The sequence below is a fragment of the Pseudomonas anguilliseptica genome (genome assembly GCF_900105355.1).
Taxonomy (GTDB): Bacteria; Pseudomonadota; Gammaproteobacteria; order Pseudomonadales; family Pseudomonadaceae; genus Aquipseudomonas; species Aquipseudomonas anguilliseptica.
The window spans coordinates 3400786-3454718 of the sequence record NZ_FNSC01000001.1; the positions used below are offsets into that span (position 1 = coordinate 3400786).

Consider the following 53933-nt stretch of genomic DNA (forward strand, 5'->3'; position numbering starts at 1 on the left):
CAGGTCTCCAGCCCATCGAACTCTTCCAGGCTTACCTTCACCCGGCAGCTGAGATAGTCCACCGAGCTGACCAAGCCAAACTGCAAGCCATCCAGTTCTTCACGCCTCATGCGGTTGCCTCGTTGCTGGCCTGGGTGGGCTCACCGGCCAGGGCACGCATTAGCGGTACCGGCGCAGGCGTAACCCGACGGATCTCGATATCGGCCGTGGTGCCGCTGCTGCGGCGCTTGCTGTGGCGGGCTTGGTTGATCAGGTAGTCACCGGCCATGCGGCCCCAGCTGGCGTCCAGGGTCACCACTGCACCGGCCACCAGGCGGCGGTCGGCTGGCAGGGTCAGGCTGCCGCCGGCACGCTCGTCATTGGCCTCACCGAGGGCTGCATCGGCCTGGGCTTGGGCGCTTTCTGCGTCTGGTGCACGCTGGTTGATGCGCAGCTCGTCGGCGCTGGTCTCCATGCCCACCTGGCTATCCGGTGCGCGGGTGTCCTGCGCCTGGCTGCTGATGGTCTTCTGGGTGTCCGGGTCGTGGTGGGTGTTCTTGGCCGTGCGGAACACGTCCTTGATCTTGTCCTTGAGGTCGTAGCGGCTGCATTCCTTGCGGCTGATCGTGCGCACTGGCGCGCCATCGCGCAGACCAGCCATTGCAGTGAAGATCAGCTTGTTCTCACGCAGCTTGACTGCGTAGCCGTACTGGCGGCCCACGCGGGTGATAAAGGCCAGGTCGCGTTCCTGGAACTGGGTGATACGGTCGATCTGCAGGGGCTTGATCTCGCCCACCAGCTCGAACTTGTTGCGCTTGGCCACCTGGGTGGCGATCTCGGCCAGCGTGGTGTTCTCGTAGGCATAGCCCTTGCGGGTGCGCACGCCCTTGCTGACACCTGCAGACAGCCCGCGTATGACCACCACTGAGGGCGGGCCGCTGGTGTTGATCTCGTCCACCTCAAAGCTGCCGCAGTTCAGCGGTGCCTGCCCTGGGTAGGTCATGCTCAGTGTCAGGGCGTCACCCTTGATCGGGTACCAGGTGGTGAGCCATTTGCCGTCCACGTCCTCCAGCTCGATGCTGATCTCGTCGGACTGGCCGCTGAGGTAGTCCGTCCAGGTCACGCCCAACACATAGGGCGCGAGGTCAGCCGTGAGGTCGCGGCCCTGGTAGCCAATGCGCCAGACGGTTGGTTCGGCCGTGTCGCGGCCAGGAATCTCGTTCACTTGAACCACGGCGGCAGATCCTCGCTGCTGGGTAGGGCATCGAGCACCGGAATGCGCAGGGTCAGCCCGGCCGGTAGTGCGCGGGTCATGGGCACCTGCAGGTTGGCGCGGACAATCGGTTCGTAGCGCATTGCATCGCCGTAGTAGGTGAAGGCCAGCTGATCCCAGCGCTCCCCCTCAACGGTGGTGTGGGTTAGGTATTCGGCTGCCATGTCATGCCCTCCGGCTGATCACATCGACGGCCAGGCCTGCCAGGCGGGTTGATGCACCGCTCAGTCGGCCCTGGGCCAACTCGATGCGGTTGGTTGCGTAGTCCACCTGGCTAATGATGGCCTCCGGGCGGATTGGGTTGAGCGCGCCCTGGGCGAGTTGCACCTCGCTGGTCACCGACAGGCCCAGTTGCACCAGGTCGGCTCCGTCCTCCATCAGTCCGGCAGCCAGCTGGAACTCCTGCAGGGGCTGCAGCGCTTGCCCGGTTAGGCTGAGCAGACGTGGCGCCTGGGCCAGCACAGCGGCCGGGTTGTCGCGCAGGGTCTTCACAAAATTGAAGGCATCCACCCCGGCACGCAGGTAGTTGCCAGCAACCTTGGCCATGCCCAGGGCCTTTTGTGTGGGGGTCACCAGCGCAGGCGCTGCACCGCCCACGCGGGCCATCGGGTTGGCGGCCAGGTTGGACACCAACGCCCTCGGCCGTGGTAGCGGCTTGGTGTATTTACCGGAGTACTCCAGCAGGTTGAGGCTCACCGTGGCCGAGACCAACCGGCCCTGAGGATCTGTCTTGCGGGTGGTGACCGACACCTCGGTGAGCAGGTAGATCCCGCGATAGTCACCCGAGCCCAGTACATAGGGCAGCGGCTCGTGGGCGCTCTTTGCCTCCTTCAGGCGACGGATCTGCAGCTCGGGGTCGACCAGCATTGAGTGCAGGGTCAGCTCCAGGGTCAGCTCGTCGAGGCTGTCGCCTACCCACTCCAAGCGCGGCTTACCCTGGATCAACGCATGCTGGGCGTAGTCCGCGGCTGAGCGCTCATCCTGCCGGCCGGGGTGATACTTCACCTCGAACTCGATATCGCCGAGTACTGCCCACATCAGAAGGCCCTCCGCTGCTGATCGGCGATGACTTCACGCATCAATTTCTCCAGGTCATTACGCGATAGCTGCAGGGCCTGCTGGACAGCCTCCTGAGTACCAGGGCCGCCGCCCTGGACGGTGATCTTCGGGGCGTAGTGGATGGTGATGCCGCCACTGGCTTGGCCTGACAGAGCTGCAGGGCCAACGCTTCGTGCCAGGTTGGCCACGCGACTTGCAGTTGCAGCTGGCCCCTCGGCTGCAGCCAGTTGCGGGGTGGCAAGGCTGACTGCAGTCGCGGCTGCCATTCCCAAGGCGGCACGCTTGACCAACCCCCGCTTGGCGGTGATACCAATCGCAGCACCTTCGGAGACGTTGGCTCCGGCAGCCATGAAGACTCGGCTTGGACTCTGGATACCCAAAGTACTCTTGAACCAGCCAGCCACGTCACTGCCGAACCCGACGACCGTTTCCTTGGCAGAGCTGAGCTTCGCCGTAATGCCATTGACCAGGCCGCTGATCAGCATGCCGCCGAAGTCGGTGAATTTGCCCGGCAGCTCGATCCCGAAGTAATTCATGACACCGCTGAACGCCCGGTAGAACAGGCCCAGCGGGCTGAAGTTGACCAGCAGGCCGAGGATGCCCGTCAGGCCACCGCTGAAACCGGCCTTGATCTCCGTCCACAGCCCGCCGAAGAAGCCCTTGATCGGCTCCCAGTAGCGGTAGATCAGGTAGGCCCCCAGAGCGATGCCGGTGATCAGCAGGCCGATGGGGTTCATCAGAAGTGCGCGGCCCAGCCAGAGCACCGCCGTGCGCGCCATACCAAGTGCAGGCGCAAGCCGCATCGCCCCGCCACGCAACAGGCTAAGCCCGGTGATGAATGGGCCAAGACGGCCGCCCAGCAACAGCATGGCGCGCATCATGGTGAACTTGCCGGACAGCAGCGAGATCGCGATGCCCACTCCGTTCAGGCCAGAAGCTCCCAGGCTCAACCCGTAAGACAGGCCGACAACGCCCAACTTCAGCGCAACAGCTCCGGCCACCAGCTTGATCACGCCGCTGACGACCTCGGGGTTCTCTTTTGCCCAGGTTGAAAAGCCCCAAATCATTGGCTTGAGCGTATCAACCAGGCTATTCAGTGATGGGAGTAACGCGGCACCGACATTCACCCCCAACTCGACCATGCTGTTTTTGAGCAACCGCAGATTGTTCTCGGTTGTTTCGGCCCGAGCCTGGAGTTCCTTCTCCATCGAACCTTCGTAGTTCGAGGACTTGTTCACCAGTGCCAGGGACTTGGCGTAGGTATCCATCGAGCCTGCCAGCACCGCCACATCATCGGCGTACTCCAGGCCGAACAGATCGACCAGGACGCCCATCTGATCGGCTTTCGGCACCTTGCTCAGGGTGTTCAGGAAGCTGGTCAGTGCGCCCTGCGCATCCTGGGCAATGGAGGCTTTCAACCCCTCGGCCGTCATACCCATTTCCTGCAGGGCACGCTGGAACTTCTTCGGCTGCTTATCGGCCGTGGCCAGCTTCGCCAACATGCCGTTGATGGCGGTACCGGCCACCTCGGGCGGCTTGCCCAAACTGACAAAGGCATTCACCAAGGCTGCGGCCTGGGTCTCGACCAGGCCGAACTGCTTGGCTACACCACCCACCCGATTCAAGCCCTGGACGATATCGCGCGCCTTGGCCGGCGAGGCGTTGGACAGGTGGTTGATCGCATCGCCAATGCGACCGATCTGCGAGATCGGGATCTGGTACACGTTGGCCAGCTTGGCCATCGAGTCACCGGCTTCCTCGGCGGCCATGTCGAAGGCCGTGGACATCTTCGCCACGGTCTCGGTGAACTTGGGAATATCCGCCGCTGCAACACCCAGCTGACCACCACTGGCGGCAATGGCTGCCAGCTCTGAAGCGGCCAAAGGCAAGGTGCGGGTCATCTTGAGGAGTTCATCGCCGAGCTTGACGAAGCCATCCGGAGTGTCGAAGTCGACCACCTTCTTCACATCGGCCATGGCCGACTCATAGTCGATGGCCAGCTTGACCGGCAGCGCCGCGCTGGCCCCGATAGCAACGGTCTCCAGCACACCGGAGCGCAACTCGGCGCGTTGATTGCGCAGCTGATCACGCCGCGCCAGGCGGGCCGTGAGTTGCTCTTGCTTGCGGCGAACGGTGTCGAGGGTTTGCCCAAGGCGAACATAGTCGCGGTTGAGCGCCGCGACGGTACTGGGTGCCAGCGTACCGAGGTTGCGCTGGATCGAGGCTCCCAGCTCGGCATGCTGGCGAGTCAGCTTGCTGGCCGTGTCACCAAGGCCCGTCAGGGTGCGGCGCACCCCGCCCAGCAGGGGAAGAACCCCACGGGCGGATGCGCCGATCTCTAGACCTACTCTAAGGCTACGGTTGCTCACGGCTGGCTTCGCTTTGCTGGCGGATTTGCTGCTCGGCCTGCTCGCACCAGGTCAGGAAGCGTTCTACTGTCAGCTGCTCGATCTCCGAGGGCTGAAAGCGGAACCACCTGGCAAGCAAGGCTTCGCACTCGTCGAGGTGGCTGGTATCAATCCGACAAGAGCCGAAACTGCTCCTGGGCGGACTTGTAGTCCGCAATGTCCATGGCATCCAGGTCTTCCAGGACAAGCCCGACCGAGCGCGACATGAGCACCAGCTCTTCGACTGCAGCATTGCCAGACGCCTGTTCATTGGCTGCACGCAGGTCTTTTACTGTCAGGCGACGGAATTCCAGCCGCTCGACTTTCTGGCCAGCAGCGGTGGTGAACGGATGCTTGAGAGTTACGTTGGGTTTATCGGCCATGCTTTATGCTCCAGGTTGATCAATGAGATCGGTTGCTCTGTGTAAGAGCCCTGAGCATCGCGCCTAACACTGGCGCTGCCTTTTAATCTGGTTTAAAGAGAAGCGCCCATAACCCAGCGCGGAGGCTGTGATGGAAGAAAACGTTACCCTGGAGCATGAAGGCGAGACCTATACGGCCAGCTATATCGAGATCGGCGACGAGCTGCTGACCTACCTGCCCGATGGCAGCGAGCGGCGCACTATGCTGCGCGGACTCAATCCTGAGCATGCCGCACTGACCCACCTGCGCGGCTACATCAGCACCCTGAAGCGCAAGGGATAAAAGCGAAGCCCCGCACTAAGCGGGGCTTCTGACTTCCGTGTCCTGGGCATCCGTGCCCATCCGTTAAAACTATGCCTGTCCGATGTTGCGTCGGTACTTGGCCAATTGATCCTCGCCGCCCACGCGGAAGATATTGGCCAGGTAGTCCAGGAGCAGCACTTCCTCGCCGTTCAGCAGCTGGCGCACGAAGATGGCTGAGAACGGTGTCTCGAACTTCGACGGGTCACGCGGCTTGAAGCTGCCCAGGTTGTATTCCTTGGGCATGATGGTCATCAGGGTAACCAGCGGGATCTCGTCCACCAGGCCACCGTTGTTGAACACCTGGACGTTGCTGCGGCACTGGAGCTGCACAGTCTTGAAGGGGCTGGCCAGCTTGCTGCCGGCTTCCTTGTACAGGCTGTTCCAGACGATCTTGCCTTCCAACTTGTCTAGGCCGTCCGGCAGCTCGATCAGAACGACCATACCCAGGCCCTGGAAGTCGGACATGACCGCCTTGACGCTGCCCAGCTCGATCTCCTCGGACTTGGCGAAGAAGTCTTGCCCGTCCAAGTACAGGTTGGCGTTGGTGATGCGATGCGCGTTTACGCCTGCCATTTATGCAGCCCCCTTCAGGTTGGCCAGGTATTCCCCGGTGATCTCGGTTTCGAAGGTGCCGCGCTCGAACGGCAGCGGTACCGTCAGTTTGTAGTTGAACAGCACATGCCCCAGTTCAAGCTCGGTCTGCGGGTTGCGCGCCGGGTCAAACCAGCACTCACCGCCGAGCAACGCACCGTCACCGATAAGCTTGCGGAAGAACAGGTTGACGCTTTCCGTGACGCTATCGAGCAGCGACTGGGTGACCGGCATATCAACGAACTGCAGCGAGCTGTAGCGGATCGACTCGTCGACGATATCCTTGGTGCGGCGCACGTTCTCGAAGTTGCGCATGTGGATCACGGTCGGCCAGGCTGCCGTGCGGTTACCCCACAGCCGCAGGCCGGTACCGAAACTGTTGAACACCGTGGTGACGCCAGCCTCGTTGAGCAGGTTGACCTCGCTGTCCGGGTCATCAACCCGTGCAGTGAGCGGACGCTCCAGGCCGATCACGCCGACCAGCTCCTGGTTGGAGCTGCTCCACCAGTAGCCCTTGTCATAGTCCACCCTGGCACGCAGGCCCGCAGCGCGGATCGACAGCGGCTCCAGGCGCTCGCCATCAGTGGCGGCGTCGTACACCTTGACGTGCGGGTAGCACAGACGCACGCGGTCGCTGCTGGTGTTGAAGTTGATGCTGCCGAGCGGGCCACGGCCAGCGAGTACCTGCTGCGGCGTAGTGCCGATAGGCGCGTCGATATAAGCCACGCCGCCCATCTGCTCAGCGGCTGCGATCAGCTCAACGCTGACCGCGTTGAGGGTCGAGAAGCCAGGCGCGATGAACAGTTTGGGGAAGAAGCCAAACAGGTTGTAGCTATCCGGGAAAGCCTTGAGGCCGGTGCGCAGGCCCGCGATGGTCACCGCGCCAATGATGTCGGCCGGGGTGACCTTGCTCGGGTCGGCATAGGTGTAGTCAGCCTTGACCTGGGCATTCGCCGGGATGTTGCCACCAGGCTTGCGCACCACCTCACCAGTGAGCATGTCACGGGTGTAGTCGGTGTTGAGCTGATAGGTGGTGTTGCCGTCATTCGACTTGAGCGCTAGCACCTGCAGCGCACCATGGCCGAGCTTCAGGCGGTCGTTGTTGCCGAACTGGCGAGCCTCGGCCACAACGTCCGTGCGGTGGATCACCGGGTCGAGGACGTTGACCACGATGACGGTACCCGCACCGAAGTCATAAATGCCGGCCAGTGCCTGCGGAATGCTGAAGCCAGGCAGCTCGGGGCCGAACTGGGCACCATCGCGATCATTCAGCGACAGCGTCAGGGTGTTCACCGGCCCAACCGGCGCAGCACCAATCAGCGCGATCACCGCAGACTTGACCACGCGGATGGCACGCGGCCCGCGCTCGACTTCCAGGGTTTCAATGCCGTGTAGATAGTTGGCAGCCATTACGCTTTCTCTCCTTTCTTCTCGGCCGGAGCGGCGTCATCCGCCAACGGCTCCAGGTGGTTCAGGGCCAGCAGTACCTGGGTGTATTCATGCTCGGGTGGCAGATCAACGGGCTGGCCTGGCAGCAGCTGGACATCCAGCAGCTCGCCAGCCTTGCCCACGCGCAGAGATGCAGCGCTCTGCGGGCCGGAATAGCGGTAGCGCTTGAGTTTCATAGAGTTCCCTCAAAGGTGGGTGGCAGCAGCGGCGCGCCCGCCGGTGGTGCCATGGATTGCAATTGAGTTGCACGGGTTGCGATATCCAGGCCGTACTGCCAAACGCCCTGCAGGTGACCGATGAAACGCTCAGAGACCGGACGACAGGCTTGGTCGCAATGCGGTGGCCACCATCCAGTCAGCGTGTCTCGGATGCGGTCCAGGTAGCTGACCGCACCGTCCTTGCCGTTGAGCTGGCGGAACACCAGGGTCAGGCTGATGACCAGGTTGCGCTCCTGGAACATTGCATCGGTGGCCTGGGAGCCGCCGAAGGTCGACTTGCCGAACGCCACTAGGACAGCGCCGCGTGGGTGGTTGAGGCGGTACTGCGCCGGGTTCTCCGGGAACAGTTCCACCATCAGATCGCGGCCCATTGCTGCCTTCAGGCGCTCGACAATCGCATCCAGGAGCTGCTCGGTCTGGTTCATCAGTAGCGCCCCAGGAAGTCATCGCCGAACTGCTGGCGACGAGCGCGAGCGCGGATCTTGCCCGGCTCCGGTGCGGCCTCACCCGTGGGCATGCCCAGGGTGACCACGCCATCACGAATGCTCTCCAGCAGCTTGAGGGTGTCCTTGCGGCTGTCCTTCACCGCCTCGGGGAGCGCTCCCTCGGGGCGGCGTTGGTACAACCAGTGGCGGGCTAGGTACACCACGGCATCCCGCAGCACGCTCGGTACCGGATCGAGCGGCAGGTCGTAGCGGCCTCGCAGGTAGCCGTCCACCAGCTCTTCAGCCTGGCGGACGCCGTCCTCGATCACGCTCTCATTGGGCAGCTCGGCGGTGGGGTCATCGTTGGAGAGCTGAATCAGCGTCAGCTCCGGGATGGCCTTGCCGATATCGGCGCGGGTGCAGTAGTGCATGGCTGGCCTCAGAACGTGGTGGGCTGGGCGATGGCGCGGACTGCCGCCATAAAGCCCTGCTGCAGGTGACTGCGAGCGATACCAACCCAACGCTGATCCAGGCCAGCTGAAGCCGAAAGCGAATCGAGTAGCGCTCCCACCTCAGCCGCCTTGGCCTTCACGGCGTTCATCTGATCGATCTCGGCCTGGCTCAGTTCGCGGTAGCCAGATATCTGGCGATGCTGGTTATCCATCGTCAGATACCTCGCACGATGCGAATCACATCGCCAGCCGCCGTGGCGGCGTCCCAGGCGATGCCGTTACTGATACCGGCAGCCTTGGTGATGGCCTTGCCGCTGGCATCGGACTGAACCTCGGCACCGGCCGAGATAGCCGCACCGGCTTCCACCAGGATCACGCCCAGGACGTTGGCCGGAGCGACGTTGCCAGCAGCGGTGTCGGCTTCGACCACAGCCAGCGCCTTGGCACCGTTGGCGCAGACGTTGCCGTCAAAGCCAACGAAGCGACGGCGGGTCAGCTCGACTGCGGCCACCACCGAGGTGATCAGGATTACTTGTTGCGACTTCATACTTTGGTCTCCTCAGAGGCTTTGGCACTCTTGCCCGACTTGGCCGGGGCGGCGCTCTCGATGGGCTCCAGGTAACGCGCCAGCCGTGGGCCGGGCTCAGCCACCAGCTCGATCTCGCTGCCTTCGGGGACGCGCTCGCCGTCGATGTCCAGGTCGATGCCTACAACGCGGTAGGCCTTGGTTTTATCGCTCATGGCTCACCTCAGGCGACGATGTCGGAGATCAGGTAACCGGCGTCAGCGCCAACCACCACGGGCTTGTACATGTCGGTGTGGCGCACATAGCGCACCTTGCCGCCGTTGGTGTCGTACTTGTCCGTTTCCGGCATGCCCTTCTTGCGCAGGGTGTAACCGAAGGACGGGGTCTCGTAGTCCGACTTCTCGCCCGCACCTTGCTGAGCCACATAGGCCAGCACCAGGTTGTCGCTCCAGATATCCGCCGTGGTGGTGTCGCCGGCCAGACCTTCGCCAACCACGATGTTCTGGATGCCGAACAGCGCGCGCAGGTGCTCCAGGGTGAGGAGCTTGGTTTCGTTGCTACCCAGTGCGGCCTGCAGCTTGGAGTGGAACTTCAAAGCCGCGTACACCGAGACACCCATCAGGATGGTGTTCGGGCGCACACCAATGCGCGAGCGCACCACTTCCTTGCCGGTCTCGACCACCGCCACAGGATCGCCGCCATTGGCGCTCCACTGGCTGGCACCAGCCAGGGCAACCTTGCCGCCACTGAGGTAGGTGTTGACGTTTTGTGCCAGCGCGGCGCAGGACACTTCACGGCGCAGGTCGATGGCTTCCTTGACGCGCTTAGCCGCGCGGGCCTCGGCGTCGAACATCGACTCGGCCTGTTCGCGGTAATCCACCGGATAGGACAGGTCATGCTCGCGCAGCACCACGTCCAGGGTGTTGGTGTCGTCGGGGGTCATCACATTGGACTGGGCACGAATAGCGCGCTCGGTGTCCCACAGGCGGAAGGCTTCCTTACCGAACAGCGGCACGATGCCCGCTTCCTTGTCCATATCAGCGAGCGGGAACAGTGCTTCGCCGACAAATTGCGCATTGCGATAGCCGCGCGCGATGTTGGTCAGTACCGGATCAACGATCCGTAGTTGCTTGAGACGGTCAGCCATGGCTGCTCAACTCCTTACAGGGTGATGAGTTGGCGCACGGCCGACTCGTAGGGGATGTTCTTGTCTGCAGCCAGCTGAGTGGCGCGGGCATGCAGGGCAAGGCGGTCGGGATCGGTGTTCTTCTCGGCGAACTCCAGGTCGGCGACCTGTGCGTCGCCACTGCGGCGAGCACCGCTGGCCTGCTCGGCGAAGTCGATCTGCTGCGGCAGGTCGCCGAAGATGGCCTTGAGGCCGGCAGACACTGGCTGACGGGCGTCGCCTTCGCCGAACTCCAGCGGGGTATCACCGTCCTCGGCGAAGTCCAGACAGGCGATCAGTGCGGCGGTGTGCTTAGGCAACAGCTTGCCAGCGGCCACCAGTTCCTCGGCGAACGCCACATTGGTGGCATGAGTGGATTCCTTGCGGGATTGGAGCTGTTGATCCTGGTGCAACTGCACCTGGTTCTTCAGCCGCAGGTTTTCAGCCTGGATGGCGGCAATTTCTTCGGGCGTCACAGTGGATTCCTCAGTGGTTGCGGTTGGGGTTGGTTCGGAAAAGGAAGGACGCGGCTCGTCTTCGCGGCGGGCGACTTCGTCCAGGGATTTGATTTGCCAGTCGGGGATGACCTGGTCGGCCACATCCAGACCTCGGTCGGAGATCAGCCAGTCGCGCAGGCGACGCCAAAGGCTGGCACCCACTTCGTGGCCGTAGTCGGAGAACTCGACAACACCTTCCTCGCCCTCGGCCAGCTCGATAGGACGCAGGCCTTTCACCGCTGGTGGCTGGGCACCGAGGAAGCCGACATGGCGCAAGTAGTACACGCCCGGCACCGGGTTGTTCGGCGCGCCGGGGTGATAGAAGGAGGCGGAGATCTTCTTGAAGCGGTTGCTGGCGATCTGCTCGGAGAACTCCGGGGCAACCTGGTGCGGCTCGGCGACCAAACCATCGGCGCTGCTGGCCAGTGACTTGACCCAGCCACCGGCCGGTGCGTCGTGCTTGGGATGACCAGGCACCAGCGGTGCTTCGTGCAATGCCGGGTCATAGGCACGCACTGTTGCGGCCAGGTCGGACTCGCTGAAGTTGAGGCTCACACCGCTCATGGCGACGTGCTTACCGGGCTTGAAGATATGGATTGGCTTCATGGGCTGCGCGCTTGGGTGGTAGTACATGCGCACAGCCTGCCGCCCGAGCCGGCTGCAGACTTTTAATCGGGTTTAAAGAGTTTTCGGGGAGATTCGCACCGTGCTGCTGGATTTGCACCCGAGAGGCAGGATAGGAACGGCGCGATATGGCTTTATAAAGCCTTTACAGCGATTTTCTGGGGTGCGGGGCGATGAACCGGAGCGCATATCCCCGCAAAACGCAGCAGAGGGCCTTACAGGCGGGCGGCTCTTTTCAGGTTATCCATGGCCAAATCGAGGATGGCTTCCTCGGCTTCTGGCTGCAGCTGGCCATCGGCATCCATGGGCAAGTACTCACGACCAGGAATGTCACCCCACAAGTGAGGGAAGTCGGACTTGCTACCGCCGAACTGCATCATGGCCGCGTAGGGATTGTTGCTGCCAACCAGTGCGGAGCTGTCGTCTGATTGAGTGGTGATGGATGCCGCCAGACCACCAGCGCTAACTTGCAGCATCTGACCCGGCCAGGTGCCGGACTTCGTCCGTCGCTCAGTCGTGGCATCCGACAGCGGCTGCCAGTCGGGCCGGCCTTGCTCCTCGAAGTTCTCCTCGGTCTGGCTGGCCAGCTCGGCAGCGATGCCACGCATCAGCCGAGACAGGTCACCTACGGCCCACTCGATAGTGCGCAGGGTTTCCTGCAGACGTTGATGCTCCAACTGGACGGTGAACATCTCAAACCTCCTGCAGGCCAGCAGCGGCCTGTTTGCGCTTCAGCGTTTCAGCCAGCCCGGTACCCGGTGCATGGTTAAAGCCTGGGTCGGTGCGGAACATCACCGACTTGCCTGCTGTATCGGTGGTGCGCACGCCGGTCACCTGGGCTGTGCGGATCTCGCCTGTGCGCTTGTCCACGCCGATCTCTACCGTTTCGGTCTGCATGCGCCCGGCACTGCTCTCCACTTGGAGGCCCTTACGCGTGAGCGCAGAGCCAGACAATGCAGTCACCCGGCAGCGACAGTTGAAGCCGTTGGGCGGGTAGATTGCCGACCACACCGGGTCATCATGGCGATACACCTTGCCATTCAGCGCGCGATGACTGGGCCGGGTACGACCGTCGAGGATGGCCACATAGCGCCAGTACGGGTGGGTGTCGGCGCTGTCTTCCATGCTTGCCTTGCGGCCGGCCATGTAGGCGCTCTGCAGGTTGGTCTGGTAGATGGTTTTCAGCCGGCGCGGGCTGCCCAGCTGCACCAGCTCGGCATTACCTGCACCGTCGACGATTACCTGCTTACCCCACCAGCCCTGGGCTTCCAGCACCGGTTGCAGCTGCTCGATGAACTGCTTGAGGGTTTGCCCATCCTGCAAGGCGGTTTCAAGTGCGTCGCGGATATCCGAGAGCAAATCCAGGCGCATCGCCTTGGCCACGGTGAAGGCCTGGTCGTGCGCCTGATCGAGCATCTCCTGCCAGTTCCAGGTAATGGCATAGCCCTTGGCGGCGAGGTAGGCGATGGCCTTCTCGGGCTCCAGGCCGAAGATGGCCTGCAGGTCGGCTGGGGTGGGTGCCTTGGCCATCAGTCCTCCCGATCCGCGTTGGCCGTCAACTGGCCCCAGGTGCCTGCGATGAACAGCAGGCGGGTCAGGGTCTGCTGCAAGGCCTGGTCATCCATCAACGGGTACGCCTCGGCCAACAAGCCCAGGACTTCGGTCTCCGAACGTCCGCGCAGCAGTGCTTCAATCACTGGTGCTATAGCCTGTTGGGCTTGCTCCTGGAGCAGCTCAGCCGGCAGGTTGTCGATTACCTGGTCGAGCGCAACCTGATCTAGGATCGGCCGCAGGGTCGGCTCGGCAAAAGCCGGATCAGCCTCAACTGCAGGCGCTTCAGCAATGTCCCCGTCTTCCAGGTTGTACATGCGCTTCCAGTAGGCCGGGGTGAACTTCACGCCTGCATCGGTGAGGTTCTTGTCGCGCTCGGCCAGGGTCTTGTCGATCTCCTCCTGTTCCCACAGCTCATACACCGGGGCCGCGACGTTTTCGCCGAAGTTGAGGTCGACCACCAGGCGAATGGCGGCATTGAGGGTGGCGGCGACGATGCTCTTGTCACCATCGCGGATGTCCTTGGCGACCTCCAGGCCCGCTGTGGCACTGGCTCTATTGCTGTTGGCCTCGGTGGTCTGGTTCTGGCCGAGCAGGCCCACGTTGATCTCGCTGCGGCAATAAACCAGCAACTCACGGAATACATCGGCACTGGCACTCTTGCCTGCCGCTTCGAGAATCTCAACGCTGGAGTCATCCGGGATCGCTGCCACGGCGTCCTGCACCATGGCCTCCAGGCTGTCCAGCAGCAGGTCGGTCTCGTGGGTGGCTGCGCCACGCGGGTGCTTGCCGATCACCCAGGGCGAGCCGTACTTCTCGGTGAACTGCACCCAGAACTTCAGGCCACCCTTCATGAACACCACAGGCCAGAAGCACATGGACAGATCGGCGAAGCCGTAAGGGTTGTTGTAGGTCGCATCCTGGCGCGCCACCACAAAACGTTGTGGGTCGCACAGCTCGCCCTGCAGGCCAGCATCACGGGCCCGGAAGCGCAGCTGGTTGTCCTGGTCGTAGAGGAACCACTCAGCCGGCTTGCCCAGCAGATCCTCGGGTACCAGGTGCAGGCCCAGCGGACGCCACATCAGCTCAATAGGCTGGAAGCCAAACAACGGCGCATCGAGCAGCTCGCGGATGATGCGGTCAAGATCGAGGTCGGCTAACCAGTCGCTGATGAAACGCTCGACCCGCACCGGGGCATTACCACGCTTGAGGTCGCGCTCCAGAGCAAGCACCGCAGACTTGCGGCGACGGATGTTGCCGCCCACCAAGGCCTGACTGCGCAAGTCGCGGTAGACGGTGATGTCTTTGCCTTGAGCCTTGAGAATCGGGTCGGGGTTGGGCAGGTACATGCCCAATGCTTGGGAGTCGAAGCTGCGACCCCGGCTGGCGATATGGTCGGTGAGTCCCTTACCTGAAGCGGGCTCACTGAAACGGACGAACTCGGTGGGGCTAACCCACAGACCTTTACTGCTCATGCGTACCCCTGGGTCATGTGCGCGCCCTGACGTGGGCGACGGGATTTGACGGTGACCGGGCCATTGGGGCCGTCGCTGGCGTTGAGAGCGAGGAAACACGCCCAGGTGCGGTCGGCGTGGCCGGCTGAGTCGGACTCGGCAATAAAGCGCGGGGCTCCGGTTGGGCCAGCGACTTTCTGTAATTTGTGCAGGTCGTTGCGCAGCTCGGTGTCGCCCAAGGGAATGCGGATCTGCATGTCCTGGAACACTTCCTTGCCACGGGTGGCCATGGTCAGTTTGCTGGCGGTACCGAAGATCACACCTTCGACACGCATGGAGCCATGGCGACGTTTGGCATCCTCTACTGGCTTCTCACCCATACCGGTCTGATCCATGCAGCAGCGCAACACGCGGTAACGGGTGAACACGTCATCCAGCAGTGCATCCTGCTCGTGAAACGGAGCCCGCTTGCGGGTGATGATCTCCCGCGTCCAGTACACGTCACCGATTTGCTCAAGCACCCAAATAACAAACAGGTCATTGCGCGCGCCGATATCGACGCCAATGAAGCACGGCCCACCGGTATAGAGATCAGGCCGTCCGGCCTGGTCATGCTCGACATCGTTGATCAGTTCGTAGCTCAACCAGGAGCTGGCTTCGTCCAGCCACTTCAGTTCGAATTCCTGGGCCCAGGCGTCCTCGTCGTTGAGCGCCGCGCGCATCTCCTCGACGTTGCGAGGTAGGCCATCCGCTACTGCACGGTGGATGTCGACTACATGCCGCGACCAGACATCGGCGAGCTTCTTGTCGGTCATCAGCTCGTAGAACTTGTTGCCCTTGCCGTTGGGCGTGCTGGTGATGCGTAGCTTCCAGCCGTTGGAAATCACAGGAAACAGCGCCGTCCAGATCTTGCGGCTGTCCTGGTGGAAGGCGAATTCGTCCAGGAACACGTTGGCACTGAAGCCACGAGCGGTGTCGGGATTGGCCGGCAACGCGGTGATCCTGGAACCACCCGGCAGCACAACATCGAGCATGGTGAAACGCTCACCGTTGCTGCCCTTGAACTCGCCCTCGATCTCCTGCACCGCCATGTTGTAGGCGCGGCAGTGCTTCTTCACGCCTTCCTCCATGGCCTCCTTGGCCTGGCGCTCGCCTCGGGACAGGATCACCCAGCGAGTGCGGCCACCGCGCGACTCGACGTCGAAGCAGTCATCGACGATCTCCAGGGTACTGGTGAACGTCTTGCCGGTCTGGCGGGCGAACATGGCGATTTTGAAGCGCTCACGATCAAGCAGCCATTGCTTCTGGTAGTTGAATAACTGGATAGCAGGCTGCTTGTCGCTCATAGCCCGTAGACCTCCTGACGGATGCGCTGCAAGGTCTCGGCGCTAAGCGTGCCGGCTTTGCCCATCTCATCGAGCTTCACGGCCTGCTCGGCCAGCAACGCCTTGCGGGCACGTTCCTCGGCTTCGTTCTGGTACTTCTTCAGGGTCACCGAGCTGCGCGTGAGGGTGGCGATGTTCTTCGCAGCAGTGGCCAGCAGGCCTACCCGTTCGGCCGGGTCCATCTCCTCGTCACCGGCTTCCTGCAGGGCCATGATCGACTCGAACAACTCGGACTGGATCATCGCCGTCAACGCTTCACTGCGAGCGTCTTCCTTGTCACCCGCCTGGGCGCGGATGATCTTTGCCGCTTCGGTACTGGCGCGGATAGCCGACAAGCGCCGCTCCAGCTTTTGGCCATAGCGATGCACGGCCGCCCGGCTGGGTAACTCGCCTTCCTCGGCCTGCTCAGGGAAGCGTGCGCGCAGATCGCTGATCAGCTCGTCCAAGGTCAACTGGCCCTCGGCCAGCTTGCCTTCGATATAGGACTTGATCGCTTCGGGTAGACGGATAATCGAAGACTTGCGGCCCATGGCGGTCACCAGTACTTCTGCGGCCGGGCGATGCCGGGAGCGCAGTCGATGGTGTATTCCGCCATGTCGGTACCGTAGCGAGTCAGGTCGGCGAACCACTTGCCGCTGGGCTGTTTTTCCAGACGCAACAGCCCCCGGTCGGCCAGGTAATCCAGCTCGCGGCGAATCTCCAGCGGAGTGGCGTCTGGATACTCGCTCTGCGCCACGAACAGAATCGGCCCCTCGAATGCCCCTACCGGGCGGGCATTGTTCAGGGTCAGGATGATCAGCCAGCGCAGGCTTTCGCGCCGGGTTTTGGCTAGGTCAAGTTGCATGGTTGCCTCCGTTCAGTAGTACGCGCATTTGGGCGTTCTCAATTTTCATGGTCAGGCCATCGAGCTTGGCTTCGATGATGCTTTGGCCACGGATGTAATCTTCTCGGCGCAGGTAGCGCTCAGGCAGCTCGGCGCGCAGTTCCATCAGGTCACGTTCAAGTTGGCGCACGGCATCGGCGTCTTCCTTGGACTGATTCAGCAAGGCAGAAAAGCGCGAATCCCAGTGCAGGGTGCTGAGCTTGCGGGCCTCTTCCATGGACGCGAAGCGGGTTTCCAGGCGCTGATCAATCTGTCCCAGGAGCATCTTTCCGGCAGCCCCCAGAAAGGCGAAGAAGCCCAGCAGCAAGCTGACGAGTTGCCAGAATTCAACGGATATATTCATCGCAGGCCTCGCTTGCTCAGCTGTTCCAGGGTGGACTTGCATTCGGTGCAGTGGTGGGTGCCAGGCTCGGCCTGACGGCGGCGCTCGTCGATGGCATCGCCACACTCTTCACAGCGCATCGCCGAGGGGCCGGAGCGCCGTTGCAAACCAGACTCGTGGGCACGCAGGGCGGCTTCGGTGAAGTCGTTGTCTTGCGCGAGGTCAGCTACATCCATGTGGTGTTAGTCCTTTTGCAGATCGAGCAAGGCGTTGAGTTGGGAGAGGTTGTTGCGGGCCCAGCGGCCGTAGTCCTGGGCGTGGGCCAGGATGTCTGCTGGAGTGACACCGCTTTCCAGTAGTTCGGCGTTAGCACCGGGGGTGGGCCAGGCCGCTTGAGCAGTGCCGGAGGCAGCGGCGCTGATTTCTGCGGTGGGCAAACCGGCACCGAGGGCGAGGTTGAAGTCGCGCACCCAGCCAGCAGTGAACACGCAGCGAGGGATAACAACAGGCGCAGCAGCTGGTGCCGGCCGATAGACAGTCGTGACATGGGGGATGCGCTCCTTGAGCTGTTGGTGTTCCTGGTCGTGCCCGGACTGCTGGCCGAGCAGCTTCTCTTCGGCCTGGTTGGCGCGCTCGACTTGCTGCAAAAGCTGCACGCGGCTGTCGATGGCCACCAGTCGTGCCTGCTCGGCGTGCTCGGCCTTGAGGCGATCCAGGCTGGCATTCCCCAGGGCCTCGGCATGACGGGCACCGAAGCCGTAGCCGATGGCACCGGCTGCGCAGGCACAGAGCAGGCAGGCCAGCAGGCCGAGCAGCAGCTGTTGTGGCAGATTCTTAAGCCCGACCATGGCGCTGCCTCCGGCGATTGCGTGCCTTGCGGGCGGCGCGGCGAGCAGCTGCCACACCCGACTTGCCGGGGCGCACCTGGGGCCACTCCTGCAGATAACGGACACTGGACATCCAGGGCCTTGGCAGCAGATCGGCGATGGCCACCAGGAGGCGGCCGAACAGGCAGCGCATCATTGTGGCGGCTCCTGTTCCGGCCCCTGCTTGACCAGGCGGGCGATAAACAGCAAGCAGGCCAGCACGCTGTTGAGGGTGGCGTAGGCAGTCGGGGACAGTTGCGCCTGCCAGATCGGCAGCAGCGTGACCTGCAGGAAGCCAAACAGAGCGATCAGCGCCGCCAGTTGCACGCTGTAGAAGGTGTGGCAACGACGCCACTCGGCGATCAGCTTCATGCCGCCACCGCCTTGCCGTGCTGTACACCGGGCACGATGCCAGCCAAGGCCAGGCCATCAACGATGATTGTGTCGCCGTACCAGGCACCACCTGGCAGCGGCCCTGGGCCGTTCTCGTGGCGGATGATGGCCAGCACCAGGGTGCGCATCGTTTCGTAGCGGTAGACGTCGACGGTCTCGTCGTCGGGGCCTACGCCCAGTGCGCTGGCTACAACTTTGACATAAGCGCTGGTGTCGTTTTCAACAGCCGGGGCCCAGCGCTCGATGAACTCGCGCACTGAGTCAATGCGGCTGCCGTCTTTGGCGCGGCGCTTATCTTGGTAAGTGATCAAAACCCGAGCGATGGCACGGACACCCCAACGAGGGCCGTTGAACACGACAAAGCGAGGATCGCCACTCTGGTCAGTGGCCTGTCCCTGCCAACGCACACCGGCCACGCGGTCGATGTTGCCAGGGTTGAAGTTGCGGATACCGCGAGGGGTTTCAGGTCGCATAGCGCCTCCTGCTGCTGGGCGCTCAGGAAGACCGAGCGCCAGAAACGAACACGCCGCCATAATCGGCGGCGTGCTGCAGGAGGGCTTTTAATCCGGTTTAAAGAGGAGTCTTAGATGATCCCGCTGCAGAATCGAGCTGCGTGTTTGGCATTGCTATCGTCAGTGCAGTATTCCCGCACGATAGATGCACCGGCCGGATTCAAGAACTCGATATTGTCCATCAGCTCCAGGAGATCCCAGTTAGTGAACTGGCCTGTTTCATAGTTCACCTTTTTGACCTCATCCATCTTGAACGCCAGCTGGATGACAGGTGAGTCCTTTTCGTTGCCATACTTATCAACCAACTTACCGTTAAGCGTAAACGCAACTACATCAGGGTTTTGCTCAGGGAAGTACTTGATCAGTTTTGGCAATATCCTGTTCGCTTCGTCGGATGCCATAAAGAAAAAAGACGCCCCGTCGTAGCCCATTTTGGAGTCCAGGCTAAACACCAACGCACTCACCCCATCCAGTTGGGTTGTGGACACGCTGCTGATATGTCGATTGATCTCTTCTAGCGTTTTTGGTGGCGCGTCGCCACAGCCTGAAAGGGCTGAGATGGCCATGACAGCAAATGCGAGATTCCATTTTTTCATGCTGATACTCCTTTCAATCAAAACCAAAGACCGCCAACAAGCAGCCCAAATATAAAAAGGCCCGCTGCATTCCAGCGGTAGGTGATCAGAAACTCCCTCAGTTCCATCTTCGACGCCGTGGGCGGGGCCGCACTTGCCACAACTGGCTTGGCCTCGAACTGCAAGATGAACTCCAGCACCTTGGGCAGTTCCGAGCGCTTGAGCAGGTTGAGCTGGGTACGCCCGAAGGTAAGCTCACAGAAATTGCTCAACGCATGCCGAGCATCTTTTTCGTCAGCCGCCCGCAGGATTTTGGAGATCAGTCTCTTCCTATCGGCCTCTTCCTGCAGGCGCTCAAGTCGTGCCTGGATAACACCCTTGGCCTGGACAAACTGGGTCGCGGTTACCTCGTCCAGACCGGTCACGCTGAGCTGGGTGTGCACCTCACGCCAGACATCACGCGGATCATCCCCCAGCTCTTCGCACTGAGCACGCAGTTGATGCAATTCCTTGCGCTGGGCCGGCAGCAGGGCTCGCTCATCCACCCGCTCACCGATGGTGAGCTGGGTACCAAAATTGATGTTGCCTGTGTTGGTCTTGGTCTTGGTCTTGATCTTGATGCCAGGCAGTGAAGTAGGTTGTTTACCATCGCCCCGGCTGTCGAAGTTGAACTCGTAGAGGTCGCGGCCCGCGACTCTATTTTTCTCGCCATCTACCTCAATGTCATTGTCGCTCACGAACTGCTCCTTACTCGTGATAGTCCCTACCTGCTGTCTTATTTCCCGAGCCGGTGACCACAACGCCACCGCCACTCTTAGCTGGCTTCTTCGCTACATCACCTGTCAGCAGGGATGCGAGTAGCTGCTTTTTCTTGGCTGCACTGAGCCCGCGATAGCTGTCGAGCAGCAACTGCTCGTCGGGAGGGAGTTGCGGGGTCGCACCGACTGAACGCTGCCCTGTCAGGACGAATACCACATCGACTCCGGTAACTGCCAAGCGGCCGATTAACTCTGCAGTAGCTCGCTTTCTACCTGAACAAACATCGCGCAAACCCTGACTAGTTGATTCGCCGATAACTCGCGAGGCGTCCGCAAGCGAAAGCCCGAGACGGTCAAGCTCATCGCGCAGGTGGATGTGTATAGCTTCCACTGAATTGCTTGGCACTGTGTAACCCTTACACCATTATTAATCCACACCGTCCCACCACGAACGGCAACTAAAGCGGCACCGATACAGGCGCCAGACCCCCTCAAAAGGAGTTCCATCATGGAGCTACGTACCCCAGACCAAGCCCGAGCCGAGCTGAAAGCCAAGGGCATCTCGATTACCCAATGGGCAATCGCTAACAAGTTCTCGCCCAACCTCGTTTTCGAGGTGCTGGGTGGCCGCAAGAAGTGCGTCCGTGGCCAGGCTCACGAGATCGCCATCAAGCTCGGCCTCAAGGACGGCGAGATCTGCAAAGACCCGGCTACCGCACTTGAAAGTCGCTTTGTTGCTTGAGGCCCGCCATGAACCTCTGCGATCAAACCATCCAGTACCTGGGCCAGATGCAACAAGAGTGTCTGCTGGCCAACGGTAAGCAACCGAGAGGCATCACTCTCAGTGCACCTGGCGAATCATGCGCAGCAAGCGCAGCTCAGCCGTCAGCGTCTCTTGATCTTTCCCTGGCAGCTCCGACAGCCGCTGGAGATCAGCAATGAGCGCCGTTTTGTTTACCGCTCCGGTCTTGGTCAAGTGCCCCACCAGCAGGGCAAAAGCCCCTTCTAGAGCCGCCAAGTTGCCGCCTTGCCTGTCCAGCCGCTCTTGTTCGTCCATCGCGATAGTACCTGTTCTGTCAGTCAATTTACCTCATTCAATTGTGCATGGCACAAGGCCATTGCCAATGCGCAAACCCGGCCTTTGTTTGGAAGGCGTTCCAGCACATCAGCGGAGGGCCTTCCAATGACCCCAGCACAATGGAAACGCGTCCAGCCGATCACGCTGCGCGACGCCCTCAAGCTGTGCCAGCAGCACGCCAAGGAGCGCTTCAACTTCAGCATCGAGCGCATCGCTGCGCTGATGGGCCTGGATGACCACTGGACGCTCTACAAGTGGATCGCCAACGGCCGCATGCCGGCTGTGCTGCTCCCGGCTTATGAGCAAGCCTGCGGCATCAACCTGGTCACCCGCTGGCTGGCCGGCAGCGGCGGCAAGCTGCTGATCGACGTGCCCACCGGGCGTACCACCAGCGCCCACGACATCCAGACCTTGCAGGCCACCCTCCATGAGGCCACAGGCCAGCTGATGGGCTTCTACTCGGACAACGCCGAAGCCAGCGCCACCCTGGCTGCCATCCAGGCCGGCCTTGAAGAGCTGGCTTGGCACCGGGGCAACGTGCAACAGCACGCCCAGCCGCAACTTGAACTTGGAGAGAAGCCATGAGCAGTGAAGACAAATACACCTCGGACCAGGTGCAGCGGGTGCTACGCGTAGTGCTGGCCCTGGGTGGCAATGAGTTCCGCGGAATGTTGCTGAAAGAGGTGGCCACCGCCGCCGACTGCACCGAGAGCAATGCCCTGCGTGCTTTGGAAAACCTGCGCACAGCAGGGTTCGCAGAGCGCAGCGCCTATGACGACAAGCGTTGGATGCTTGGCCCGCGCCTGGTGCAGATCGCTTTTGCCTTCGACAGCGCCCTGCAGAAAGCCAAGCGCGAACTGGACGAGCGCCGCCAGCGCTTCACCCGTAACCCCAATTAAGAGAGACCACATATGGCCCGCCAAAAGACCACCACGGAGTTCACTCCCATGGCCGAGATCAGCCCGGAGGCGTTGCAAGAGGAAGCCGGCACCCTGGGTATGCTCGGTACGATTGCCCAAGGTATGCAGGAGGAGCGCGACCTAGTAAACCAACTGCTCGGCCAGGCACAGATGGCTGACGCATATGCCAAATTTTCGGTCACGGTGACCACTTCTAAGCTGGCCTATGTCAAAGAAAACAAGCTGTACCGGGCTTTAAAGGGAATTAAAAGCGGTCACGGTGACCAGTTCTTAACCGGTACTTGGGAAGAGTTCTGCGATCTGCTAGGCCGCTCGCGTGAGCAAGTAGACCGCGATATCGCCAACCTCCGCACCTTCGGCGAAGAAGCCCTTGAATCCATGTCTCGCATGGGCATCGGCTATCGCGAGATGCGCCAATACCGACGCCTGCCTGAAGATCAGCAAGCAGCCCTGATCGAGGTCGCCAAGACCGGTGACAAGGACGCCTTCGTCGAGCTGGCCGAGGAGATCATCACCAAGCATGCCGCCGAGAAGGCCGAGCTGAGCAAGAAGCTCGAAGACAGCCAGGCCGACTACGACGCTTTGTCGAAAATGGAAGCCGACACCAGCAAGAAGCTGCGTGACACCAAGCTGGAACTGGAGCGCAACCTGCTGCGCACGCTGCCCTGGGATGAGCGCATCGCACCGCTGAAGGAAGAGATCACCGCTCGCCAGTGCCTGATCGACGAATCCCTCGCGCGCCACCTGCAGGCCGTCGACGCCCTGGATGCCTGGCTGACCAATGAGCTGACCTCGCGCCCGGACTACGACCCCGAGTCCCCGGTCGATCTGCCGCCTGAAGCGCTGACCGTTCTGGTGCATCTGGAGGATGCCATCCAGCGCACTGCGCACCTGGTGGCAGGTGCCATGAATGACCTGCAGAACCGCTTCGGTGCCGATCTGGCCCAGGCACGGCAGCACCTGCTGCAAGTAGGCGAGTGATGAGCGGAGCGGCAGACATGGCATTGACGCCTGATATTCGGGATTACCTGTGTGAGCTGGCGCGCAAGCTGGATGCCTCCGGGCATGGCGAGCGCGGGCCGCTGATGGCTGCCGCCCAGGAGTTCCTCGACTGGTCGAGTGCGACCATTTACCGCCAACTGAAACTGGCTTGCGGCTGGGATGCCGGACGCAAGACCCGCGCTGACAAGGGCAAGACCAGCGTGGCCGGTGACGCTCTGCAGATGCTGGGCGCTGCGCAGCGTGAGGGTGTGCGGGAGAACGGCAAGCAAACGCTGTTCACCCCGGCCGCACGCAGCATCTTGGAGCAGAACGGCATCCAGCTGGGTGTGAGCAACGGCCACCTGAACCGGCTGATTCGGGCGCGCAGCCTGGACGTTACCTCGCAGCGCAATGCCAGCCCGGTGCAGGCCCTGCGTGCGCCACACCCGAACTACCTGCACGAGGTCGACCCTTCACTGTGCCTGGTGTACTACCTCAAGGGTCGCCAGCACATCATGCGCGACAGTGAGTTCTACAAAAACAAGTTGGAAAACTTCGCCAAGGTGAAGCTGAAGGTCTGGCGCTACGTCATGTACGACCGAGCCAGCGGTGCCCTGAAGGTGTGGTACTGCGAAGCCGCAGGCGAGAACCAGCACAGCCTGTTCGACTTCCTGATGTTTGCCTGGAGCAAGGACGCTGGCTCGCTGCTCCATGGCGTGCCGCTGTTCCTGCTCTGGGACAAGGGCTCGGCCAACACCAGCAGCGCAATCAAGAATCTGCTCAAGCACCTGGAAGTGACCCCGCTGGAGCACGAGGCCGGCAACGCACGGGCCAAGGGTGGCGTCGAGGGTGGCAACAACATCGTCGAGACCCAGTTCGAGAGCCGCCTGCGCTTCCAGCCGGTCAACGATATCGCCGAGCTGAACGCTGCGGCCCTGGCCTGGGCTGAGGCCTACAACGCCAACCTGATCCCCGGCCAGGACACCCGCCTGCGTCGTGCCGGGCTGGTGGAGCCGGTGGCGCGTTATGACCTCTGGCAGCTGATCCGCGCCGAGCAGCTACGCCTGCTGCCGGATGTGGCGGTGTGCCGCGCGCTGATGACCAGCCGCGAAGAGGAGCGCACGGTGCGCTCGGACATGACCATCAGCTTCAAGCACCAGAACGCCGAAGCCCGGATGTTCTACGACCTGCGCGGCCTGGACGGCATCGTCGTCGGGGCCAAGGTGAGCGTGCGCGGTCTGGCCTACGGCGACTGCGCCATCCAGATCGAGGCACCACGTTATGACGGCGAGATGCTGACTTACCGCGTCGAGCCGATCCGTGGCTATGACGTGTTCGGTCAGCGCCTGGACGCGGCTATCCCCGGCCAGGAATACAAGTCTCAGCCGGAAACAGCTATCGAGAAGGCAGCCAAGGTCATGGACGAACTGGCCTACCCGGCGCAGGACGCCAAGCAGGCCCGCAGCAAGCAGGTCACCCCCTTCGGCGGCAAGCTCGACTCGCACGAGCACCTCAAGGACATCGAGCTTCCGACCTACCTGCCGCGCCAGGGCAGCACCATCGAAACCCCGGAGCACCTGCGCAACGACATGCCAAAGCTGTCGGCCCTGCAGGCCATGCAGCGCATCGTCACGGCCATCGGCCATCGGCCGCAGCCTCACCCAGGCCGAGAACACCTGGCTACGCAGCACCTTCAAGGAGGGCGTGCCGGAAGACCAGGTCAACGCCTTGATCGAACAGTTCACCCGGCCGGCAGCCGTTGCCCCGGCCTCCAATGTCACAGGCCTGCGGGCCGTTTAAGGAGCACGTCATGCAGCAGCAGATGATGAAGTTGAAGCGTGTCATGTGGCAGCTCGACATCTCCCAGCGGGAGATGGCCGACGCCATCGTGAAGCCTGATGGCGAGTCCATCAGCCAATCCACCATGGCCCAGTTGGTCAACCACGGCATGTGGCCAAAGACCTTGGAACGCCTGAATTTGGAGCGTCAGATCACGACGCTTCTGTTCGCCCGAGGGGCGAACGATGACCACATTCGCGACTTGTTCGTGATGGAAGAAGCCGATGCAGCGCAAGTCTTGGTCGGCCGCGCTGCATCGGTGCCCCGCAATGCCAACAGCAAAGAGAGCGACTACATGCTACTACGAAAAAACACTCTGACCCGCCAGGCCAAGGAACACTTCCGTCTGCCCCGCGACCCGTTCACGGACGAGATGCAGGAAGAGGAAGACGTGTTCTTGTCCGATGACATCCGCTATGTGCGCCAGGCTATTCGTCAGACGGCCAAGCACGGCGGCATGTTGGCGGTGGTAGGTGAGTCCGGCGCGGGTAAATCGACTCTGCGCCAGGATCTGCTGGAGTGGATTCACGTCAACCGTGAGCCCATCACGGTTATCCCGCCCTATGTGCTCGGCGTAGAAGAAGACAACGTCAAGGGTAAAACGCTCAAGGCGCTCGATATCACTGCTGCGATCATCCGCAACATTGACCCGAGCATTAAGCCACGCCGCAGCCAGGAAGACCGCTCGCGGCATATGCACGAGTTGCTGATGTCCAGCGCCCAGGCCGGCCGTCGACATGTGGTGATTATCGAGGAGGCACACAGCCTGCCCATCACCACCCTAAAGCACATCAAGCGCTTCTACGAGCTGGAGATGGGCTTCAAGAAGCTGCTGGCCTTCATCCTGATCGGACAGACCGAACTGGGCGACAAGCTCAGCGAATACAACCCAGCGGTGCGCGAGGTGGTTCAGCGTTGCGAGTTGGTTCGCCTCAAGCCCCTGGACAACCACGTCGAGGCTTATCTCAAGCACAAGTTCGCCAGGATCGAGGTGGACTACCAGGGGATCTTCGAGCCCTGCGCCTTTGAGGAGATCCGCAACCGCCTGCGCATGTCCATGACCGGTGGGCGCGGCGCAGCGCGCGAGGTGAAGACAATCTCCCTGTGTTACCCGCTGGCGGTGAACAACCTGGTCTCCGGCGCGATGAACCTGGCGGTCAAGCTGCACGAGAACAAGGTAACCGGCGAGCTGGTAATCGCCTCCCTGCGCGACGGGGAGGTGTGACATGGCCAGCCTTCAGCTTGTAGCACCACCTGTTCAGCGTCCAATGAGCATCACAGCACCTGAGTTCCTGCCGAAATTGACGGAGTTCAACGACCTGACTCGCGCCGTGCGTGATGCCGGCCTGCAGATCACGGCGATGTCCTTCCTGGACAACACCATCACCATCTCGCTCGAAAGTGTTGAGCAGCTGGTACGCCGCTTCGCCCATGAAGTGCGCGGCCAACGGCACCGCACCCGAGGCCGTTTCACCCGTAACGCAGTGACCATCCGTGGCATCGACGTTGTGTGGTTCTCCCTGGTGAAGGAGCAGGACGCATGAACGTGCTCTGCATCAGCCTCTGCAACCCCGAGCAGATCACCGACCCACAGGAGCTGCGCGAAGCCCTGGAGCGGGCCAATCAGCAAATCATCCAGCTGGGCAACCAGTTGGATTGCCTCACTCGCGGAACTCACGGACTGACCACCGAGCTGGCAGTGATGTGCGAGGCGCACCTCGCAGGTGATGCCGGGCTTGTCGCTCAGAAGGTCTCCGAGTTCGCCAACCACTACCGGCAGCACTGCCAACCAGGAGTGAAACACTGATGAATACCAATCAAACACCGGTACCTGCCGGCTATGTGCGCAATGGCGCAGGCCACCTGGTGCCTGAACACCAGGTGCGTGAGCACGACAAACTGCGCGATGGGGTGGCAGGTGATCTGGCCCGCATGGCGCTGGATATCAACAAGGCCCTGGTCGGTTTCAAGACCAAAGCCCTGGCCGATATCGACGACCTGATCGCCATCTCGAATGAGAAGTACGGGGTAACCATCGGCGGCAAGAAGGGCAATGCCTCGATCACCACCTATGACGGCCGGTTCAAAGTCGAACGCCAGATGGCCGAGCGCCTGAGCTTCACTGAGGAGATCCTCGCGGCCAAGGAACTGATCGACCGCTGCATCCGCAAATGGAGCGAGGGAGCCAACAACCACTTGCGCGTACTGGTTGACCGCGCATTCCGCGCTAACAAACAGGGCCAGATCAAAACCGGCGACGTCCTCAGCCTGCTGCGCATCGAGATCGACGATCCCGACTGGAAGCTCGCCATGGAAGCGTTGAAGGACTCCATCCAAGTCAACGGCACCGCCGTCTACATCCGCGTCTATCAGCGTGTCGGTGAGACCGACCGCTACGACCCTATCAACCTCAATATCGCGGCGGTGTGAGATGGATCAGGAACGCATCCTCGAAAAGATCAAGAAGTGCATGGAGATGGCGAAGTCAAAGACCGCCAACCCCAACGAAGCGGAGATCGCCCTGCGCCAGGCACACAAGCTAATGGAGGCCTACAACCTGGAGCTGGGTGATGTGCTTGCGAGTATGGCGGGCGAGGTGAAGGTGTTTGCAGGCTCCGAGGGCGAGCCGCCTGCCTGGCGGGTTCGATTGGCCCAGGTTTGCGGTCACGCATTCGGTACCCACCTGATCATCCGCAGCGGCTGGATTGAGGCAGCGTCCTTTATCTTCGTCGGCTGCGCAGCAGCCCCTGAGCTGGCCGGCTACACCTCGGCCAGGCCAAGCTGAAGCGTCGCAAGCTCAAAGCACGTGACGAGGTGGCCACCGAGGCCGGCTATCGCGCTGGCAAGTCGGCACAGCTACACCAAGCCGTGAACCACCAGCCACGTGCGCTACTGACAGCGGGGGCCTGATCCGATGCGCATCCAGTGCCCATGCTGCGGTGAGCAGTTCCCGTTCGAGGCCGGCTTCGCCGATGCCGAAGGCAAGCAGTTGGCGGCTCTGTTCGCCGACCTGGAGCCACGGCTCGGACGCGCAGTGCTGGCCTACTTGCGGTTGTTCAGCCCGGCAAAGCGCGGCCTGCGCACCACCAAGGCGATCAAACTGGTCGAGGAACTGATGCTGCTGGTCAATGCCAGCAGCGTCACCCGCGACGCCCGCACCACTGAATCCAAACCAGCCAGCCCGGCTCTGTGGGCTGCTGGCATCGAGCAGATGCTCACCCAGCGCGAACGTCTATCCCTGCCGTTGGACAACCATCACTACCTGCGCGCTGTGGTGTTTGGCATTGCCAGTGATCCTCAGCAGGTCAAACAGGCGGCACCCGCCAAGCCACGCCAGGTTGTCTCAGTCCGTAGTCAACGCCAAGACCAGATCGGCCGCATCAACAGCGACGTGATGCTTGGCCTCCTTACTAAAGAAGAAGGCGAGCGTCGTGTCGCTGAACTGATGGGAGAAACATCGTGAAAGCCGATAACCGTCTGCGCCTGATCAAGCTGATCCACGTCGCCCGCCGCGAGCTGTGCATGGATGACGACACCTACCGTCTGCTGCTCAGCGGCATGAAGGGTTTGGGTGGTGCAACTTCGACGGCCGACCTCAGCGTTCCAAACCTGTACCGGGTTTTGGAACAGCTCAAGCAGCGCGGCTTCAAGGTACGTCCAAGCAAGAAGCAGCGCCCCCTGGCAGCGGACGATCAGTCGAAGAAGATCCGCGCGCTCTGGCTGACGCTGCACGGCATGGGCGAGGTGCGCGATCCGTCCGAGGAAGCCCTGGCCAAGTTCGTCCTGAAGATGACGGGCGTACAGGCCCTGCAGTGGCTCAGCAGCGATCAGGCCAGCCAAGTGATCGAGAATTTAAAGAAGTGGCAACTGCGCGTTACTCGCGCAGCTATTAAGGAGGAGAATGTATGAGCGACTTCCGCAGCAAGGGCCCCGAGCTTCTGCTCGATCTGACCCAGCACATCGCCCATGCCTTGGGCGAGTTGATCGCCCTGGACAACGACAAGGCTGAGCATGTCGCCAAAGAGGTCGCGGATCGTATGGCTGCCCATTGGGGTGGCCAGAACATCTACTTCCCGATGGGGCTGTCGATCAAGCTGAGCCGGCGTGATCGGCTGATCTACGACAAATTCAACGGCCATAACCAGAGCGACCTGGCCCGCGAGTTCGGCGTTTCGCTACAGTGGGTCTACAAGATCATCAAGGCGGTGCGGAAGGAGGAGATCGCGCGTCGTCAGGTAGATATGTTCAGCCCGGCCAGCGACGCCTGACCGGGCGTTTTCTCCATTGCATTATCTGCAACTCTTTTTCAAACTCCATTCCGTTTAGTTTCGTTCCGTCTCGCTATGTTTCGGACTTTTCTCAGGTTTCCCTAAGGATGGTCTGAAAAAGACTTCCTGATTTTGGCAAAATATCCGCACTCCACCCGCCGAGTTTTCCGATGAAGCAGATGACCTTCGCCGACGCCGAGTACGCCGGCAAGCGCAAGCAGACCCGCAAAGAATTGTTCCTGATCGAGATGGATCGGGTAGTGCCATGGAAAGGGTTGATCGCTTTGATCGAGCCGCATTATCCAAAGGGTGAAGGCGGCCGACCGTCCTATCCGCTGATGGCGATGCTGCGAGTGCATCTGATGCAAAACTGGTTCGGTTACAGCGATCCGGCGATGGAAGAGGCGCTGTACGAGACCACCATCCTACGCCAGTTTGCCGGGCTGACTCTGGAGCGCATTCCTGACGAAACCACCATCCTCAACTTCCGCCGCTTGCTGGAAAAACACGAACTGGCTGCCGGCATCCTGGCCGTGATCAATGGCTACCTGGGTGACCGTGGTTTGTCGCTGCGCCAAGGCACCATCGTCGATGCCACGCTGATCAACGCGCCGAGTTCAACCAAGAACAAGAACGGTAAGCGTGACCCTGAGATGCACTCAACCAAGAAAGGCAATCAGTATTACTTCGGCATGAAGGCGCACATCGGGGTGGATGACGAGTCTGGCTTGGTGCACAGCGTGGTGGGTACTGCCGCCAACGTGGCGGATGTCACCCAGGTCGATAAGCTGCTGCACGGCGAGGAAAACATGGTGGGGGCCGATGCCGGATATACCGGTGTCGAGAAGCGCCCCGAGCATGAGGGCCGTCAAGTGATCTGGCAGGTTGCAGCACGGCGTAGCACTTACAAGAAACTCGGTAAGCGCAGCGCGCTGTACAAAGCCAAGCGCAAAATCGAGAAGGCCAAGGCCCAAGTGCGAGCCAAGGTCGAGCATCCGTTTCGGGTGATCAAGCGTCAGTTCGGTTATGTGAAGACGCGCTTCCGTGGCCTGGTCAAAAACACGGCGCAACTGGTGACTTTATTCGCGCTGTCAAATCTGTGGATGGCGCGCCGACATTTACTGACGAATGCAGGAGAGGTGCGCCCGTAATGCTGGAAATGGCTGCCGCGAGGTGCTCGCGGCGGCTAAAAACACAGAAATGAGCCGGTAATCTGATCGTTTTTGATCGATTTATCACTTTCGAAATCAGCAGAGGCTGACGTCAGCCAGAAATGCATGGCTACTTCAGAGGATCCCTAAGTATTTATCTCGGTCTGGGTCACAGTGATGGCAACGTAGGTAGTTTTTCAACAGCCTGGTAATCTTCCTGGCCCGTCGGATATCTCCGACGGTCAGCTTATATAGGTGTAGTGGTTATGAAACGTGTAGGTCTGATCGGTTGGCGCGGCATGGTGGGTTCCGTGCTGATGCAACGCATGCTGGAAGAGCAGGATTTCGACTTGATCGAACCGGTGTTCTTTACCACCTCCAATGTCGGCGGCCAAGGCCCTTCTATTGGCAAGGAAACGGCGCCTTTGAAGGACGCCTACAGCATTGACGAGCTGAAAAGCCTGGACGTGATTCTGACCTGTCAGGGTGGCGACTACACCAGCGAAGTCTTCCCCAAGCTGCGCGAAGCTGGCTGGCAGGGCTACTGGATCGATGCCGCCTCGTCGTTGCGCATGGATGACGGCTCGGTCATCGTGCTCGATCCGGTCAACCGCAAGGTGATTGATCAGCAGCTCGATGCTGGCACCAAGAACTATATCGGCGGCAACTGCACCGTCAGTTTGATGCTGATGGCCCTGGGCGGTCTGTACGAGGCAGGCCTGGTCGAGTGGATGAGTGCCATGACCTATCAGGCGGCTTCCGGCGCCGGCGCGCAGAACATGCGTGAGCTGATCAAGCAGATGGGCGCGATCAACGCCTCGGTAGCCGATGAACTGGCTGACCCGGCCAGTGCAATCCTGGATATCGACCGCAAAGTGGCCGAAGCCATGCGCGGCGAGTCGTTCCCAGTCGACAACTTCGGCGTGCCGCTGGCCGGCAGCCTGATTCCCTACATCGATAAGGAGCTGCCGAACGGCCAGAGCCGTGAAGAATGGAAGGGCCAGGCGGAAACCAACAAGATTCTTGGCCGTTTCAAGAGCCCGATCCCGGTCGACGGTCTGTGCGTGCGCATCGGCGCCATGCGTTGCCACAGCCAGGCGCTGACCATCAAGCTGAACAAGGATGTGCCGCTGTCGGACATCGAAGGCCTGATCAGCCAGCACAACCCTTGGGTCAAGCTGGTGCCAAACCAGCGTGAAGCGAGCATCCGCGAACTGGGCCCGACCGCTGTGACCGGCACTCTGAGTGTACCGGTCGGTCGTCTGCGCAAGCTCAACATGGGCTCGCAGTACCTCGGTGCGTTCACTGTAGGTGATCAGCTGCTGTGGGGGGCTGCTGAGCCGCTGCGGCGCATGCTGCGCATCCTGTTGGAGCGTTAATCGCGCTGCGCTGAGACGCAAGCAGGCTGTCTAAAGGGGGCGGGCTGTTGGGCACTCGAGTCAAATCGAGGGTCCAGCAGTCCGCTCCTTTGCATTTGGCGGGTGCGGCTATACAGTGCTGGGCTTATTTATCCGAGCCTTGCCATGACCCGTACTTTTGATATTGCCGTAATCGGCGCCACCGGCAGTGTTGGCGAAACCCTGGTGCAGCTGCTGGAAGAACGCGAGTTCCCGGTGGCCAATCTGCATCTGGTCGCCAGCGGTGAATCGGCCGGGCGTTCCTTGTCCTACAAGGGCAAGAACCTGCGCGTACGTGACCTGGAAACCTTCGACTTTGCCAGTGTGCGGCTGGTGTTCTTGGCTGCTGGCAGCAAGGTGACGCAGAAGTATGCCGCGCAAGCTGCTGCGGCTGGCTGCGCAGTGATTGATCTGGCCAGTGGTTTGCCGGCCGCGCAGGCACCACGGGTGATTCCTGAGGTCAATCCTGAGGCATTGGCGAGTTTGGCCGCCCCCTACGTGTTGACCAGCCCAAGTGCTCCGGGTATTGCGCTGGCAGCTGTGCTGGCGGCGTTACCTGGGTCGGTCAGCATTCGCCGAGTGACAGTGACCGCATGCCTGGCAGTCTCCAGTCGCGGGCGGGAAGGGGTTTCAGAGTTGGCGAGGCAGACCGCCGAGCTGCTTAATGGTCGGGCGTTCGAGCCGCAGTTATTTGATCGGCAAATGGCTTTCAATCTGCTGGCGCAGGTCGAGCAGACGGATAGTGCCGGGCATGCTGGGTTGGAGCGGCAGGTTGCTGACGAGCTCAAGGAGTTGCTGGGATTGCCTGAATTGCAGGCTGCAGTGACCTGCATCCAGGTGCCGGTGTTTTTTGGCGACAGTCTGAGTGTTTCACTGCAGGCCGAGTCGGCCGTCGACCTGAAGCAGGTCTACGCCGCTCTGGACGCCGCGGCGGCTCTGGAATTGGTGGGGTTGGATGATTATCCGACTGCGGTCGGCGACGCAGTAGGCCAGGATGTGGTCTATGTTGGCCGAGTCCGCGGCGGTTTGGCTGATCCAGCTGAACTCAATTTGTGGATTACGTCTGATAACGTGAGAAAAGGCGCAGCGCTAAATGCTGTGCAATTAGCCGAGTTGTTGATAAAACACTATCTGTAAAAGATACTTACCTAGAAATTTGAAGAATCTTTCGAGCTTGGCAATACTGGCTGAGTTGATTGCTGAATGGGGTTGCGTCTTCGGACGGGGCAGGCAGCAATTTTCAATATCCTCTCGCTGGTCGAGAAAAAAAGATAAAACAAGGGATAACGCTATGGTTCGGGTTCGCAAACTGGTGCTGGCAATCGCAGCTGCTTCGGCGCTGTCATCCGGTATGGCGCACGCGCTGGGGCTGGGTGAAGTTACCCTGCAGTCGGCGCTCAATCAGCCCTTGGTGGCTGAGATTGAGTTGCTGGAAGTGCGTGACCTGGCTTCCAACGAAGTAATACCGACCCTGGCATCCCCGGAAGCATTCAATAAAGCCGGCGTTGATCGTCAGTTCTTCCTGGCTGACCTGAAGTTCACCCCGGTACTTAAACCCAATGGCAAGAGCGTCATTCGGGTTACCTCCAGCAAACCAATGCGTGAGCCGTACCTGAACTTCTTGGTTGAGGTGCTCTGGCCGAATGGCCGTTTGCTGCGTGAATACACCCTGCTGCTTGATCCGCCGCTGTACACCCCGCAGAGCGTTATTCCTGCCACCGCGCAGATGCCTGTGGCAACACCGACACCAGCGCCCCGCGCACAGGCTCCAGCACCTGCGCCGCGTCCAGCAACTGCTGCGGTTCAGCCGGTCGCTCCAGCGGCTCCGGCAGCACCTGCCGCCCCAGCAGCCAAGCCGCTGGAAGGCAACGAATACAAAACCACTGCCAACGACACCCTCTGGGAAATTGCCCAGCGTGCGCGTGCCGGCGGTAGCGTGCATCAGGCCATGTTGGCGATCCAGGACTTGAATCCGGATGCCTTTATCGGCGGCAACATCAACCGTCTGAAAAGTGGCCAGGTACTGCGTCTGCCTGATGAGCAGCAGGTCAAGAGTCGTGCTCAGGGTGAAGCCCTTGCTCAGGTTGCCGAGCAGAATGCCGCCTGGCGTGAAGGCCGCAGTGTAGCTGCCAGCGCCCGTCAGCTGGATGCCACCAAACGCACCAGCGCCGCCGCGACTCCAGCCAAGGTTGAAACTGGCGATAGCCTGAAACTGGTTGCTGCTGACAGCGGTAAAGCTACTGCCGGCAGCGACAAGGGCGCCGCCGACAGCAAAGCGTTGACTGACAAATTGGCCGTGACCCAGGAGAGCCTGGATTCCAGCCGCCGTGAAAACGACGAGCTGAAAGGCCGCATGACGGATCTGCAGAGCCAGCTCGACAAGCTGCAGCGTCTGATCCAGTTGAAAGACGATCAAATGGCCAAGTTGCAGGCTGATCTCGCTGTGCAAGGTCAGGTGCCTGCTGTTGCACCCGCGGTCCCGGAAGCTCCTGTAGCTGAAACCCCGGTCGCACCAGTTGAACCAGCTCCTGAAGCTGCGCCACAAGATCCAGCGGCTGCGGCGCCGGTTGTGCCAGCTGCAACCGGCGAGACAGATTTTAATTACAGCGAGGAGCCCGCTGCTCAGCCAGAGACCGCAGCGCCTGTTGCGGTTGAGCCAGCTCCGATTGCTGCTCCCGAGCCAGCTCCGGTCACGCCTGCTGCCCCTGTTGCCGAAGCGCCTGTAGTTGCCGAGCCGCAGGCTGAAAGCAGTGCTATTGATGATCTGTTGGCCAATCCGATGTTGCTGGGTGCTGCAGGCGGCGGTGCACTGCTTATATTGCTGGTTGCGCTGATGATGCTGTCGCGCCGCAATGCGCTGAAAGAAGCCGAATTGCAGGAAAGCCTGGCCGCTGATGAGGGGGCGTCCGATCTGGGGGCTGGTCTGGACCTGCCGGATGACAGCTTTGCTGGCATGGCTGATGATCTGGATAGTCAGCAAGCTGATCTGCCTGGCGAAGAGTGCGTGACTGCGCAAACCGGCGATGCACTGGGTGAGGCGGATATTTACATCGCCTATGGCCGCTTCCCTCAGGCTGCTGAATTGCTGCAAGGCGCCATCAATGATGAGCCGCAGCGTAGTGATCTGCGTCTGAAATTGATGGAGGTCTACGCCGAGATGGGTGACCGTAATGGTTTCGCCCGTCAGGACAGCGAGCTGCGTGAGATTGGTGGCAGTGCTGCCGAGCTTGATCAGATCAAGGCCCGCTACCCGGTCATGGCAGTTGCTGCCGGCGCTGGTTTTGCCGCAGCAGCTGCTGCTGAAGAGAATCTAGACAGCTTCAGTCTGGACGATCTGGCCCTGGACGAGCCTAGCCCGAAAGCGGCCACTGGCGATCAGGACGATGCGTTCGATCTGAGTCTGGACGATCTTGAGTCTGAACTGGATCGTGATCTGCAAGCTGCTGGTAATACTGCCTCGCTGGATGATCTGGATAGCTTGTCACTGGATGACGATATGGATTTCAGTTCGCCAGTTGAGCAAGCCGACAGCAAGGATGACGACCTGGGTTTTGATCTGAGCCTGCCTGGAAGCGGCGACAGCGGTCTTGATCTGGGCGGCGATCTGGCTGACTTCAGTCTGGATCTGGATACTCCGGCCAAGCCTGCAGCAGCTGCCGAAGATGACTTACTGCTGAGTCTGGATGATGAGCCAAGTGCGGCGCCGGTTGTGGCTGAGCCAGGTTTTGATCTGCCGGATGAGCAGGCGAGCGGTGATTTCGATCTGTCGGCTGATTTCGATCTGTCACTAAATGATGAAGCGCCTGTGCAGTCCTCAAGCGACAGCTTTGCTGCTCAACTGGATGACGTCAGCGCTGAGCTGGATTTGCTGTCTGATGACCTGGATCAACCAGCTGGCCTGGATGAGCCGGCCAGTGCCGCTCCGTCCAGCATGGATAATGACGATGACTTCGACTTCCTCTCGGGTACCGACGAGACGGCAACCAAGCTCGATCTGGCGCGTGCCTACATCGATATGGGTGATACCGAAGGTGCTCGCGATATCCTCGATGAAGTCATCGCCGAAGGTAGCGAAGGTCAGCAAAATGAAGCGCGTGAGCTGATCGCTAAATTGGTCTGATACATGTCTGATGGTCTTACTACAACGGCAGCCGATTCGGCTGCCGTTGGCGTTTTCAAGATAGCCTTGGGTGTCGAGTACAAAGGTTCGCGCTATCGCGGTTTTCAGCGCCAGCGTGCCGGTGTGCCTTCAATTCAGGAATCGCTGGAAAAGGCCCTGGCGAAAGTCGCCGGTGGTGTTCCCGTAACGCTAAGCTGCGCTGGGCGTACCGATGCGCTGGTGCATGCCAGTGCCCAGGTGGTGCATTTCAATACGCCGGTCGAGCGCTCCATGCATGCTTGGGTCATGGGCGCGAATATGAATTTGCCCGGTGATATCAGCGTGACCTGGGCCAAGTCGATGCCGGCGCACTTTGATGCGCGTTTTTGCGCCCGGGCGCGGCGTTACCGTTATGTGATCTATAACGACCAGATTCGTCCGGCGCATATGGCCGAAGAAGTAACCTGGAACCACCGGCCATTGGATGTCGAGCGCATGCGTCAGGCGTCCCGCGCATTTATTGGTACCCATGATTTCAGCGCTTTCCGTGCGCGCCAGTGTCAGGCCAAGTCGCCGATCAAGACGGTGCATCACCTGGAGTTGCTGCAACACGGTCGTTTTATCGTGCTGGATATTCGCGCCAATGCCTTTCTGCATCATATGGTGCGCAATATCGCCGGGGTGCTGATGACCATTGGTGCGGGCGAGCGGCCGGTGGAGTGGGCGCAGGAAGTGCTGGAGACCCGCGTGCGGCGTACCGGTGGAGTGACTGCGCACCCCTTTGGTTTGTATTTGGTGCAGGTTGATTACCCCGAGGAGTTCGACTTGCCCAAGCGCTATTTGGGACCGCACTTTCTTTCCGGCTTGCCGGATGTGGCGGCTGACGCCTAAAAGGCTATTTGCTAGCATCCGGCTTTCATTGAATTTATCGAGGTTATCCTGTTGTCAGCCGTTCGCAGCAAGATTTGTGGCATTACCCGCATAGAGGATGCATTGTCGGCTGTCGAGGCGGGGGCTGATGCAATTGGCCTAGTGTTCTATGCCAAGAGCCCACGCGCGGTCACGCTGCAGCAAGCGCGCTCGATCATTGCTGCTTTGCCGCCTTTTGTGACCACGGTGGGCCTGTTTGTTGATGCCAGTCGCTGTGAGTTGGGTGAGATTCTCGATGCCGTGTCGCTGGATTTACTGCAGTTCCATGGCGACGAGAGTCCGGAAGACTGTGATGGCTACCATCGCCCCTATATCAAGGCGTTGCGGGTCAAGCCGGGCGATGACATTGCTGCGCAGGTGGCGCTGTACCGGGGTGCCAGCGGCGTATTGCTGGACACCTATGTGCCAGGCATTCCGGGTGGTACGGGCGAAGCATTCGATTGGTCGCTGGTGCCTCAAGGCTTGAGCAAACCGGTTATTCTGGCGGGCGGCCTGACGGCTGAGAATGTTACGCAGGCCATCGCTCAGGTGCGTCCCTATGCCGTGGATGTCAGTGGCGGCGTGGAAAAGGCCAAGGGCATCAAGGATGCCGAGAAGATTCGCGCTTTTATGCAGGCGGTAAAGACTGTTTGAGGTGTGCAGGGTTGATGTGACGACGCTGCCGGCTTGGCCGTCCATACCCCTGTTGCAGGTTGGATAAACGCTGCAGGCGGGCGTTTGAGGCGGCGGGTGCGTACTGCGTAGCTGTACCGGCCCCTGAAACGGCTGTACCCATGAATTTTCCCGGTTAGGCCTGGTCGCATTTGGCGCAGCCCGTCCGGTTAACAGCTTTGGAGAGTCAAGAGCATGAGCAACTGGTTGGTAGACAAACTGATCCCATCGATCATGCGTTCCGAGGTCAAGAAGAGTTCGGTGCCCGAAGGCCTGTGGCACAAGTGCCCGTCCTGTGATTCGGTGCTGTACAAGCCCGAGCTGGAAAAGACCCTGGATGTTTGCCCCAAGTGCAATCACCACATGCGTATCGATGCCCGCGCGCGCCTGGATATTTTCTTAGATGCTGAAGGACGTGAAGAGCTGGGGGCCGACCTTGAGCCTGTTGATCGCCTGAAGTTTCGCGACAGCAAGAAGTACAAGGATCGCCTTGCTGGCGCGCAAAAGCAGACCGGTGAGAAAGACGCCTTGGTGTCGATTCGCGGCACCCTGGAAGGCATGCCGATTGTGACCTGCGCGTTCGAGTTCTCCTTTATGGGGGGGTCGATGGGCGCCATCGTTGGTGAGCGCTTTGTCCGTGCCGCCAATGCTGCGCTGGAGCAACGTTGCCCGCTGGTGTGCTTCTCCGCGTCCGGTGGCGCACGTATGCAGGAAGCGTTGATCTCGCTGATGCAGATGGCCAAGACGTCGGCCGTGTTGGCGCGCCTGCGTGAGGAAGGTATTCCATTTATTTCCGTGCTGACTGACCCCGTGTACGGCGGTGTGTCGGCCAGTTTGGCCATGCTCGGTGATGTGATTGTTGCTGAGCCCCGCGCTCTGATTGGCTTTGCCGGCCCGCGCGTGATCGAGCAGACCGTGCGCGAGAAACTGCCGGAAGGCTTCCAGCGCAGCGAATTCCTGCTGGAACACGGTGCCATCGATATGATCATTCACCGCGCTGAACTGCGTCCGCGCTTGGCGCGTCTGCTCGCTCAGCTGATGGGGCTGCCGTCGCCTGTAGCCTTGCCGGCGACTGCATGACCGAGCGCTCCCTTGCCGATTGGCTGAGCTATCTGGAGCAGCTGCATCCCAGCGCCATTGATATGGGGCTGGAGCGTTCGCGGATCGTGCTGCAGCGCCTTGGCCTGGCCAAGCTGGCGCCGCGGGTGATTACCGTCACCGGAACCAATGGCAAGGGTTCGACCTGTGCATTTATTGCCTCGCTGCTCCAGCTGCAGGGCCTCAAAGTCGGGGTCTACAGCTCACCGCACCTGTTGCGTTACAACGAGCGCGTGCAGATCGCTGGCGTTGAAGCCACTGATGCCATGCTCTGTGAGGCTTTCTCCGTGGTCGAGGCCGCGCGTCGAGACACTTCACTGACCTATTTTGAGATGGGCACTCTGGCCGCTTTCTGGTTATTCCAGCAAGCTGGGCTGGATGCTCTGGTGCTGGAAGTTGGCCTTGGTGGTCGGCTGGATGCAGTGAATCTGCTGGATGCTGATATCGCGCTGGTCACCAGTATTGGCATTGATCACGCCGACTGGCTGGGTGATACCCGTGAGTCGGTCGCTTTCGAGAAAGCTGGTATCTTCCGTGCCGGAAAACCCGCTCTGTGCGGCGATCTTGAGCCACCACAGCCTCTGCTCGATCAAGTGGCGCTGCTCGACGCTCCATTCTTCCTGCGTGGCCGTGACTATGACCTGAGCATTAAGGCGCAGGATTGGTCCTGGTACGGCCTTAATCATCAAGGCGAAGTACTGACGCTGGCGCATTTGCCGCTGCTCGACCTGCCCATGGAAAATGCTGCCCTGGCTCTGCAGGCTTACGCAGTGATGCAGCTGCCCTGGCGGCCCGAGCTGATCAGCCAGGCTTTGCAGCAGACTCGGGTGATCGGGAGACTGGATCGCAGAATGCTCAATTGGCAGGGTAAGTCACTCACGCTGCTGCTCGATGTTGGGCATAATCCCCATGCTGCCGAGTATCTCGCTCAGCGTTTGGCCAGCCGTTCGCGATCAGGTAAGCGTCTGGCTGTATTTGGTTTGCTGGCTGATAAGGACCTGCCCGGTGTGGTGGCGCCTTTGCTGAGCGAAGTGGACAGTTGGGCGGTGGCGGCTTTGCCGGCCAGCCGCACGCGGGCAGCCAGCGAGCTGCAGGCGCATCTGCAAAACGCTGGGGCGCAAGTCGTCGCTTATGTCAGCGTGCAGGCCGCGCTTGAGGCTCAGTGTGAGCAGGCTTCGGATGGGGATGAAGTGCTGCTGTTTGGATCTTTCTACTGCGTGGCCGAGGCCCTGGATTGGCTGGCCCGCCAAGCCAATGGGGGCGTGCAGGATGGCTTTGCTGGATAAGGGATTGAAGCAGCGCATGGTCGGGGCGTTGGTATTGCTGGCGCTGGCGGTGATTTTCCTGCCGATGCTGCTGTCGCGTGAAGATGAATCGCAGCGAGTCCAGGTTGATGCGCCGGCAATGCCGGCGGCTCCTGAGATCCCAGACGTCGAATTGCAGCCGGTAGCAGTGCCTGAGCCGCAGCTTTTGCCTGATGAGCCGATTGGTAGCGAGGCCGCGCAAAGCCTGGAGCCAAAAGAACCTGCTGTAAATGAGCAGCTGGCCGCACCAACAACACCGGCTGCAGCACCTGAGCCTGTGGCAAAACCACCTCAGCCTGCGCCGAGTAGGCTGGATGCCAATAGTCTGCCGATCAGTTGGTCGGTGCAGCTGGCGAGCTTGTCGAGTAGCGATGGCGCGCAGAAATTGCAGAAAACCCTGCGCAGCCAGGGCTATAACGCCTATATCCGTACTGTTGATGGCATGAACCGGGTGTTTGTCGGGCCGCTGATCGAGCGTGCCGAGGCGGATCGCCTGCGTGATCAGCTCAATCGTCAGCACAAACTCAATGGTTTTGTGGTGCGGTTTCAGCCCGAAGCGGGCTGAGCAAGCGGCTTCGCCAAGCCGAATTGTTTGGCCCGCCACTAGGCTGGCCGGGCATTTCAGCGGTTGGCGAATCCTTTGCTTACGCCCCGTGCAGGTGCTCTGCTAAAATGCAGCGCCTTTCTCGTCGGTAACCTGCATCGTGGCATTCACCTGGGTCGATTGGGCGATTATCGCCGTTGTCGCCGTTTCAAGTCTGATCAGTCTGAGCCGAGGCTTCGTCAAGGAAGCCCTGTCATTGCTTACCTGGATCATTGCTGGCGTGGTCGCCTGGATGTTCGGCGGCGCACTGTCGCAGCACCTGGTGGATTTTATCGAGACGCCTTCGGCGCGCGTGATTGCAGGTTGCGCGATTCTATTTGTGGTCACCCTGTTGGTCGGTGCCCTGGTCAACTACCTGATTGGTGAGTTGATCCGGGTGACCGGGCTGTCGGGGACTGATCGTTTTCTCGGTATGGTCTTCGGCGCGGCGCGCGGAGGCCTGCTGGTTGTGGTGCTGGTCGGTCTGATCAGCCTGGCTCCGGTGCAACAAGACAGCTGGTGGCAGGAGTCAGCACTTCTGCCGCATTTTCTGATGGTTGCTGATTGGTCAAAAAACCTGATTCTGGGGTTGTCCAGTGAGTGGCTGGCCAGCGGCGTTACTGCGCCGGTGGAGTTACCGTTCAAAGAGGCACTGCAGCAGCCTAAACTGCCGTAAGTGCATTGCGAATCATCGTGTTTCATTGAGTAGGGGTTGCGTCACATGTGCGGCATTGTCGGTATCGTCGGTAAATCGAACGTCAATCAGGCGCTGTATGACGGGCTGACCGTCCTCCAGCACCGCGGCCAGGATGCTGCCGGTATTGTCACCAGCCATGATGGCCGCCTGTTCCTGCGCAAGGACAACGGCCTGGTGCGTGACGTGTTCCAACAGCGGCACATGCAGCGCCTGGTCGGCCATATGGGCATCGGCCACGTGCGCTACCCGACTGCGGGCAGCTCCAGCTCGGCCGAAGCGCAGCCGTTCTACGTCAACTCGCCGTATGGCATCACCCTGGCGCACAACGGCAACTTGACCAACGTCGAGCAGCTGGCCAAGGAGATCTACGAGTCCGACCTGCGCCACGTCAACACCAACTCCGATTCGGAAGTGCTGCTCAACGTGTTCGCTCACGAGCTGGCCCAGCGCGGCAAGCTGCAGCCCACCGAAGAAGACGTGTTCGCTGCCGTCACTGACGTGCACGAGCGCTGCCTGGGTGGTTACGCGGTAGTCGCGATGATCACCGGTTACGGCATCGTCGGTTTCCGCGACCCTAACGGTATCCGCCCGATCGTCTTCGGTCAGCGTCATACCGACGAAGGCGTGGAATACATGATTGCCTCGGAAAGCGTGTCGCTCGACGTGCTCGGCTTTACCCTGATCCGTGACCTCGCGCCGGGCGAAGCGGTGTACATCACCGAGGAAGGCAAGCTGTTTACACGTCAGTGTGCGGCGAACCCGAAATACGCACCCTGCATTTTTGAGCACGTCTATCTGGCGCGTCCTGACTCGATCATGGACGGCATCTCGGTGTACAAGGCGCGTCTGCGCATGGGTGAGAAGCTTGCCGACAAGATCCTCCGCGAGCGTCCGCAGCATGACATCGATGTGGTTATCCCGATTCCCGATACCAGCCGTACCGCGGCACTGGAACTGGCCAACCATCTGGGTGTGAAGTTCCGCGAAGGCTTCGTCAAGAACCGTTATATCGGCCGTACCTTCATCATGCCGGGCCAGGCCGCGCGCAAGAAATCCGTGCGGCAGAAGCTCAACGCCATCGAACTGGAGTTCCGCGGCAAGAACGTGATGCTGGTGGACGACTCCATCGTACGTGGTACCACCTGCAAGCAGATTATTCAGATGGCCCGCGAAGCCGGGGCGAAGAACGTGTACTTCTGCTCGGCAGCGCCAGCGGTGCGTTACCCGAACGTGTACGGCATCGACATGCCCAGCGCCCATGAGCTGATCGCGCACGGCCGCACCACTGAGGAAGTCTGCGAGCTGATCGGCGCCGATTGGCTGATCTATCAGGATCTGCCGGATCTGATAGAAGCGGTCAGTGGCAGCAAGAAGATCAAGATCGACAATTTCGACTGCGCGGTTTTTGACGGCAAGTACGTGACCGGCGATGTCGACGAGGCTTACCTGGATAAGATCGAGCAGGCGCGCAACGATGCCTCCAAGGTCAAGTCCCAGGCGGTCAGCGCGATTATCGACCTGTACAACAACTAGGTTGCAGTCCGGCCTGCTGCGGCGGGCTGGTTGAGGGGATTGGCAATGACGATTGAATGGCAAGCCGGGCGTCTGGACAGCGATCTCGACGGCGTCGGCTTCGATACCCTGGCGGTGCGCGCCGGCCAGCATCGCTCGCCGGAAGCTGAGCACAGCGAGGCGATCTACCCGACCTCCAGTTATGTGTTCCGCACTGCGGCCGATGCGGCTGCGCGCTTTGCCGGCGAAGTGCCGGGCAATGTCTATTCGCGCTACACCAATCCGACCGTGCGGGCCTTCGAGGAGCGCATCGCCGCTCTTGAAAGTGCCGAGCAGGCGGTCGCGACGTCCTCTGGCATGTCGGCGATTCTGGCCATTGTTATGAGCCTGTGCAGCGCCGGCGATCATGTGCTGGTGTCGCGCAGCGTATTCGGTTCGACCATCAGCCTGTTCGAGAAGTACCTCAGACGCTTTGGCGTGCAGGTCGACTATGTGCCGCTGGCAGATCTCGACGGCTGGGCCGCTGCCTTCAAGCCCAACACCAAGCTGTTGTTTGTCGAATCGCCGTCCAATCCGTTGGCCGAGCTGGTGGATATTGCTGCATTGGCGGACATCGCCCACAGCAAAGGCGCATTGCTGGCAGTGGATAACTGCTTCTGCACCCCGGCATTGCAACAGCCGTTGAAGCTTGGTGCCGACGTGGTGATGCACTCGGCTACCAAATACATCGATGGCCAGGGCCGTAGCATGGGCGGCGTGGTCGCAGGCTCAGCCAAACTGATGACCGAAGTGGTGGGTTTTCTGCGTACTGCCGGGCCGACGCTTAGCCCGTTCAATGCCTGGATCTTCCTCAAAGGCCTGGAAACCCTGCGCATCCGCATGCAGGCGCATTGCGCCAGCGCGCTGCAATTGGCGCAGTGGCTGCAGCAACAGCCCGGTATCGAGCATGTGTACTACGCCGGTTTGCCCAGCCACCCGCAGCATGAATTGGCCAAACGTCAGCAGAGTGCTTTCGGTGCTGTGGTCAGTTTTGAGGTCAAGGGCGGCAAAGAGGCGGCTTGGCGTTTTATCGATGCCACGCGGGTGATCTCGATCACCACCAACCTCGGTGACACCAAGACCACCATCGCTCACCCCGCGACCACCTCGCATGGTCGTTTAAGTCCGGCCGAGCGTGCTAACGCCGGTATTCGTGACAACCTGATCCGCGTCGCGGTGGGTCTGGAAGACCTGGCAGACCTGCAAGCCGATCTGGCCCGCGGCCTGGCCGCGCTTTAAGCGGTTTTGCTTACCTGGCGGGCTTTAACCGGCTCGCCAGGTTGCTTTATTTCTTCCCAGGTGCATTCCCTGCCTCGCCAAATTTTCTGGCGCGCATAGCTGTGGGCAAACCTTTGGCTAGCGACGGGTAAAACATGACGCGCTTCAAAGTCTGAAGGTGTGCAGGCGCTAGCATCCACCGCCAAGCGCGGCGTCTGACCGTGCGCCGAATAATAAGAACAGGGTCTGCCTGATGGACCGACTTCAGCCGTGTGTATTGCCTGCCAATGGAGTGCTGCGCCAGAGCCTGCTGGAGCTGCTGGCGCGCAGTGAGCGCTTTGCCCTGACTTTGCTGCTGGCTCCGGCTGGCTCGGGAAAGTCGACGCTGTTGCAACACTGGCGCGGCTGTTGCCCAGCGAGGATGGTGCATTACCCACTGCAAGCGCGGGACAACGACCCGCTGTGTTTTTTCCGCCGCCTGGCTGACAGCATCCGCGCTCAGGTAGGCGATTTCGATACGTCCTGGTTCAACCCTCTGGCGGTGGCTTCGAGCCTGTCGCCGCAGCTATTGGGCGAGCTGCTCGCTGATGCCTTGGCGCGGGTCAACGGGCCACTGTTTATCGTGCTGGATGATCTTCAGTGGATCGGGTCGCGCAGCATTCTTGAGGTGATGGCGGCGCTACTCGACAAGCTGCCAGCCCATGTCCACCTGATCATCGCCAGCCGTAATCACCCAGGCTTTGCCCTGAGTCAGCTGAAGCTGGAAAACCGCCTGCTGTGCATTGATCAGCACGACCTGCGCCTGTCGGTCGAGCAGGTGCAGCAGCTCAATAGCCACCTGGGTGGTCAGGCGCTGAGTCAGGAGTATGTCGACAGCCTGCTGGGCATGACCGAAGGCTGGGTGGCGGGGGTGAAGATTGCCCTGCTGGCCTATGCGCGCTTCGGCACTCAGGCGCTGCAGCGCTTTAACGGCAGCCAGCCAGAAATCGTCGACTACTTTGGCCATGTGGTGCTGCGCCAGTTGCCGCCGAACCTGCGTGAATTTCTGCTGTGCAGTGGTCTGTTCGAGCGCTTTGACGGTGCACTTTGCGATCATGTGATGCAGCGCAGTGGCTCGGCGTTGCTGCTGGAGGAATTGGCTGAGCGTCAGCTGTTCCTGCTGCCGGTGGAAAATCAACCAGGCTGGTTCCGTTTTCATGTCCTGTTGCAGGACTTTCTCTGTCGCCGCCTGCAAGTCGAAGAATATGCGCGCCTGGATCAGCTGCACAGTCGCGCCGCCGACTATTACCTGAGCCTGGGCGAGTATGAGCAGGCGTTGCAGCATGCCCGGTACTGTAGCGACCAGCACATCTTCCTTGGCCTGCTGGAGCATTGCTGCGCGTCATGGGTGCGCAGTGGGCAGTTTGGCGACATTCTGCGCTGGTTGGAGCCGCTGCCAGAGACGCAGCTGCTGGCGCAACCCAAGTTGCTCGGCTGGCTGATTGCCGCGCTGTCGCTGTCGCGGCGTTTTCATCAGGCGCATTACCACCTGGAATTACTCGATGGCCTGCAGGAGCACGCGCCGGGTGCGAATCTGGAGCCGGCCACGCGGCAGTTCCTCGCCCTGTTGCTCGGCTTGTTCGAGCAGGACAAGGACTTTGAGCCGCCGCCGGCCTGGCGTGACCTGCTGGGTGCGGGGCAGGCCCTGGAAATTCGCGCCTGCACCCTGGCGGTGATTGCCTATCAGCACCTGTTGGAGGCCCGTCTGCAGGATGCGATTCGCTTCGCCAGCGAGTCCAAACAGTTGCTCGCGCAATGTGGGCATAGCTTTCTGGAAAGTTACACCGATCTGATTATCGCGCTGTGCCACCGCAATGCCGGACGCGCCACCCATGCGCGCAAGCAGGTGTGTCTGGACTACCAGAGCACCGATTCTGTGTCTCCGGCCTGGGTCAATCGCGCCACGGCCATGGTGGTGGTGTTGTATGAGCAGAATCAGCTGGTTGAGGCGCAGCAGCTGTGTGACGAGCTGATGGCGATGGTCAATTCATCTTCGGCCACCGAGGCGATTGCCACGGTCTACATCACCTTGTCGCGGTTGCTGCATCGCCAGCAGCAGACGGCGCGTGCCAGCCGCTTGCTCGATCAGCTGTCGTGCATTCTGCAGTTGGGCAACTACGCGCGGTTTGTCAGCCAGGTGGCCCAGGAAAGCATGCGCCAGGCGTACCTGAGCGGTAAGAGTGCCTGCATGGATGCCGTAGCTCAGCGCTACGATTTGCCTGGACGGTTGCAGGCCGGGGAGTGGGAGCGCGTGCGCGCCTATGACGAAAGTTGGGAGCGCCAGGGTTTGGCGTGCGTGTACTGGTTGCAGGCACGCGGTGCACAGGCGCAGGCCGAGCGGATTCTCAAGGTGCTGGCGGCCTCGTTGCGGCAAAGCGAGATGCGTGCGCGGCTGTTGATCGTCGAAGCCAACCGCCTGGTGCTGGCGGCGTCCAGTCAGAGCAAGAACCAGCAGCTGGCGGCACTGGGCGGTCTGGTCGAGACCTATGGCATCGTCAATATCAACCGCTCGGTATTCGATGAAGCGCCAGGTTTTGCTGCAGGTGTGCTGGATCTGGCACAGTCCGGCTTGTTGGTGGTGCCGGAAAAATACCGTGAGCACTACGCAGAGTTTCTCCAGGGCATTCAGGTTGCGCCGCCGCTTGATGCGCTGGCCGGCGGCCTGCTGACCGGACGTGAGGTGGAAGTATTCGAGTACCTGCTTAGCGGCTTGTCGAACACCCAGATCAGCGACAAGACCGGTATTGCCTTGTCCACCACCAAGTGGCACCTGAAAAACATCTACTCCAAGCTCAACGTCTCCAGCCGCACCGAGGCGATTCTCGCCGTCCGGCCGCGCTAGATCTCTCTACCAACTGATTAGCCTTAGCCCCTCCGCAGGAAGGGGGCGCTACGCCATACCCGTCGATAGGCTTGATCCTGCGCTGCTATGTCAGTAGCCGCCTTGTCCCTACAACAATAAAACGGGAGCAATAGCCATGTCGGTATGGGTCACTTGGCCAGCTTTGACCAAGCTGGGAACGTTGGGCGTAGTCTCCGGACTACTGGTGCTGGCGGTCGAGCGCCAGGCATTGTTCGAGAACAACCTCTTCGATGTCGAAAACTACACGGGCTATAACGCCGATATCACCTGCGATGCGCGCAGCCTGGCGGCCCGTACAGAGGACGGCACCTGCAACATTCTCAGCAACCCGGCCGAGGGCTCGGTGTATCGGCGCTTTGGCCGTAACGTCAATCCGGCGCTGACCCAGGGTGAAACCACCACCTTGCTCAGCCCCAATCCGCGTGAAGTGAGTAACAGCCTGATGGCGCGTGAGGAGTTCAAGCCGGCCCCGAGCCTGAACTTTATCGCCGCTGCCTGGATTCAATTTATGGTGCACGATTGGTTCGACCACGGCCCGAATGCCGACGCCGACCCGATCCAGTTTCCCTTGCCGCCGGGCGATGTGCTGGGCAGTGGCAGCATGTCGGTCAAACGCACTCAGCCTGATCCAAGTCGCAGCGGTGCCGATGCCGGTAAGCCGCAAACCTATCGCAACCACAACACCCACTGGTGGGACGGCTCGCAGCTATATGGCAGCAGCAAGGAAACCAACGACAAGGTGCGCGCGTTTGTTGACGGTAAGCTCAAGGTCAATGCAGACGGCACCCTGCCTACCGAACTGCTCAGCGGTAAACCGGTAACCGGGTTCAACGAAAACTGGTTGCTTGGCCTGAGCATGCTGCATCAGCTGTTCACCCTCGAACACAACGCCATCGCCAGCAAACTCAAGCAGAAGTACCCGACGCAGAGCGATCAGTGGCTGTATGACCGCGCGCGGCTGATCAACTCGGCGCTGATGGCCAAGATCCACACCGTAGAATGGACTCCGGCGGTGATCGCCAACCCAATCACCGAACGCGCCATGTACTCCAACTGGTGGGGCCTGCTCGGTCAGGGCGGCCCGCGTGACGACTTCCAGGCCGAAGTGCGTATGCTGCAGGCGGACCTGGCGCGCTCCGACTCCTTTGTCAAACGCATCCTCGGTTTCGACCCGAATGTGGCGCCGGGTGTCGGCAACAGCGCCATCGACCACGCCCTGACCGGCATCGTCGGTTCCACCGCGCCGAACAATTACGGCGTGCCGTTCACTCTCACCGAAGAGTTTGTCGCGGTGTACCGCATGCACCCGCTGATGCGCGACAACGTGCAGGTGTATGACATCGGCTCGAATCAGGTCTCACGCACCATCGCGCTGCGGAACACCCGTGATCGCGACGCCGAGAACCTGCTCAACGACGAGCGCCCGGAACGCCTGTGGTACTCCTTCGGCATCACCAACCCAGGTTCGCTGACGCTGAATAACTACCCCAACTTCCTGCGTAACTTGTCGATGCCGCTGGTGGGCGATATCGACCTGGCCGCCATCGATGTGTTGCGCGACCGCGAACGTGGCGTGCCGCGCTACAACGAGTTCCGCCGGCAGATCGGCCTCAACCCGATCGGCAAATTCGAGGACCTGACCAAGGACGCTGCGACCCTCGCCGAGCTCAAGCGCCTGTACAACAATGACATTGAGAAGATCGACACCCTGGTCGGCCAGTTGGCGGAAACCGTGCGTCCTGAGGGCTTTGCCTTCGGTGAAACGGCGTTCCAGATATTTATCATGAACGCTTCACGGCGCCTGATGGCCGACCGCTTCTACACCAAGGACTACCGTCCAGAGGTGTACACCCCGGAAGGGATCGACTGGGTCGAGCACACCACCATGGTCGATGTGCTACGTCGGCATAACCCGCAGCTTCAAACCAGTCTGGCCGGCGTGGAAAACGCCTTCAAACCCTGGGGCCTGAATATTCCGGCGGACTACGAAAGCTGGCCTGGGGCCAACAAGCAGGAAAACCTCTGGGTCAACGGCGCGCTGCGTACCCAGTACGCGGTAGACGAACTGCCGGCGTTGCAGCGCGTCAACATCGGCGGGCTGATTGGCTCGATTCTGTGGAACAAGGTGAAGGTTCGCAGCGACGTGGCGCCAGCCGGTTATGAGAAGCCGATCCACCCTCATGGTGCAATGGCCAAGGTCAAGTTCGTCGCAGTGCCCAATAACCCCTACAGCGGGCTGTTCCAGGGTTCTGACAACGGTCTGCTGCGGCTGTCGGTCACCGGTGATCCAGCGGATCGCGGCTTTGCGCCGGGGCTGGCGTGGAAGGCCTTTGTCGATGGTAAACCGTCGGAAAACGTTTCCGCGCTGTATACCCTGAGCGGGCAGGGCGGTAACCATAACTTCTTCGCCAATGAGCTGTCGCAGTACGTGGTGCCGGAAGCCAATGACACCCTGGGCACCACCATTCTGTTTTCGGCGGTGAGCCTGAAGCCGACGCTGCTGCTGCTCAACGACATGGCAGAAGTCACCCAGGCCGGCGCTACTGTGGCCAAACCCAAGGCGCCGACGCAGATCTACTTTGTGCCGCGCCCTGAACTGCGCAACCGCTTCGCCAGCACTGCGCATGATTTCCGTGCGGACCTGCTGACCCTGAATGCCGGCACCAAGGTCTATGACGTGTACGCTACCTCGATGGAGATCAAAACCTCGATCATTCCGTCGATCAGCCGCAACTACGCCGCGCAACGGCGTAACAGTGCGGTGAAGATTGGTGAGATGGAACTGACCTCGGCCTTTATCGCCTCGGCGTTCGGCGATAACGGGGTGTTCTTCAAGCACCAGCGTAACGAAGACAAATAAGCGTTAGTCGCGCTAAACCAAAAGGCCTCGGTAGATACCGAGGCCTTTTTATTTCTGTACTGCCCTGTGTGCGGCGAGAGGTTACTCGCGCAGATCGATAGCCTCAGGCTCGCCCAGGTCGAACAGCTGTACCGGGTCGCGCGGCAGGATGCCGGGACGGTAGTTCTCGCGGATATCGCCAAGCACACGGATATCGCTGTATTTCTTCCCGGATAACGCCGCCATACCGGCCGCGTCGCGGATTACGGTCGGGCGCAGGAACACCATCAGGTTGCGTTTGACTCTGGTTTCCTTGGTCGAGCGGAACAGGCCACCGATCAGGGGGATGTCACCCAGCAGCGGCACCTTGGAGTCGGCCTGGGTCACATCATCCTGAATCAGTCCGCCGAGCACGATGACCTGGCCGTTTTCGGCGAGGATGGTGCTCTTGATCGAGCGCTTGTTGGTGATCAGGTCGACGGCATTCACGCCCTGGCTGGTGGGGGCGATGGAGGAAATTTCCTGCTCGATTTCCAGGCGAAGGCTGGCGCCATCGTTGATATGCGGGGTGACTTTCAGGGTCACGCCGATGTCCTGGCGCTCGATGGTGGTGAAGGGGTTATCGGCCCCCGAGGAGCTGGTGGTGAAGGAGCCGGTCTGGAAGGGCACGTTCTGCCCGACCAGGATTTCAGCCTTCTGGTGATCCAGGGTCAGCAGGCTCGGTGTGGACAGCAGATTGCTCTTGCTGTTGGCCGACAGTGCGGTAATCAGCACACCAAAACTGTCAGTGCCTAGGCCGATGATTGCGCCGTCCGGCAGGTTGGCCAGGGTGTTGTTATCGCTGCCGCTGTCGTTGCCGCTGTCCTGAATGGCTTGCAAGACCCGTCCTACTGACAGCCCGGTGCCGCTGAAGTTGGTACCGCCCAGGCCGCCGGTGCTGCCACGGCCATCCACGGCCCACTGCACGCCGAGAGCGTCGGTGATGTCGCCGGACACTTCAACAATCGCCGCCTCGACCATCACCTGAGCGCGCGGTACATCCAGCTGGCGCACGATGTCTTCCAGAGTCGCCACCACGTCAGGTTCGGCCAGCAGCACCAGGGCGTTGAGGCTTTCATCCGCGCGGATCAGGACGGTCTGTGGCTTGCCAGTGGTTTCGCCGCCGGCTTCCGGTTTGAGCTTTTCGGAAATTTCTCCGAGGGTTTCCGCCAGGCTCTTGGCATCGCCATGGCGCAGGCGGATCACTCGGGTATTGGCCGAGCGGCTGGTTGGGGTGTCCAGCGATTTTGCCAGGGCCACCAGTTTGGCCCGTGCTGCCGATGGGCCGAGCAGGATCAGGCGGTTGGTGCGGCCGTCGGCAATCACCTGGGTGCCAGACGCGCCTTTGGCTTGGCCGCGATCTACGGCATTGCGCAGTACTTCGGCGGTGTCCATGACCCAGGCATGCTGCAGGTTGAGCACGCTGTAGTCGTTCTGGCCTTTCTGGTCGAGCTGGCGTAGCAGGTCTTCGATACGTTCAATATTGGCCGTACGGTCGCTGATGATGATTGCGTTGGCGCTGCTGATCGCCGCCAGGTGGCCGTACTGCGGCACCAGCGGGCGGATCAGCGGAATTAGCTCGGTGGCCGAGCCGTGCTGCACCTGGATCAGGCGGGTTTCCAGACGGTCTGGCGCGTTGCGCCCGGCATCCGCATCGGCCTTGGCCTCGGCGTTCGGCACGATGCGCGCCTGGTCACCCTGGGTAATGACGCTGAAACCGTGGGTGGCCATTACCGAGAGAAACAGCTGATACACCTCAGTCAGCGTCAGCGGGCTGTTGGACACTACGCTGACCTGGCCCTTGACCCGTGGATCGACGACAAACGTCTGCCCGCTGATCTGCGCCACCTGGTCGATAAACTCGCGAATATCGGCGCCCTTGAGGTTGATGGTCCAGCTTTCTTCCTGCTGGCTGGCACTCGGTGCGACGGCGGTAACGGCGGCGCTCAGTGGCAGCGGACTACAGGCGAGGCCAGCGGCCAGCAGGGCGAAGGTAAGGCGCGAGAGAGTCGGAGTCATCGTGTCAGTTTTCTTCCATGGGCTGTTCGGTGGGTTCTGCAGTCTCCGGCAGGCTGCCGGAGTCCTGCATCTGCTGGCGCAGGGCGTCCATACGCTCACGCAGTTGGCTCAGATCATCGGATTCCATTTCGCTGAGCTGCTCAAGCGGATCGGCCATAACCTCCTGGGTGTTGCTCTGCAGGCTGCCGGCGGTCGAACTGTTGAGTGGGAAACTGAGGCTTTCGCGGCGGCCATTGCGCAGCAGCTCGACGCGGTCTGCGGCCACCGAATGCAGGCGCACGCCGCTGCTGATTTCGTTGTTGACGCTGTAGCGCTGGGCCGTGCTGCCTTCGCTGAGGATGATTGCAGTGGAGCGTTGTGGATCGGCATGGACAAAGCTGCCGAGCAGGGTCAGGCGCAGGTTGGTGCTGGGCGCAGGGCCATCACTGGCGGCGCTGCTGGTGCCGAACAGTTGGCCAATCTCGGGGTTGACTACCGCCGCCGGCGCTTCGCTTGTGCTGTTGCTGCTGGCAGCTACGGGCGCGCGCAGCAAGCGTAGCCAGTCGGCGCTTTGCCAGGCCAGGCTGATGCTCATGGCAAGAATCAGCGCGATGCCAACAAAGGAAGTGGCCTGGCGCTGTAGCCAGCGTTGGGGAACCTGAAGTTGCAAAGGGGGCGTCACTCCGTAACTTATTATTATGTGGTGTGGTTCGCGCGCTGATCATAGACATTTGCCAAGCATTTGGCAGCCCCCGCTTAGGGTAGTGTGTAGACCAGTTCAATGTGCTAAAGATAGCGCGCTGTTTTTCGCTTTATTGCGGCTAACTTACAACAACTATGTTGCAAAACCCCAGCTTTTGAGCCCTCGCTTGATATTCTTGGGCTCATCATCAGCTTTCTGTGCTTAAGGCATATTACGGATGAATGCGTTGCTTACAGAAGTGCCATCACGGCGTTTACCCTTCAGCTTTGCCAGGCGTCACGGTGTGGTTCTCGTAGTGGAGGGCGGTGTCCTTTGCCTGGCTTATCGTGTGGGTGTCGAACTGGTGGCACTGAGCGAGGCGCAGCGCTTTGTCGGTGCGCAGCTGCCCGTGCAGGTGCTGTCGGTGGAGGCCTTCGAGCAGGCCCTGGCCAAGGCTTATCAGCATGATTCGGCGTCCATGCAACTGGCGGAGGACATCGGCGGCAGTCTGGATCTGGCGGCGCTGGCCGAACAGGTGCCGGAAACCGAAGACCTGCTGGAGCAGGAAGACGACGCGCCGATTATTCGCCTGATTAACGCCATCCTCGGCGAGGCGATCAAGGAAAACGCCTCGGATATTCACCTGGAAACCTTCGAGAAACGTCTGGTCGTGCGCTTCCGGGTGGACGGCATTCTGCGTGAGGTGCTCGAACCCAAGCGCGAACTGGCCGCCTTGCTGGTGTCGCGGATCAAGGTCATGGCGCGCCTGGATATCGCCGAGAAGCGCATTCCCCAGGACGGACGGATTTCCCTCAAAGTCGGTGGCCGTGAGGTGGATGTGCGGGTCTCGACCCTGCCCTCGGCCAATGGCGAGCGGGTGGTGCTTCGCCTGCTCGACAAGCAGGCCGGGCGCCTCAATTTGCAGCACCTGGGCATGAGTGCGCGCGACCGCGACCTGATGGAGGCCACAGTTCGCAAGCCCCACGGCATTCTGCTGGTCACCGGACCTACCGGTTCGGGTAAGACCACCACCTTGTACGCCAGCCTGGTCAGCCTGAATGACCGCACGCGCAATATCCTCACCGTCGAAGACCCGATCGAGTATCACCTTGAGGGCATCGGCCAGACCCAGGTCAATTCCAAGGTCGATATGACCTTCGCCCGCGGCCTGCGCGCGATCCTGCGTCAGGACCCGGACGTGGTGATGGTTGGTGAGATTCGCGACAAGGAAACCGCCGAGATTGCCGTGCAGGCTTCGTTGACCGGTCACTTGGTGCTCTCGACCTTGCACACCAACAGTGCCATTGGTGCGATTACCCGTCTGGTGGACATGGGCATTGAGCCGTTCCTGCTGTCGTCATCCCTGCTTGGTGTGCTGGCCCAGCGCCTGGTGCGGGTGCTCTGTCCGCATTGCAAGGCGCCTTACCAGGCGGACGAGGCCGAGTGCACATTACTTGGTGTGCCGTTCACGCAGTCACCGACGCTGTTCCACGCTCGCGGCTGCGCCGAGTGCCATCAGCAGGGCTACCGCGGCCGCACCGGCATCTATGAGCTGGTGGTGTTCGACGACCATATGCGCACGCTGATTCACAACGCCGCCTCCGAACAGGACATGACCCGTCACGCCCGCACTCTCGG

The 53933-nt window shown here is 60.9% G+C and carries 64 protein-coding genes (2 of these 64 only partly in view); 29 read left to right on the forward strand and 35 right to left on the reverse strand.

Annotated features, from left to right (window positions below; all coding sequences use genetic code 11):
• The 7 genes in view from BLW24_RS26605 to BLW24_RS16590 are tightly spaced (at most 28 nt apart) and all read right to left on the reverse strand, a layout consistent with a single transcriptional unit that may run on beyond the window.
• Positions 1-110, reverse strand: the 5' portion of a protein-coding gene (locus tag BLW24_RS26605; RefSeq protein ID WP_244161173.1) for a hypothetical protein. It extends 55 nt beyond the left edge of the window; 110 of the gene's 165 nt are visible here — the first part of the coding sequence; the start codon lies at positions 108-110; the stop codon falls past the left edge of the window.
• Positions 107-1213 (reverse strand): phage late control D family protein, encoded by a 1107-nt coding sequence (locus tag BLW24_RS16570; RefSeq protein ID WP_139272684.1) that lies wholly within the window; start codon positions 1211-1213, stop codon positions 107-109. The genes BLW24_RS26605 and BLW24_RS16570 overlap by 4 nt, the downstream gene beginning before the upstream one ends.
• Entirely contained in the window at positions 1201-1416 is a 216-nt protein-coding gene (locus tag BLW24_RS16575) for a tail protein X (protein WP_090384137.1), read from the reverse strand. Before BLW24_RS16575 ends, BLW24_RS16570 begins: the two co-directional genes overlap by 13 nt.
• Position 1417: 1 nt before the next feature.
• Positions 1418-2290: a phage tail protein gene (locus BLW24_RS16580; RefSeq protein WP_090384284.1), complete on the reverse strand. Its 873-nt coding sequence runs from the start codon at positions 2288-2290 to the stop codon at positions 1418-1420.
• Positions 2290-4680 carry a phage tail tape measure protein gene (locus BLW24_RS16585; protein WP_090382193.1) on the reverse strand — a complete coding sequence of 797 codons (2391 nt, stop codon included), beginning with the start codon at positions 4678-4680 and terminating at the stop codon, positions 2290-2292. Before BLW24_RS16585 ends, BLW24_RS16580 begins: the two co-directional genes overlap by 1 nt.
• The gene (locus BLW24_RS26870; RefSeq protein WP_276326441.1) at positions 4667-4798 is read right to left on the reverse strand and encodes a hypothetical protein; all 132 of its coding nucleotides are present in this window, start codon (positions 4796-4798) and stop codon (positions 4667-4669) included. The genes BLW24_RS16585 and BLW24_RS26870 overlap by 14 nt, the downstream gene beginning before the upstream one ends.
• 28 nt (positions 4799-4826) lie before the next feature.
• Positions 4827-5081 (reverse strand): phage tail assembly protein, encoded by a 255-nt coding sequence (locus tag BLW24_RS16590; RefSeq protein ID WP_090382187.1) that lies wholly within the window; start codon positions 5079-5081, stop codon positions 4827-4829.
• Positions 5082-5211: 130 nt separating this feature from the next.
• Here BLW24_RS16590 and BLW24_RS16595 point away from each other — a divergent pair, with 130 nt between their 5' ends.
• Entirely contained in the window at positions 5212-5403 is a 192-nt protein-coding gene (locus BLW24_RS16595) for a hypothetical protein (RefSeq protein WP_090382180.1), read from the forward strand.
• A 69-nt stretch (positions 5404-5472) separates the two neighbouring features.
• On the opposite strand, the gene BLW24_RS16600 is transcribed toward BLW24_RS16595, so the two are convergent.
• The 25 genes from BLW24_RS16600 to BLW24_RS25670 form a co-directional block, all read right to left on the reverse strand.
• Entirely contained in the window at positions 5473-5997 is a 525-nt protein-coding gene (locus tag BLW24_RS16600; RefSeq protein WP_090382175.1) for a phage major tail tube protein, read from the reverse strand.
• Positions 5998-7425: a phage tail sheath subtilisin-like domain-containing protein gene (locus BLW24_RS16605; RefSeq protein WP_090382169.1), complete on the reverse strand. Its 1428-nt coding sequence runs from the start codon at positions 7423-7425 to the stop codon at positions 5998-6000. It lies immediately after the preceding gene.
• Positions 7425-7640 (reverse strand): hypothetical protein, encoded by a 216-nt coding sequence (locus BLW24_RS16610; RefSeq protein ID WP_090382162.1) that lies wholly within the window; start codon positions 7638-7640, stop codon positions 7425-7427. The genes BLW24_RS16605 and BLW24_RS16610 overlap by 1 nt, the downstream gene beginning before the upstream one ends.
• Positions 7637-8107, reverse strand: coding sequence for a Gp37 family protein (locus BLW24_RS16615; RefSeq protein ID WP_090384288.1), 471 nt, complete (start codon positions 8105-8107; stop codon positions 7637-7639). The genes BLW24_RS16610 and BLW24_RS16615 overlap by 4 nt, the downstream gene beginning before the upstream one ends.
• Positions 8107-8538 carry a gp436 family protein gene (locus BLW24_RS16620; RefSeq protein ID WP_090382156.1) on the reverse strand — a complete coding sequence of 144 codons (432 nt, stop codon included), beginning with the start codon at positions 8536-8538 and terminating at the stop codon, positions 8107-8109. Before BLW24_RS16620 ends, BLW24_RS16615 begins: the two co-directional genes overlap by 1 nt.
• 8 nt (positions 8539-8546) lie before the next feature.
• Complete coding sequence (locus BLW24_RS16625; RefSeq protein WP_090384293.1) at positions 8547-8771, reverse strand: Acb2/Tad1 domain-containing protein; 225 nt, start codon at positions 8769-8771, stop codon at positions 8547-8549.
• Positions 8772-8773: 2 nt separating this feature from the next.
• On the reverse strand, positions 8774-9106 hold the full coding sequence (locus tag BLW24_RS16630; RefSeq protein ID WP_090384300.1) for a DUF2190 family protein: 333 nt from the start codon (positions 9104-9106) through the stop codon (positions 8774-8776).
• The gene (locus BLW24_RS16635) at positions 9103-9300 is read right to left on the reverse strand and encodes a hypothetical protein (protein ID WP_090384304.1); all 198 of its coding nucleotides are present in this window, start codon (positions 9298-9300) and stop codon (positions 9103-9105) included. The genes BLW24_RS16630 and BLW24_RS16635 overlap by 4 nt, the downstream gene beginning before the upstream one ends.
• A gap of 8 nt (positions 9301-9308) precedes the next feature.
• Entirely contained in the window at positions 9309-10232 is a 924-nt protein-coding gene (locus BLW24_RS16640) for a major capsid protein (protein ID WP_090384310.1), read from the reverse strand.
• A 14-nt stretch (positions 10233-10246) separates the two neighbouring features.
• A complete protein-coding gene (locus BLW24_RS16645) occupies positions 10247-11380 on the reverse strand; it encodes a peptidase (RefSeq protein ID WP_244161176.1) in 1134 nt (377 codons plus the stop codon).
• A gap of 206 nt (positions 11381-11586) precedes the next feature.
• A complete protein-coding gene (locus BLW24_RS16650; RefSeq protein WP_090382132.1) occupies positions 11587-12063 on the reverse strand; it encodes a phage virion morphogenesis protein in 477 nt (158 codons plus the stop codon).
• A 1-nt stretch (position 12064) separates the two neighbouring features.
• Positions 12065-12901, reverse strand: a complete 837-nt coding sequence (locus BLW24_RS16655; RefSeq protein WP_090384317.1) for a phage head morphogenesis protein — start codon at positions 12899-12901, stop codon at positions 12065-12067.
• Entirely contained in the window at positions 12901-14397 is a 1497-nt protein-coding gene (locus BLW24_RS16660) for a phage portal protein family protein (RefSeq protein ID WP_090382128.1), read from the reverse strand. The genes BLW24_RS16655 and BLW24_RS16660 overlap by 1 nt, the downstream gene beginning before the upstream one ends.
• Complete coding sequence (locus tag BLW24_RS16665) at positions 14394-15722, reverse strand: terminase large subunit domain-containing protein (protein WP_090382120.1); 1329 nt, start codon at positions 15720-15722, stop codon at positions 14394-14396. Before BLW24_RS16665 ends, BLW24_RS16660 begins: the two co-directional genes overlap by 4 nt.
• Positions 15719-16291: a DUF3486 family protein gene (locus BLW24_RS16670; RefSeq protein WP_090387738.1), complete on the reverse strand. Its 573-nt coding sequence runs from the start codon at positions 16289-16291 to the stop codon at positions 15719-15721. Before BLW24_RS16670 ends, BLW24_RS16665 begins: the two co-directional genes overlap by 4 nt.
• 5 nt (positions 16292-16296) lie before the next feature.
• Positions 16297-16605: a hypothetical protein gene (locus BLW24_RS16675; protein WP_090382117.1), complete on the reverse strand. Its 309-nt coding sequence runs from the start codon at positions 16603-16605 to the stop codon at positions 16297-16299.
• Complete coding sequence (locus BLW24_RS16680; RefSeq protein ID WP_090382112.1) at positions 16595-16987, reverse strand: hypothetical protein; 393 nt, start codon at positions 16985-16987, stop codon at positions 16595-16597. Before BLW24_RS16680 ends, BLW24_RS16675 begins: the two co-directional genes overlap by 11 nt.
• Entirely contained in the window at positions 16984-17202 is a 219-nt protein-coding gene (locus tag BLW24_RS16685) for a TraR/DksA C4-type zinc finger protein (RefSeq protein ID WP_090382106.1), read from the reverse strand. Before BLW24_RS16685 ends, BLW24_RS16680 begins: the two co-directional genes overlap by 4 nt.
• Positions 17203-17208: 6 nt before the next feature.
• On the reverse strand, positions 17209-17814 hold the full coding sequence (locus BLW24_RS16690) for a lysis protein (RefSeq protein WP_090384321.1): 606 nt from the start codon (positions 17812-17814) through the stop codon (positions 17209-17211).
• Positions 17801-17989 (reverse strand): hypothetical protein, encoded by a 189-nt coding sequence (locus BLW24_RS16695; protein WP_090384324.1) that lies wholly within the window; start codon positions 17987-17989, stop codon positions 17801-17803. The genes BLW24_RS16690 and BLW24_RS16695 overlap by 14 nt, the downstream gene beginning before the upstream one ends.
• Positions 17986-18204: a DUF7940 domain-containing protein gene (locus BLW24_RS16700; protein ID WP_090384327.1), complete on the reverse strand. Its 219-nt coding sequence runs from the start codon at positions 18202-18204 to the stop codon at positions 17986-17988. Before BLW24_RS16700 ends, BLW24_RS16695 begins: the two co-directional genes overlap by 4 nt.
• Positions 18201-18698 carry a structural protein gene (locus tag BLW24_RS16705; RefSeq protein ID WP_090384330.1) on the reverse strand — a complete coding sequence of 166 codons (498 nt, stop codon included), beginning with the start codon at positions 18696-18698 and terminating at the stop codon, positions 18201-18203. The genes BLW24_RS16700 and BLW24_RS16705 overlap by 4 nt, the downstream gene beginning before the upstream one ends.
• 110 nt (positions 18699-18808) lie before the next feature.
• A complete protein-coding gene (locus BLW24_RS16710; protein ID WP_090384335.1) occupies positions 18809-19333 on the reverse strand; it encodes a hypothetical protein in 525 nt (174 codons plus the stop codon).
• 17 nt (positions 19334-19350) lie between these two features.
• Complete coding sequence (locus BLW24_RS16715) at positions 19351-20049, reverse strand: hypothetical protein (protein ID WP_244161177.1); 699 nt, start codon at positions 20047-20049, stop codon at positions 19351-19353.
• 10 nt (positions 20050-20059) lie between these two features.
• The gene (locus BLW24_RS25670; RefSeq protein ID WP_139272686.1) at positions 20060-20287 is read right to left on the reverse strand and encodes a hypothetical protein; all 228 of its coding nucleotides are present in this window, start codon (positions 20285-20287) and stop codon (positions 20060-20062) included.
• Between the two features lie 291 nt (positions 20288-20578).
• Between BLW24_RS25670 and BLW24_RS16725 the strand changes: the two genes are divergently transcribed.
• Positions 20579-20812, forward strand: coding sequence for a DNA-binding protein (locus BLW24_RS16725; RefSeq protein WP_090384345.1), 234 nt, complete (start codon positions 20579-20581; stop codon positions 20810-20812).
• A 99-nt stretch (positions 20813-20911) separates the two neighbouring features.
• Here the strand turns inward: BLW24_RS16725 and BLW24_RS16730 are convergent, their stop codons facing one another.
• Entirely contained in the window at positions 20912-21127 is a 216-nt protein-coding gene (locus BLW24_RS16730; protein ID WP_090384349.1) for a hypothetical protein, read from the reverse strand.
• A 126-nt stretch (positions 21128-21253) separates the two neighbouring features.
• Between BLW24_RS16730 and BLW24_RS16735 the strand changes: the two genes are divergently transcribed.
• The 26 genes from BLW24_RS16735 (at position 21254) to BLW24_RS16860 (ending at position 49597) form a co-directional block, all read left to right on the forward strand.
• Positions 21254-21733, forward strand: a complete 480-nt coding sequence (locus BLW24_RS16735; protein WP_090384352.1) for a hypothetical protein — start codon at positions 21254-21256, stop codon at positions 21731-21733.
• A complete protein-coding gene (locus BLW24_RS16740; protein ID WP_090384356.1) occupies positions 21730-22047 on the forward strand; it encodes an IclR family transcriptional regulator in 318 nt (105 codons plus the stop codon). The genes BLW24_RS16735 and BLW24_RS16740 overlap by 4 nt, the downstream gene beginning before the upstream one ends.
• Before the next feature lie 12 nt (positions 22048-22059).
• Positions 22060-23049, forward strand: coding sequence for a hypothetical protein (locus BLW24_RS16745; protein WP_244161178.1), 990 nt, complete (start codon positions 22060-22062; stop codon positions 23047-23049).
• A 17-nt stretch (positions 23050-23066) separates the two neighbouring features.
• The gene (locus tag BLW24_RS16750; RefSeq protein WP_244161179.1) at positions 23067-24875 is read left to right on the forward strand and encodes a transposase family protein; all 1809 of its coding nucleotides are present in this window, start codon (positions 23067-23069) and stop codon (positions 24873-24875) included.
• Positions 24860-26113 carry an ExeA family protein gene (locus tag BLW24_RS16755; RefSeq protein ID WP_244161180.1) on the forward strand — a complete coding sequence of 418 codons (1254 nt, stop codon included), beginning with the start codon at positions 24860-24862 and terminating at the stop codon, positions 26111-26113. The genes BLW24_RS16750 and BLW24_RS16755 overlap by 16 nt, the downstream gene beginning before the upstream one ends.
• Positions 26114-26156: 43 nt before the next feature.
• Positions 26157-26432, forward strand: a complete 276-nt coding sequence (locus BLW24_RS16760; protein ID WP_244161181.1) for a hypothetical protein — start codon at positions 26157-26159, stop codon at positions 26430-26432.
• Entirely contained in the window at positions 26429-26695 is a 267-nt protein-coding gene (locus BLW24_RS16765) for a hypothetical protein (RefSeq protein ID WP_090384365.1), read from the forward strand. Before BLW24_RS16760 ends, BLW24_RS16765 begins: the two co-directional genes overlap by 4 nt.
• Positions 26695-27318: a DUF3164 family protein gene (locus tag BLW24_RS16770; RefSeq protein WP_090384368.1), complete on the forward strand. Its 624-nt coding sequence runs from the start codon at positions 26695-26697 to the stop codon at positions 27316-27318. The genes BLW24_RS16765 and BLW24_RS16770 overlap by 1 nt, the downstream gene beginning before the upstream one ends.
• Position 27319: 1 nt before the next feature.
• Positions 27320-27673 carry a DUF2786 domain-containing protein gene (locus BLW24_RS16775; protein ID WP_244161182.1) on the forward strand — a complete coding sequence of 118 codons (354 nt, stop codon included), beginning with the start codon at positions 27320-27322 and terminating at the stop codon, positions 27671-27673.
• A 129-nt stretch (positions 27674-27802) separates the two neighbouring features.
• A complete protein-coding gene (locus BLW24_RS16780) occupies positions 27803-28351 on the forward strand; it encodes a hypothetical protein (RefSeq protein ID WP_090384373.1) in 549 nt (182 codons plus the stop codon).
• Positions 28348-28797 carry a gp16 family protein gene (locus BLW24_RS16785; RefSeq protein WP_244161183.1) on the forward strand — a complete coding sequence of 150 codons (450 nt, stop codon included), beginning with the start codon at positions 28348-28350 and terminating at the stop codon, positions 28795-28797. The genes BLW24_RS16780 and BLW24_RS16785 overlap by 4 nt, the downstream gene beginning before the upstream one ends.
• Positions 28794-29156, forward strand: coding sequence for a Mor transcription activator family protein (locus tag BLW24_RS16790; RefSeq protein WP_090384379.1), 363 nt, complete (start codon positions 28794-28796; stop codon positions 29154-29156). The genes BLW24_RS16785 and BLW24_RS16790 overlap by 4 nt, the downstream gene beginning before the upstream one ends.
• Positions 29157-29326: 170 nt before the next feature.
• Positions 29327-30307 carry an IS5 family transposase gene (locus tag BLW24_RS16795; protein WP_090375326.1) on the forward strand — a complete coding sequence of 327 codons (981 nt, stop codon included), beginning with the start codon at positions 29327-29329 and terminating at the stop codon, positions 30305-30307.
• Between the two features lie 266 nt (positions 30308-30573).
• Positions 30574-31686: an aspartate-semialdehyde dehydrogenase gene (gene asd / locus BLW24_RS16800; RefSeq protein WP_090384382.1), complete on the forward strand. Its 1113-nt coding sequence runs from the start codon at positions 30574-30576 to the stop codon at positions 31684-31686.
• 144 nt (positions 31687-31830) lie between these two features.
• Complete coding sequence (locus tag BLW24_RS16805) at positions 31831-32841, forward strand: aspartate-semialdehyde dehydrogenase (RefSeq protein WP_090384387.1); 1011 nt, start codon at positions 31831-31833, stop codon at positions 32839-32841.
• 154 nt (positions 32842-32995) lie between these two features.
• The gene (locus tag BLW24_RS16810; RefSeq protein WP_090384392.1) at positions 32996-35824 is read left to right on the forward strand and encodes a motility hub landmark protein FimV; all 2829 of its coding nucleotides are present in this window, start codon (positions 32996-32998) and stop codon (positions 35822-35824) included.
• Positions 35825-35827: 3 nt separating this feature from the next.
• Positions 35828-36694, forward strand: coding sequence for a tRNA pseudouridine(38-40) synthase TruA (truA, locus tag BLW24_RS16815; protein WP_090384397.1), 867 nt, complete (start codon positions 35828-35830; stop codon positions 36692-36694).
• Positions 36695-36745: 51 nt separating this feature from the next.
• Positions 36746-37366, forward strand: a complete 621-nt coding sequence (locus BLW24_RS16820) for a phosphoribosylanthranilate isomerase (protein ID WP_090384403.1) — start codon at positions 36746-36748, stop codon at positions 37364-37366.
• Between the two features lie 213 nt (positions 37367-37579).
• Positions 37580-38464 (forward strand): acetyl-CoA carboxylase, carboxyltransferase subunit beta, encoded by an 885-nt coding sequence (accD, locus tag BLW24_RS16825; protein WP_090384408.1) that lies wholly within the window; start codon positions 37580-37582, stop codon positions 38462-38464.
• Positions 38461-39768, forward strand: a complete 1308-nt coding sequence (gene folC, locus BLW24_RS16830; protein WP_090384413.1) for a bifunctional tetrahydrofolate synthase/dihydrofolate synthase — start codon at positions 38461-38463, stop codon at positions 39766-39768. Before accD ends, folC begins: the two co-directional genes overlap by 4 nt.
• Positions 39752-40351, forward strand: coding sequence for an SPOR domain-containing protein (locus BLW24_RS16835; RefSeq protein ID WP_090384417.1), 600 nt, complete (start codon positions 39752-39754; stop codon positions 40349-40351). Before folC ends, BLW24_RS16835 begins: the two co-directional genes overlap by 17 nt.
• Positions 40352-40490: 139 nt before the next feature.
• Positions 40491-41045, forward strand: a complete 555-nt coding sequence (locus BLW24_RS16840; RefSeq protein ID WP_090384421.1) for a CvpA family protein — start codon at positions 40491-40493, stop codon at positions 41043-41045.
• A 45-nt stretch (positions 41046-41090) separates the two neighbouring features.
• On the forward strand, positions 41091-42599 hold the full coding sequence (purF, locus tag BLW24_RS16845) for an amidophosphoribosyltransferase (RefSeq protein ID WP_090384428.1): 1509 nt from the start codon (positions 41091-41093) through the stop codon (positions 42597-42599).
• A 45-nt stretch (positions 42600-42644) separates the two neighbouring features.
• Positions 42645-43856, forward strand: a complete 1212-nt coding sequence (locus BLW24_RS16850) for an O-succinylhomoserine sulfhydrylase (RefSeq protein ID WP_090384435.1) — start codon at positions 42645-42647, stop codon at positions 43854-43856.
• Between the two features lie 232 nt (positions 43857-44088).
• Entirely contained in the window at positions 44089-46716 is a 2628-nt protein-coding gene (locus BLW24_RS16855; RefSeq protein ID WP_090384440.1) for a winged helix-turn-helix domain-containing protein, read from the forward strand.
• Between the two features lie 136 nt (positions 46717-46852).
• A complete protein-coding gene (locus BLW24_RS16860) occupies positions 46853-49597 on the forward strand; it encodes a peroxidase family protein (protein WP_090384443.1) in 2745 nt (914 codons plus the stop codon).
• An 81-nt stretch (positions 49598-49678) separates the two neighbouring features.
• Here BLW24_RS16860 and gspD read toward each other — a convergent pair whose 3' ends face one another.
• Together gspD and BLW24_RS16870 are read right to left on the reverse strand one after the other, a co-directional pair.
• On the reverse strand, positions 49679-51634 hold the full coding sequence (gspD, locus tag BLW24_RS16865; RefSeq protein ID WP_090384448.1) for a type II secretion system secretin GspD: 1956 nt from the start codon (positions 51632-51634) through the stop codon (positions 49679-49681).
• A 4-nt stretch (positions 51635-51638) separates the two neighbouring features.
• Positions 51639-52283: a type II secretion system protein N gene (locus tag BLW24_RS16870; RefSeq protein ID WP_244161184.1), complete on the reverse strand. Its 645-nt coding sequence runs from the start codon at positions 52281-52283 to the stop codon at positions 51639-51641.
• Positions 52284-52533: 250 nt separating this feature from the next.
• Here BLW24_RS16870 and gspE point away from each other — a divergent pair, with 250 nt between their 5' ends.
• Positions 52534-53933, forward strand: partial view of a type II secretion system ATPase GspE gene (gene gspE / locus BLW24_RS16875; protein WP_090384453.1) — the 5' portion only. The gene runs 88 nt beyond the window's last position; only the first 1400 of its 1488 coding nucleotides appear in the window; it begins with the start codon at positions 52534-52536; its stop codon lies beyond the right edge, outside the window.

What these genes read in the sequence shown, in the direction of transcription:
- BLW24_RS16575 (WP_090384137.1), bottom strand. Translation starts at nt 1,416, where the DNA reads ATGGCAGCCGAATACCTAACCCACACCACCGTTGAGGGGGAGCGCTGG.
- BLW24_RS16580 (WP_090384284.1), bottom strand. Translation starts at nt 2,290, where the DNA reads ATGTGGGCAGTACTCGGCGATATCGAGTTCGAGGTGAAGTATCACCCC.
- BLW24_RS16590 (WP_090382187.1), bottom strand. Translation starts at nt 5,081, where the DNA reads ATGGCCGATAAACCCAACGTAACTCTCAAGCATCCGTTCACCACCGCT.
- BLW24_RS16595 (WP_090382180.1), top strand. Translation starts at nt 5,212, where the DNA reads ATGGAAGAAAACGTTACCCTGGAGCATGAAGGCGAGACCTATACGGCC.
- BLW24_RS16600 (WP_090382175.1), bottom strand. Translation starts at nt 5,997, where the DNA reads ATGGCAGGCGTAAACGCGCATCGCATCACCAACGCCAACCTGTACTTG.
- BLW24_RS16605 (WP_090382169.1), bottom strand. Translation starts at nt 7,425, where the DNA reads ATGGCTGCCAACTATCTACACGGCATTGAAACCCTGGAAGTCGAGCGC.
- BLW24_RS16610 (WP_090382162.1), bottom strand. Translation starts at nt 7,640, where the DNA reads ATGAAACTCAAGCGCTACCGCTATTCCGGCCCGCAGAGCGCTGCATCT.
- BLW24_RS16615 (WP_090384288.1), bottom strand. Translation starts at nt 8,107, where the DNA reads ATGAACCAGACCGAGCAGCTCCTGGATGCGATTGTCGAGCGCCTGAAG.
- BLW24_RS16620 (WP_090382156.1), bottom strand. Translation starts at nt 8,538, where the DNA reads ATGCACTACTGCACCCGCGCCGATATCGGCAAGGCCATCCCGGAGCTG.
- BLW24_RS16625 (WP_090384293.1), bottom strand. Translation starts at nt 8,771, where the DNA reads ATGGATAACCAGCATCGCCAGATATCTGGCTACCGCGAACTGAGCCAG.
- BLW24_RS16630 (WP_090384300.1), bottom strand. Translation starts at nt 9,106, where the DNA reads ATGAAGTCGCAACAAGTAATCCTGATCACCTCGGTGGTGGCCGCAGTC.
- BLW24_RS16635 (WP_090384304.1), bottom strand. Translation starts at nt 9,300, where the DNA reads ATGAGCGATAAAACCAAGGCCTACCGCGTTGTAGGCATCGACCTGGAC.
- BLW24_RS16640 (WP_090384310.1), bottom strand. Translation starts at nt 10,232, where the DNA reads ATGGCTGACCGTCTCAAGCAACTACGGATCGTTGATCCGGTACTGACC.
- BLW24_RS16645 (WP_244161176.1), bottom strand. Translation starts at nt 11,380, where the DNA reads ATGTACTACCACCCAAGCGCGCAGCCCATGAAGCCAATCCATATCTTC.
- BLW24_RS16650 (WP_090382132.1), bottom strand. Translation starts at nt 12,063, where the DNA reads ATGTTCACCGTCCAGTTGGAGCATCAACGTCTGCAGGAAACCCTGCGC.
- BLW24_RS16655 (WP_090384317.1), bottom strand. Translation starts at nt 12,901, where the DNA reads ATGGCCAAGGCACCCACCCCAGCCGACCTGCAGGCCATCTTCGGCCTG.
- BLW24_RS16660 (WP_090382128.1), bottom strand. Translation starts at nt 14,397, where the DNA reads ATGAGCAGTAAAGGTCTGTGGGTTAGCCCCACCGAGTTCGTCCGTTTC.
- BLW24_RS16665 (WP_090382120.1), bottom strand. Translation starts at nt 15,722, where the DNA reads ATGAGCGACAAGCAGCCTGCTATCCAGTTATTCAACTACCAGAAGCAA.
- BLW24_RS16670 (WP_090387738.1), bottom strand. Translation starts at nt 16,291, where the DNA reads ATGGGCCGCAAGTCTTCGATTATCCGTCTACCCGAAGCGATCAAGTCC.
- BLW24_RS16675 (WP_090382117.1), bottom strand. Translation starts at nt 16,605, where the DNA reads ATGCAACTTGACCTAGCCAAAACCCGGCGCGAAAGCCTGCGCTGGCTG.
- BLW24_RS16680 (WP_090382112.1), bottom strand. Translation starts at nt 16,987, where the DNA reads ATGAATATATCCGTTGAATTCTGGCAACTCGTCAGCTTGCTGCTGGGC.
- BLW24_RS16685 (WP_090382106.1), bottom strand. Translation starts at nt 17,202, where the DNA reads ATGGATGTAGCTGACCTCGCGCAAGACAACGACTTCACCGAAGCCGCC.
- BLW24_RS16690 (WP_090384321.1), bottom strand. Translation starts at nt 17,814, where the DNA reads ATGGTCGGGCTTAAGAATCTGCCACAACAGCTGCTGCTCGGCCTGCTG.
- BLW24_RS16695 (WP_090384324.1), bottom strand. Translation starts at nt 17,989, where the DNA reads ATGATGCGCTGCCTGTTCGGCCGCCTCCTGGTGGCCATCGCCGATCTG.
- BLW24_RS16700 (WP_090384327.1), bottom strand. Translation starts at nt 18,204, where the DNA reads ATGAAGCTGATCGCCGAGTGGCGTCGTTGCCACACCTTCTACAGCGTG.
- BLW24_RS16705 (WP_090384330.1), bottom strand. Translation starts at nt 18,698, where the DNA reads ATGCGACCTGAAACCCCTCGCGGTATCCGCAACTTCAACCCTGGCAAC.
- BLW24_RS16710 (WP_090384335.1), bottom strand. Translation starts at nt 19,333, where the DNA reads ATGAAAAAATGGAATCTCGCATTTGCTGTCATGGCCATCTCAGCCCTT.
- BLW24_RS16725 (WP_090384345.1), top strand. Translation starts at nt 20,579, where the DNA reads ATGGAGCTACGTACCCCAGACCAAGCCCGAGCCGAGCTGAAAGCCAAG.
- BLW24_RS16730 (WP_090384349.1), bottom strand. Translation starts at nt 21,127, where the DNA reads ATGGACGAACAAGAGCGGCTGGACAGGCAAGGCGGCAACTTGGCGGCT.
- BLW24_RS16735 (WP_090384352.1), top strand. Translation starts at nt 21,254, where the DNA reads ATGACCCCAGCACAATGGAAACGCGTCCAGCCGATCACGCTGCGCGAC.
- BLW24_RS16740 (WP_090384356.1), top strand. Translation starts at nt 21,730, where the DNA reads ATGAGCAGTGAAGACAAATACACCTCGGACCAGGTGCAGCGGGTGCTA.
- BLW24_RS16745 (WP_244161178.1), top strand. Translation starts at nt 22,060, where the DNA reads ATGGCCCGCCAAAAGACCACCACGGAGTTCACTCCCATGGCCGAGATC.
- BLW24_RS16750 (WP_244161179.1), top strand. Translation starts at nt 23,067, where the DNA reads ATGGCATTGACGCCTGATATTCGGGATTACCTGTGTGAGCTGGCGCGC.
- BLW24_RS16755 (WP_244161180.1), top strand. Translation starts at nt 24,860, where the DNA reads ATGCAGCAGCAGATGATGAAGTTGAAGCGTGTCATGTGGCAGCTCGAC.
- BLW24_RS16760 (WP_244161181.1), top strand. Translation starts at nt 26,157, where the DNA reads ATGAGCATCACAGCACCTGAGTTCCTGCCGAAATTGACGGAGTTCAAC.
- BLW24_RS16765 (WP_090384365.1), top strand. Translation starts at nt 26,429, where the DNA reads ATGAACGTGCTCTGCATCAGCCTCTGCAACCCCGAGCAGATCACCGAC.
- BLW24_RS16770 (WP_090384368.1), top strand. Translation starts at nt 26,695, where the DNA reads ATGAATACCAATCAAACACCGGTACCTGCCGGCTATGTGCGCAATGGC.
- BLW24_RS16775 (WP_244161182.1), top strand. Translation starts at nt 27,320, where the DNA reads ATGGATCAGGAACGCATCCTCGAAAAGATCAAGAAGTGCATGGAGATG.
- BLW24_RS16780 (WP_090384373.1), top strand. Translation starts at nt 27,803, where the DNA reads ATGCGCATCCAGTGCCCATGCTGCGGTGAGCAGTTCCCGTTCGAGGCC.
- BLW24_RS16790 (WP_090384379.1), top strand. Translation starts at nt 28,794, where the DNA reads ATGAGCGACTTCCGCAGCAAGGGCCCCGAGCTTCTGCTCGATCTGACC.
- BLW24_RS16795 (WP_090375326.1), top strand. Translation starts at nt 29,327, where the DNA reads ATGAAGCAGATGACCTTCGCCGACGCCGAGTACGCCGGCAAGCGCAAG.
- asd (WP_090384382.1), top strand. Translation starts at nt 30,574, where the DNA reads ATGAAACGTGTAGGTCTGATCGGTTGGCGCGGCATGGTGGGTTCCGTG.
- BLW24_RS16805 (WP_090384387.1), top strand. Translation starts at nt 31,831, where the DNA reads ATGACCCGTACTTTTGATATTGCCGTAATCGGCGCCACCGGCAGTGTT.
- BLW24_RS16810 (WP_090384392.1), top strand. Translation starts at nt 32,996, where the DNA reads ATGGTTCGGGTTCGCAAACTGGTGCTGGCAATCGCAGCTGCTTCGGCG.
- truA (WP_090384397.1), top strand. Translation starts at nt 35,828, where the DNA reads ATGTCTGATGGTCTTACTACAACGGCAGCCGATTCGGCTGCCGTTGGC.
- accD (WP_090384408.1), top strand. Translation starts at nt 37,580, where the DNA reads ATGAGCAACTGGTTGGTAGACAAACTGATCCCATCGATCATGCGTTCC.
- folC (WP_090384413.1), top strand. Translation starts at nt 38,461, where the DNA reads ATGACCGAGCGCTCCCTTGCCGATTGGCTGAGCTATCTGGAGCAGCTG.
- BLW24_RS16835 (WP_090384417.1), top strand. Translation starts at nt 39,752, where the DNA reads ATGGCTTTGCTGGATAAGGGATTGAAGCAGCGCATGGTCGGGGCGTTG.
- purF (WP_090384428.1), top strand. Translation starts at nt 41,091, where the DNA reads ATGTGCGGCATTGTCGGTATCGTCGGTAAATCGAACGTCAATCAGGCG.
- BLW24_RS16850 (WP_090384435.1), top strand. Translation starts at nt 42,645, where the DNA reads ATGACGATTGAATGGCAAGCCGGGCGTCTGGACAGCGATCTCGACGGC.
- BLW24_RS16855 (WP_090384440.1), top strand. Translation starts at nt 44,089, where the DNA reads ATGGACCGACTTCAGCCGTGTGTATTGCCTGCCAATGGAGTGCTGCGC.
- BLW24_RS16860 (WP_090384443.1), top strand. Translation starts at nt 46,853, where the DNA reads ATGTCGGTATGGGTCACTTGGCCAGCTTTGACCAAGCTGGGAACGTTG.
- gspD (WP_090384448.1), bottom strand. Translation starts at nt 51,634, where the DNA reads ATGACTCCGACTCTCTCGCGCCTTACCTTCGCCCTGCTGGCCGCTGGC.